The organism is Kitasatospora sp. NPDC057936 (genome assembly GCF_042887525.1).
Taxonomy (GTDB): domain Bacteria; phylum Actinomycetota; class Actinomycetes; order Streptomycetales; family Streptomycetaceae; genus Kitasatospora.
In genome coordinates, this window is sequence record NZ_JBHVPD010000077.1 from 1 (window position 1) to 50,519 (window position 50,519).

Genomic DNA, 50,519 nt, shown 5'->3' on the forward strand with positions numbered 1-50,519 from the left:
GTCAGGCTGGGGGACATCGGCGACCGACGACAACGCGGCGAGGTGCGTGCCCAGACGCCGCCACGCAGGCGGGGGTTCGAAGACAGGCACGATCAGGTGGTGCGGATCATGCCCTCCTGGGCGACGGTGGCGAGGTGGCGGTGGTCGCGGGTGAAGAACCTGCCCGTGCCGAGCCCGCGTCCGCTGTCGGCGGCGACCGCCTCCTGCACGTACAGCAGCCAGTCGTCCACCGGTCCCGGCCGGTGGAACCACATGGCGTGGTCGAGGCTCGCCGTCACCAGCCCGGGCCGCGCCCACGCGAGGTCGAGCACGCGCAGGACGGGCTCCAGGATCGTGTAGTCGCAGACGTAGGCGAGGGCGGCCTGGTCGCGCTGCGCGTCGGTGAGGCCCTCGACGGGCCGCAGGTGGTCGAACGGCTTGATCCAGACGGCCTGGTGGGGGGTCCGCTCGCCCTCGACGGTGAGGTAGACGGGGCCCGGCACGTGGCGCATGTCGAAGCTGCGGCCGCCGGACCAGTAGGCCTTGGACGCGTCGGTCATCGTGCCGCCGGTGCGGTCGGCGAGGTAGGCGGCGGAGCTCGGCAGGTCCTCGGGGGCGGGCAGCGAGCCGTCGAAGCCGGCGGCGAAGGTGCCACCGGGCTCGCCGGCCGCGAAGTTGGCCAGGCAGACGTACAGCGGCTTGCCGTTCTGGTAGCCGCGCACCTGGCGGGTGCTGTAGCCGCGGCCGTCGCGCAGGACCTCCACCTCGTAGCGGACGTCGGCGCCGATGTCGGCCGGGCGCAGGAAGTAACCGTGCATCGAGTGCAGCGACTTGCCGTCCGTCAACGAGCGCATCGCGGCGGCGGCGGCCTGGGCGACGAGGTCGCCGCCGTAGGCCTTGGGCCACGGACAGGGCTGGGTGGTGGCGGTGAAGGCGAGGTCGAAGTGCTCGGGCTCGGCGGGCTTGAGGGTGACGGCCGAGGTGAAGGCCTCGGAGGTGGGATCGGCGGCCATCAGCGGTCCGTCCAGTCGCGCAGGTCGTCGTCGGCCACGTCCGGCAGGTTGACGACGATGTTCTCGGGCGTGCGGGTGGTCATCCACACGAGGCGCTCGGTGCGCGAGAGGTTGCACTCGATGTGGGGCATGAACGGGGGCACGAAGACCCAGTCGCCCTGCTCCATGTCGACGTAGTCCTCGAACCGTTCGCCGAAGTAGATGCGGCCGCGGCCCTCCAGGACGTAGCCGCCGGTCTCGGCCTCGCCGTGGTGGTGGGTCACCGAGCGGTAGCCGGGCTCGTTGCTGACCTGGCCGAACCAGAGCCGGCGGGCGGGGGTGTGCTGGATGCTCACGCCCGAGATCCGCACGGCGCCGCCGGAGTCGGCGGTGCCCGGGTCCTCCATGCCGCGGCGCGTGACGACGGGGGCGACCAGACCGCTCGGGAGGCGGTACATCGAATTGTCGCCGTCGAGTTGGTACTTGCTGAGATCGGGCTCCATGCGGACGGCTCCGTTTCTCGGGATCGGTATCTCGTTTTTTTCACGACCGTCATCTAGTGTCAATACATCTCGCCCCGACACACGATGGAGGCCGCATGACGCCGGTGCCCGTCAACCCGAGCTCCCTGCCGAAACCGAGCGGTTACTCGCACGGGACGCTGGCCGGCAACATCCTCCACCTCGGCGGACAGACCGCCCTCGACGCCGGCATGCGGATCGTGCCGGGCGGCATCGTGGAGCAGTTCCGGCAGGCATTCGGCAACGTCCTCGCCACCCTGCGCGAGGCGGGCGGCGAGCCGCAGGACCTGGTCAGCGTGACGATCTACCTGACCGACATCCCCGACTACCAGGCGCACGGCAAGGAGATCGGCGAGGTCTGGCGCGAACTGGCCGGCCCGGTCTACCCGGCGATGGCGGGCATCGGCTGCACCGCGCTGTGGCAGCCGGAGGCGCTGATCGAGATCCTCGGGGTCGCGGTGATCCCGGACGAGCGGCTGGTGCGGCCCGCGGCGTGAGCCGATCTGCGGGGGTGGAGCACCGCGCATCGGGCAGCGCGAGTGGATCGCCGTGAATCGGGCACCTGAACCGGGCGCCGTGACGAGTGCACGGTGGATCGATCTTCCCTGACGGTCGCAACGGAGGTACCGCAACGATGAAGCTCGCAGCCCTGACGGTCGACGGCCGGCCGCGCGCAGGGGCCGTCGACGAGGACGCGAAGGCCCTGGCCCTGCTGCCCGAGTGGCTCGGCACGGTCGACGTCCTCGTGCGCGGCGGGCCGGAGGGCCTGGCGGCGGCGCGGGCCGCGGTGGCGCACGCGCCGGTCGTCGCGCTCGCGGACGTCCGACTGGAGTCGCCGTTGCAGCACTTCAACCGCGACATCCTGTGCACCGGGTGGAACTACTGGGACCACTTCGAGGAGTCCCGCGGCAAGCGCGGCGGCCAGGACCCGGCCGGGCGGCCCGACCGGCCCACCTTCTTCACCAAGGGCCCGGACACCGTCATCGGCCCGGCCGACGACATCGCCTACGACCCGGAACTCTCCGCCCAGTGGGACTACGAGGCCGAGATCGCCCTCGTCATCGGCCGCGACGGCCGGTCGATCCCGGAGTCCGAGGCCCTCGGCCACGTCTTCGGCTACCTCGTCGCCAACGACGTCTCCCAGCGCGACCTCCAGCGCGCCCACGGCGGCCAGTGGCTCAAGGGCAAGAGCATCGACGCCACCATGCCCCTCGGCCCCTGGCTCACCACCGCCGACGAGGTGCCCGACCCGGGCGCCCTGCGCGTGCGCTGCGAGGTCAACGGCGAGCCGCGCCAGGACGCCACCAGCGCCCGGATGGCCTTCCCGATCGCCCGGTTGATCGCCGAGCTGAGCCTGGGGATGACGCTGCGCGCCGGCGACGTCCTGCTCACCGGCACCCCGAGCGGCATCGGCAGCGCCCGCGACCCGCAGGTCTTCCTGCGCGACGGGGACGTCGTCGTCACGCGCGTCGACGGGCTCGGCGAGCTGCGCAACCGGGTCGTGCGGACGTCGCTGATGTGATGACCCGCAGAGGCGATAGGCTGCCCGCGGCCGAGCTTGATCAACACCGGGCTTGATCCACGATGCCGGCCCGAGACGAGGAGAGCGCACCTGTGACGGCCGGGCACGAGGAGTCCCCCGCGGCCGGCCGCGACGCGCGGCACGGCCCCCTGATCACGACCACCTTCGGCCTGTACGCGCGCGGTGAGGAGAACTGGCTCTCCGTCGCGTCGGTGGTCCGCCTGATGGGCGACCTCGGCGTCGAGCCGCCCGCCGTCCGCTCGTCCATCTCCCGCCTCAAGCGGCGTGGCGTCCTGGAGAGCGGGCGGCACGGGGGCGCCGCCGGGTACGCGCTCGTCCCGTCGGTGCTGGAGACGCTCGCCGAGGGCGACGCCCGCATCTTCGAGCGCGTGCGCGCCGTGCCCGAGGACGGCTGGATCGTCGTCGTCTTCTCCGTCCCCGAGTCCGAGCGCCAGAAGCGCCACGAGCTGCGCACCAGCCTCACCCGGCTCGGCCTCGGCACCGCGGCGCCCGGCGTCTGGGTGGCGCCGGGCAACCTCGCCGCCGAGACCCGCCGCACCCTGGAGCGCCGCGGGCTCGCCGCCTACGTCGACATCTTCAGCGGCGAGCACTACGCCTTCGGCGACCTGCGCTCCAAGGTGCGCAGCTGGTGGGACCTCGACGAACTCGCCGAGCTGTACGCAGAGTTCCTCGCCCGCCACCGCCCGGTCCTGGACCGGGTGAAGACCTCCGGCGTCACCCCGCTGGAGGCCTTCCGGGTCTACGTCCCGATGCTCACCCAGTGGCGTCGCCTCCCGTACCGGGACCCCGGCCTGCCGCTCTCGCTGCTCCCCCCGGGCTGGAACGGGGTCAGCGCCGGCGCCCTGTTCGACGAGCTCAACGCGATGCTGAGTACGGGCGCGCGGGAACACGCGCTGTCGGTGATCCACGCCGAGTAGGCGCGGGGGCCTTGCCCTTGAGGCCGAACAGGCCGACCAGGACGCCGACGGCGGAGAATCCGACGCCCACCCACAGCGCCGTGGTGAAGCCGTCGACGAACACGGCGGGCGAGGAGTACGCGCCGGGGCGGGCGAAGACGGAGGCCAGGACGGCCACGCCGAAGACGCCGCCGAGCTCGCGCATCGCGCTGTTGGCGCCGGCCGCCATGCCGACGTCCCGGTCGTCGACCGACTCGACGACGGCGTTGGCCACGGTCGGGAACACCAGGGAGGTGCCGGTCCCGGCGATCGCCAGGGCGACGCCCAGCGCGGCGAAGCCGGAGGCCGGCTGGGCGATCCCGGCGACCCAGGCGAGCCCGCCGGCCTGGAGCAGCAGGCCGAGGACGATGAACGGCCGGTTCCCGTAGCGGTCGGCCAGCCGTCCGGCGAGCGGCGCGACCACCACCGGCGCCGCCGTCCAGGCGAGCAGGCGCAGGCCCGCCTGCATCGGGGTGAGGCCCTGCGCCGTCTGGAAGAACTGCGCCATCAGGAACAGCGCGCCGAACAGGCCCGCGTAGAGGAAGAAGCTCACGCCGTTGGCCGCGGAGAAGCTGCGGCGCCGGAACATCGCGAGCGGCAGCATCGGCGCCGGGGCCCGCCGCTCCCACCACAGGAACGCGCCGACGACGGCCGCGCCCGCGAGCAGCGACCCGAGCACCTCGCCGCTCGCCCAGCCGACGGTGTTCGAACGGACCAGCCCCCACGTGAGGCCGAAGAACCCGGCCCCGGCGAGCAGCAACCCGGGTACGTCCAGGCGCGGCCGCGGACCGAAGCTCTCGCGCAGGCGGGTCGCCGCGAGCGGGATCAGGGCGAGGCCGATCGGCACGTTCAGCCAGAAGATCCAGTGCCAGCTGATCCCCTGCACGACCGCGCCGCCGACCACCGGACCGGCCGCCACCGCCAGCCCGGCGATGCCGCCCCACAGGCCGATCGCCATGCCGCGCTTCCCGGCCGGGAACGCCGCGCTGATCAGGGTGAGCGTCAGCGGCATCACCAGCGCCGCACCCGCGCCCTGCACGGCCCGGGCGGCGATCAGCGCGCCGACCGTCGGGGAGAGCGCGGCCGCGGCCGAGGCCGCCGTGAACACGGCCAGCCCGACGGCGTACATCCGCCGCCGGCCGAATCTGTCGCCCAGCGCGGCGCCGGTGAGCAGCGCGCAGGCGAAGCACAGGTTGTAGGCGTTGACCGTCCACTCCAGGTCGGACAGGCCGCCGTGCAGGGAGATCCGCAGCGCGGGCAGGGCGGTCGTGACGACGAGGGTGTCGAGGGCGGTCATGAAGACGCCCAGCGAGGCGAGGACCAGGGTCCAGGCCTGCCGGGCCGGCCGCGCGGGGGCGGCTTGTGCGGTGGCGGTGGTCATCGGGACGCACCTCCTCGGGGTGGGTGGCTTGCACGGGTGGGACGAACGGGAACGCGTCCGGAGGACAGCGATGGCCGGGTGCGCGGTGACGTCGGAGGATGGAGTGGTCCATCCGGCTTCGTCCCGTTCGTCCCATCTGTGACCGACCGATTTCGGGACTCCGGTCCACTCGGTCCAGGGACTGTTGCGAGGAGGACGACATGCGATACCTGCTGATCATCTGCACCGACGAGAACGCCATCGGCGCCCTCGGCCCCGACGAGGGCGCGGCGATGCTCGCCGAGTACACCGCCTTCGGCGAGGAGATGGGCCGCCGCGGCGTCCTCCTCGGCGGCGAGCGCCTGCGGCCGACCGCCGACGCCACCACCGTCCGCGTGCGCGACGGCGACGTGCTGGTGGCCGACGGCCCCTTCGCGGAGACGAAGGAGCAGGTCGGCGGCTACTACATGGTCGACGCCCGGGACCTCGACGAGGCGATCGAGATCGCCTCCAAGATCCCCGGTGCCCGGCACGGGACGATCGAGGTGAGACCGATCTGGGAGCGCTGACCGACCGCGCGGCGGACGCCGTCGCCGAGACCTTCCGCTCCGAGTGGGGCCGCATCGTCGCCGTCCTGATCCGCTGGACCGGGGACTGGGACCTCGCCGAGGAGTGCGCCCAGGACGCCTTCACCAAGGCGCTGGAGCGCTGGGGCCGCGACGGCGTCCCCGACAACCCGCGCGCCTGGCTGATCACGACGGCCCGCAACCGGGCCGTCGACCGGCTGCGCCGCGCCCGCACCGAGGCCGCCAAACTCCGGGAGGTCGCCATGGACCCGGACCCCGGGCCGGCCCCGGTGGATGGCGGCGGCGCGGACGAGGCGGACGAGAGCGGCATCGCCGACGACCGGCTGCGGCTGATCTTCACCTGCTGCCACCCGGCGCTGCCCCTGGAGGCCCGCGTCGCGCTCACCCTGCGCACCCTCGCCGGGCTGACGACCGCCGAGATCGCCCGCGCCTTCCTGGTCTCCGAGCAGACCATGGCCAAACGGCTCGTCCGCGCCAAGGCCAAGATCCGCGACGCCGGCATCCCGTACCGGGTGCCGCCCGGCCCCCTCCTGCCCGAGCGCACCGCCGGCGTCCTCGCCGTCCTGTACCTGCTGTTCAACGAGGGCTACAGCGCGACCGAGGGCGCCGAACTGATCCGCACCGGCCTCTGCGCCGAGGCGATCCGGCTGGCCCGCCTGCTGTCCGCACTCATGCCCGACGAGCCGGAGACCCTCGCCCTGCTCGCGCTCATGCTGCTGCACGACGCCCGCCGCGCGGGCCGGGTCAACGCGGCCGGGGAGCTCGTGCCGCTGGAGGAACAGGACCGCCGTCGGTGGGACGCCGCGTCGGTGGCGGAGGGCTGCGCCGTCCTCGACACGGCCGCGCGCCGGGCCGCCCGGCCGGGCTTCTACCAGCTCCAGGCGGCGATCGCCGCCTGCCACGCGACCGCCCCCACGGCCGCGGACACCGACTGGGCGCTGATCGCACGGCTGTACGGGCTGCTCGCGGAGCTCACGTCCTCGCCGGTGGTCGCGCTGAACCAGGCCGTGGCGCGGGCGATGGCCGAGGGCCCGGCGGTCGGCCTCGACCTGGTGGGGCGGCTGGCCGAGGACCCCCGGCTGGCCGGGTACCACCTGCTGCCGGCGACGCGGGCCGACCTCCTGCGCCGGCTGGGCCGCCGGCCGGAGGCCGCGGCGGCGTACCGCGAGGCGCTCGGCCTGACGGCGAGCGCGGCCGAGCGGCGCTACCTCCGGCGACGGCTGGCGGAGGTCGGGGGGTGAGTGGTCCGACGGAGACGACTCCAAGGTCTCGGACGCGCATTCGACGAAGATCACAAAGCGGCAGGTCGGCCAAGATCGACGGGAACATCGGTTCGTCCGATGATCACCGGGAGGGTGATCATCCGTTACTCCGAGCAGCTCCTCCCACTTAGGCACGGTGCTCGACCCCGGGAGCCAAGTTCCGGGGATCACTTGTGACTTGGGAGGACCGTGTTCCACTCACCACCCGCGCCCGCCCGCCGCGGCCGCATCATCGCCGCGGCGGCCGGAGCCGCAGCCGTCTTCGCCATCTCGGCCGGCGCCCCGGCGGTCGGCGCCCAGACCCCGACCGCCGAACCGGCCTGCACCGGTGCGGCGGGGTCTGACATGCAGGTCACCGGCGGCACCGTCACGTGGTGCCCGACCGCCGCGGGCGGCCGGCTGACCTTCACCAACACCGGCCGCGCGTACCGCGACCTGTCGCTCGTCGTCTACAACTGCGACGGCGGAAAGGGTACTTCGGCCGACCTCAAGAAGTGCGCCGCGTCGATGAAGGGGATGAACGACATCGAGTGGCGGCAGGTCAAGTCGAAGGAGAGCGTCCACGCCGACTTCGACATCCAGAAGGGCTCCAACGCCCAGGTCTGGTGGACCGCCGACGGCACCGACAAGGCCACCGACATGAAGCTCCTGGGGACGCCGTGGAATTCCTGAACCGCTCCCGCGCGGCCGCCCTCGCCGCCGCGCTGCTCGCCACCTCCGTCCCACTGCTCGCGGTGCCCCAGGCGGCAGTCGCGCAGCAGCCCACCGTCGAGTGCGACGGCAAGTGGCACTTCGAGCCGGTCGGCGACCCGGTGTTCAAGCGCGAGATCGCCGACAAGTTCACGCTCGACAACCGCAAGGGCCCCGAGCCGCTGGACGAGACGGTCAAGACCAAGGAGTCGGTGACCAAGAAGTTCTCCCACAAGGTCGACCTCGGCTACGAGATCAGCACCGAGGCCAGCGCCAGCTTCGGGATCTTCTCGGCCAGCGTGCAGAGCAAGTTCTCCGCCTCCTACGGCTTCGCCTTCGCCGAGACCAACTCGGTGGAGAAGGAGACCGAGATCCGGCTGGTCGCCGGCCCCGGCGTCGGCTACACCCGGTACGTCGGCATCGAGACCGTGCAGGTCACCGGCTACTACGAGCGGATTCTGGACTGCGACAAGAAGTCCCAGCGTTACCAGCGGATCGGACCGGTCATGGAGGAGGCGCCGCTCAAGGGCAAGGCCGTGTGGACCGAGACCCTGCCCGACTCGAAGTGAGGACCAGCCAGATGACCGTCATGACCGTCAACCGCCGGGGCGCCCGCCTGGCCAGGGCCGCCCTCGCCCTGGCCGGCGCCGCGGCACTCACCTGCGGAACGGCAGCCGCCGCGGACGGGCCGCAGACCGCCAACCCGCCCGGCGTGCACCTGCTGAACCCGGAGATGAAGGAGAGCAAGGCGACGCCGTGTCCGGCGGGGTGGCTCTGCATCTACGGCGGCTTCGACTACACGTGGGGCGCGATCGCCGTCCTGCCCGGCAGTCAGGTCGAGAACATCGAGCGGATCAAGTTCACCAACGGCAGGTCCTTCACCGGGGGCGAGGGAGTCTCGTCCTGGGTCAACAACTCCCCGGTGCACTACTGCTGGTACGAGGGAGCCGGATTCACGGGCGCCTCGCACGAGTTCGCGTCCCTCGGCAAGGAAGACCACATCAAGCCCAACGACGCGCTGAAGTCGTTCAAGCCGTGCTGACCCCGGACCCGTCCGACTCCTCAAAGGAGGAACGCTCGTGAGCCTGCCCCTCAAGCGCACGGCGGCGGCCGTGGCCACCGCCGTGCTCGGGGTCGTCCTGACCGCCACCGCCGGCCAGGCCGCCCAGTCCGCGCCCGCCCCATCCGCCCCCAGCGTCCGTGCCGGCGGCGTGGACGCCACCACCGCCAAGGTGGAACGCCTGTGGGCCGTCGACGGCGACGACCAGAAGGTGCCCAGTGGCCAGCAGGTGCCGGTGCGCCTCAAGGTCCGGGCCGTCGACAAGGACCGCAAGCCGGTCAAGGGCGCGACCATCGCCTTCTCCACCCCCGGCCCCGGTCTCAAGTTCCCCGACGGCAAGGACGACGCCGCCGTCACGACCGACCAGGACGGCTACGCCACCGCTCCCCAGCTGACCGCCGCGGGCCACGCCGGGCCGGACCTGGTCACCGCGAGCGCGGGCACCAAGGCCCAGGTCGCCTTCTCGATCACCATCGCCTAGGAGCCCCGAACCACGTGAACGCAACAGTCAACCGCCTGCCCCGCCGCTACCTCGGCCGGGCCGCCATCGGCGCCGCGGCCACCGTGCTGCTCGCCGCGGCCGGCACGGTGGCGGCCACCGCCGACACCACCCCGGCGGCCACGGCCAAGCCGCAGGTGGCCACCCCGCACTGGGAGTACCGCTGGGCCATCGCCCAGCCCGGCGGCAAGAACGTCGGCGACCTGGAGAAGCTGGGCAAGGAGGGCTGGGAGGTGGTCGCCCCCGTGAACCCCTACTCCGGTGACCGCTGGAACTTCCTCCTGAAGCGCCAACTGCCCTAGTGATAGGTGTCATTGTCTGACGACAGCTCCCTCCCGGTTCGCGCCGGGAGGGAGCCGTCCGGCGCGTGGCGTAGCGGGCGCACCGCTTGTAGCGCCTTGTACGGATCGCTACGCTGTCCGGCATGAAGCAGCTGAACGTCCGGCTGGACGACCAGGTCCACGAAGCGCTCGAACGGCGGGCGGAAGCGGCGGGGATGAGCCTGCCGGACTACGCCCGCAAGGTTCTGGCGGAGGAGGCCGACGAGCAGCGCGAGCGCTTCCTGACCGCCGCCGCGCACTTCTCCCAGGCCTGGGCGCCGGCCTTCGAGGCCGAGTTCGGCCCCTACCCCGAGAGCGTTGCGCGCCGACCCGGCACGGCGGACGCGGCGTGATCCTGCGCATCGACCGGGCGTGGCTGTTGGACATCGCCCACCATTTCCTCCCGGCGGATCCGGATGTCACCGACTACGGGACCCTCGCCGCCGCTGTGGCTCGCCACGTCGACGAGGTCATGGAGGTGCCGGTCTACGCGGGCGCGCACCAGCGCGCGGCCGCGCTCATGCACCAGCTCATCCGGGTCCCGCCGCTGGAGTTCGCCAACGAGCACTTCGCGGCCGTCGTCGCCGCCGCCTACCTGAGCGCCTCCGGCGTGATCGTCACCGTGGAACCGAAGTCCGCGGCCGAACTCGCCGCCCGCATCCGGGACGGGCAGGCCGACATCCGCGAGATCGCCGCCGTGATCCGGACCTGGTACCGCTGACGCGGACGGTCGGGTCGGGCCGCCCGGGGCGTGAGCTCCGGGGCGGTCTCGGCGCTGTGCTCCCGGTCCGTTCACTTTAGGGTGGAAATGTTCCGCTGGGCCGGGTGTCGGGAGGTGGGCGAGGTGATCCGCGGCGTCCACCTGGAGGCGCAGTGGCGGCGGGAGGCCCTGCGGACGAACCTGTGGGTCGTGCCGATCCTGGAGGTCGGCCTCGCCGGGGTGCTGTTCGTGGTCACGCTCGCGCTGGACAAGGCCGCCTACCGGGGGGACCTGGGGCTTCCCACCTGGGTGATCAGCGGGACCGCGGACGCGGCACGGCAGATCCTCGCGGCCATCGCGGCCGCCCTGATCACCGTCGTCGGCGTGGTGTTCTCCATCATGATCGTGACGCTGACGCTGGCCTCCACCCAGTTCGGGCCGCGCATGCTGCGCACCTTCATCCGGGACCGGACCACGCAGCTCACCCTCGGGACCTTCGTCGGGACGTTCGTGTACGCGATCCTCGCGCTCGTCGTCATCGGGCCCGGGACGCACGGGGACTTCGTGCCGCACCTGTCGATCACCGTGTGCATGGTGCTCGTCATGGCGGACCTCGCCGTGCTGATCTTCTTCATCCACCACATCGCGACGTCGATCCAGCTGCCCCGGGTGATCGCCAGCATCGCGACGGAGCTGTCCGAGGCCATCGAGGCGAGTGCGGGCGGGCCGGGGCCGGCGGCGGGGGTCGCGGCGAAGGGGCCGACGGTCGAGGAGCTGAACGTCCGGCTGGACACCTCGGGGGCCGCCGTCCCGGCGCCCGCCAGCGGGTACCTCCAGTTCGTCCGGCACCGCACGCTCGTGCGGATGGCGGCCGGACTGGACGCCGTCATCCGGCTGGACCACCGGCCCGGGCACTTCCTCGTGCAGGGGCACCAGCTCGCCACCGTCTGGCCCGCCGAGGCGGCGCCCGAGGTGGCCCGCAGCTTCGCCCGCGCCCACATCACCGGCTCGACCCGCACCCTCGCCCAGGACATCGCCTTCGCCGTCGACCAGCTCGTGGAGATCGCCATCCGGGCGCTGTCCACCGCCGTCAACGACACCTTCACGGCCCTGACCTGCATCGACTGGCTCGGCGAGGGCCTGTGCCGGATCGCCGCCCACTGGAGCCCGAACCCCGTCCACCGGGACGAGGACGGCTACATCCGGGTGATGACCGTCCCCGTCAGCTACGAGCGGCTCGTGCAGCGGAGCTTCGAGAAGATCCGCCAGGCCGCCCCCGGCATGCCGGCCGTCCTGATCCGCCAGCTCGACGCGCTCGCCGAGATCATGACCGAGACCAGGACCGAGCAGCAGTGCCGGGTGCTCATCGCCCAGGCCGAGATGATCGAACGCCTCAACCAGGAGTCGGTGGCCGAGGCCACCGACCGGGACGACGTCCGCCGCCGCTACCTCGGGGTCCTGGCCGCGTACGGCGAGGCGCGGGCCCGGCGCGGGCCCGACGTCAGCCCGGAGTGACGGAATCGCTCGAAAGGGTGAATTCGTGACGTTCGGGGTGAGGGCGCCGCAGCGGGGCATGATCGTACGCGGACATCCATGAGGGCATGAGGGGGCGGGTGTATGGCTGTTTCCGCTCGGCTGAGGCTGCTCGACGGCTTCGCGCTCGACTGCGGGGCGAAACCCGTCCACCTGACCAGGACGCTCCAACGCCTCCTCGCCTTCGTCGCCCTGCGCCGCGAGGCCCACCGCGCCCTCGTGGCCGGCACGCTGTGGCCGGAGTCCGACGAGGCCAAGGCCTCCGGCCGGCTGCGGACGGCGCTGTGGCGCCTCCAGCAGTCCGGCGCGCCCGTGCTCGCCGCCCCGGTGCTCGCCGCCGCCGGCGAGACGCTGCGGCTGCACGCCTCGGTGCGCCTCGACGTCGACGAACTGCTCGGCGGCATCGGAGAGTCCGGGACGGGCGACCCGCGCGTACTGCTCGCCGGCGGCCCGCGCGAGCTCCTGCCCGGCTGGTACGACGACTGGGTGCTGCTGGAGCGCGAACGGCTGCGCCAGCTCTACCTCCACACCATGGAGAAGCTCGCCCTGCGCGACCTCCGCGCCGGCGACTACGGCGGCGCCCTCGAAGCCGTCCACGCCGCGCTGCGCGCCGAGCCCCTGCGGGAGAGTCCGCACCGGCTGCTGCTGGAGATCCACCTCGCCGAGGGCAACTACAGCGAGGCGATCCACACCTACCACGCCTACCGCCTGTTGCTCCAAAGGGAGTTGGGGGTGAACCCCTCTCCGGGGATGCGGCGCCTGCTGGACGCGGCGGTGCAGGCGGCCCCGGGCGCGGACGACGGGATCGCGCGCGCCCGGCTCCGCTGATCCTGTGGGGCCTGTACCGGGGGCACGGCGCGGGAGAATGCACGGTAGGGATACGGGGTAAACATCCGGCCTATCCCGGCCGGACTCCCTGGCGGGAACGCTTGACGCCTGATGCGGGCGAGGATGAAGCTGGGTATACAAAGTACATATGCGCGATACACGTACAGAGCTCCGTGTGGAAGCATCTGGAGGCGATCATGCCGCGCAGCCCGTACCTCCCCATCCCGGACAGTGACCGCACCCCGCGCGCCGGGGCGAGCGTCGTCGGCCCGGCCAACCTCTCCGAACCACTCACCGTCACCGTCTACTTGCGCCGCGACCCGGCCGCGCCGGCCCCGCCCGACCTCCTCGAATTCGCGCTCACACCACCGGCCAAGCGCAAGCCCGCCGACCACGGCGAGGTCGACCGGGCCTACCGGGCCGCCCCGGCCGACATCACCGCCGTCAAGGCCTTCGCCCTCGACCACGGGCTGACGCTCGGCACGGTCAACGAGCCGGCCCGCAGCGTGCAGCTGACCGGCACCGTGGAACAGATCTCGAACGCGTTCCAGGTGACCCTGGCCCGCTACCGCTACCAGGGCCGCGACAGCCGGTGGCACACCTACCGCGGCCGCGAAGGCGCCGTCCACGTACCCGCCGAACTCGAAGGGATCGTCACCGGCGTCCTCGGCCTGGACAACCGCCCGATCGGCGCCGACCTGCGCACCCGCCAGGCCACCGCCGCCCGTACGACGATCCCGGCCGTCGCCGGCGCCCGCATCCCGGCCGGCACCTTCCTGCCGACCGAGCTCGGCCGCCACTACTCGTTCCCCGCGGGCACCACCGGCGCCGGCCAGTGCATCGCCGTGCTCGCCTTCAACGGCATGACCCAGCCCGGCCGGCCCTCCGGCGGCTACAGCCTCGACGCCCTGCGCAACTACTTCGTGAACGTGCTCGGCAACCCGATGCCGGACATCACCGACGTGGTGGTGGCCGGCCCCGGCAACGACCTCGGGAGCGACGACGGCAGCGACCCGGCCGACAGCACGCCCGAGATCATGCTCGACCTCGCGATGGTCGGCGGCCTGGCCCCCGGGGCGAAGATCGTCGTCTACTTCACGGTCTTCACCGAGCAGGGCTGGGTCGACGCGATCCACACCATCGTGACCGACACCGTCAACAAGCCCACCGTGATCTCCTGCAGCTACGGCAACCCCGAGGACTCCGCCAACTCGGCGTGGACACGGATGGCCATCACCTCCGCCGACCAGGCCTTCGCCCAGGCCGGCGCCCGCAACATCAGCATCTGCTGCGCCTCCGGCGACGACGGCACCAGGGACGACGCGAACGACCTGAAGGCCCACGCCGACTTCCCGGCGTCCAGCCCGCACGTGCTCGGTGTCGGCGGCACCAGCCTGGTGGCGAACACGGGCGGCATCGCCAGCGAGACGGTCTGGGACCAGGGCCCCGGGTTCGCCACGGGAGGCGGCGTGAGCCGCTGGTTCCCCGTGCCGCCGTGGCAGTCCGGCGCCCACGTGCCGCACTCGGCCAACCCGCCGCACAGCGCCGGCCGCGGTGTCCCGGACGTCGCCGCCGACGCCGACCTGGTGACCGGCGTCGTCATCCCGGCCGTCGACGGCCAGGGCCTCTACCCGATCGGCGGGACGAGCGCCGCCGCACCGCTCTGGGCCGCGCTGCTCAGCCGCGTCAACGAGGGCCTCAGCGCACCGGTCGGCTTCCTCAACCCGCTGCTCTACACGAAGCTCTCCACCGGCATCCTGCGCGACATCACCCAGGGCAGCAACGGCGCCTACGATGCCGGGCCCGGCTGGGACGCCTGCACCGGATTCGGCAGCCCGGTCGGCACGGCCCTGCTGAGCGGCCTCAAGGCCCTGTGACCCTCAAGGCCCTGTGACCCTCATGGCCCTGTGACCCTCAAGGCCCTGTGAGCCGCGAGGCCCCTGTGCGGTGAGTGGGCCGACAGCCCTCGACCGGCTGCCGGCCCACTCGCCGGTGCGTCCGGGACTGCCGGTCGGCAGGGCTCAACTGCCCAGGGGGCGGAAGGTCTTGCGGGGGGACGCGTCGATGGTGGCGCCGTTGACGTAGGCGAGCGGCGCGTAGTGGTACTGCACGCCGGTCGGGGCCTGGGCGGCGGGGCCGTCGGCGCCTTGGGGCCACAGGACGTCGCCGATGGCGGTGCGGGCGGGGACCAGCCAGTGGTCGCCTCGGCGGTAGGTGCCGGCCTTGGCGCCCGGGGCGGGCTGGAACCGGACCTGGACCCCGTCCTCCAGGTCGAGCCAGGTGTTCTCGACCAGGGGGAGTGCGCCGTCGTCCGCCGCCGCGAGGTGGTCCCAGCGGCGCAGGAACGGGTGGGGGCCGAGGCCGCAGTCGTTGTCGCCGTCCTGCCGGTCGAGGGTGACGAGGAGGTCGACGGCGTCGATCGCGAGGACCTGGCGCAGGCGGGGCGCGGGCCGGGGCGGGTCGGTGATGACGGTGTCGTCGGCGACGTGCCCGGTGGTGGTGTCGTCGACGAGTTCGACCCAGTCGCCCACCTCCAGGCCGAGCTTGCCGTCCCGGCCGAGTGCCGAGACGGTGGCGACCGCGCCGTGGAGGGCGGTGACCGGGAACACCACGGAGGCGTTCTCCCGGGACCACTTGAAGGTGGCGCCGGGGAGGAAGCCGCGGCGTGACTTCGGGCCGGTGGTGGCGGGCCAGGCGGGGCCGCCGGTGTGCACCTCGATGCGGTAGAGCTGGTTCTCCGGGCCGCGGAACCGGCTGTCCGGCGGCAGTTCGCAGCGGTCCTCGGAGACGGTCGGCGGCTGCTTGGCGCTGGCGCGCAGCTGCCCGGTGGGGCGGAAGGCGGCGAGGCGGGTGGCGAACTCGGTCAGCGCGTCGGCGGTCGTGGCGGCGGCCACCGGGAGTGCGGCGACCTGCCAGACGGTCTTCGCGCGGGCCGCCGTGTCCGGTCCGGGGTCGCCGAGGGCGACCTCGCGGATCGCCGGGTCCTGGAGGGAGGTGATCAGCCGCTCCCACACCCGCAGGTACACCACGAAGGGCTTGTCCTGGGGGAGTTGGGCGGTGGGGTCGGTCGGGTCGAGGCGCAGGTCCGGCTGGGTCCAGTAGGTGGTGTCGAGCTCGTTCTCGACCAGGATGCCGTCCACGTACATCCGGCCCGCCGGGATCTTCAGGTCCTCCTGGGGCTTCCTGCCCGTGACCGCGTCGATCGCGAAGCCGCCGCCGACGGCGGGTGCGACGGCGGGGCCGAGGAGGTCGGCGATCGTCGTGCGCAGCTGGTGCAGGAGGAGGGCGCCCTGTTCGTTCAGGTCGGCGTCGAGCTGGACGCGGCCCTGCTGGGTGAGGACGGCGGAGTAGTGCTTGCCCGGGTCGAAGGTGGTGCGGGAGAAGTCGCCTTGCATGGACGGGCTCCTAAGGGGCGGTCACGTGACGATCACGAGGCCGGCGTCGCAGCCGGCGGGGGTGTACTCGGCCAGGCGCAGCCGCAGGTTGTCCTCGCGCTGGGGCTGGAAGAGGTCGTGGAAGGCGCCCATCTCGGAACCGTCGTCGGCGCCGCGCCGGATCACGTCGGGGCAGTCCTGGGCGAGTTGGGCGTAGCCGGGGGTGCCGTAGCGGGTGCTGGTGAAGCGGGGGAGGGGCGGGCCGTCGACGCAGTGGAACCGGCGGGGCGTGCGGGAGCCGGGGCCGAGCCGGGTGAAGCGGACGCAGCCGGACTGGCGGTGGTCGACGTGCAGGCAGCCCGTGACGATGGTGTTCTCGACCAGGCCGACGGCGTGGGTGAGGACCGAGCCGAGGACGGTCGTGCGGCGCAGGTCGACGACGGCGTGCGCCGGGCGGCGGTCCGGGGCGGACAGGGCCGCGAGGCCGTGGGCGGTGGCGTCGAGGACGCTGTCGCGCAGCGAGACGCGGTTGGGCTCGGCGTGGACCTCGTCGGCGTTGACGACGACCGGGCCCAGGATGCTGTGCTCGATCCGCAGACAGGCCGGGGTGTCGGCGAGTTCGACGCTCGCCTCCTCGACGTGCTCGGGGTTGCACTCCTGGTCGAGCGACCAGCCGGGCACGAGCGTGCAGTGGCGGACGGTGACCGCGCCGACGCCGCCGGAGACGCGCAGGCCGCGGCCGGCGATGAGGAGGCCGTCGAAGGTGATGCACGGGGGCTTCCCACCTGGCGCAGGGCCGGGGCCGATGACGTGCAGGGCGTCGGGGCGGTTGCTGCTCCAGTCGAGGATGCGCACGAGCGGCCGGGTCCGCTGGGCGGCGCGGATGGTGAGGCGGTCGCCGGGGTCGAGGGTGACGGCGAGGTGCTCCAGGTAGTCCCCGTTGTCGGTGATCTCGATGACGGCCTCGTGCCTGCCGCCCGGGTCGGCGGCCTTGTCGGCCTGCCAGCGGCGCAGCGCGGCGTCGATGCCGGTGAGCTGGTGGCCCTTGCCGACCGGGTAGAACGCGGGCGGGCGGCGCAGATCGACCGGGCGGACGTACTCGCCGCCGCCGAGGTCGGCGCTGAAGCCGTAGTGGTAGTCCACCCACACGCCCTCGGTGGGTGCGTGGCGGGCGGGGAAGGCGATCCGGCCGAGGACGGGGTCGACCGCGACCTGGTCGTTGGCGGGGTGGTGGCGCCAGCCGGTGAGGTCGGCGGGCACGATCCGGTGCAGGGGCACGGGCTCGTCGCCGACGTAGACGCACAGGCTCTTGCCGGGGCCGTAGAACTGCGCGGTGCGCTCGGCGAAGGCGCGGCGGCGGATGAACGCGGGCACGGCGCTCTCGTCGGCGAGGCGCGCCCCGGGGGCGTTGACCGGGCTGACGATCAGCGGCGCGCTGTTGCCGAGCACGCTGAAGGTGAAGCGGGTGCGGGCGCGGTCGTCGCAGTGGGCGGGCGCGCGGGTGACGGGGTACGGGCGCAGCCGCCAGAGGAACAGGCCGACCTCGGGGATGTTGTAACGGCCCTGGGTGCGGGCCGAGTCGATGCGGCGGACGTCGACGGTTCGGGCGGTGCGCTCGAACGGGCCGCCCAGGCGGTCGAGTTCGTCGACGGCGTGGAGGTCGGCCGTGCGGCCGCGGGCGAGCCGGCGGCGGTCGGCACGGGGGTCGCGGCCGAGGAGGCGGACGGGCTGGGTGAGGCCGAGGAGGGTGCGGAACTCGACGGCGTGCGCGGGCCAGGCGGCGACGTCGGCGGCGAGCTGCTCCAGGAGGGCGAGGGTGCCCTTGCGGCGGCGGTTGGCGACGGTGTGGGCGACGTCGCGGCGGCCGGCGACGGCGGCGAGGAGGCGGCGGGCGGCCTCGGTGGGGGTGCCGCCGGGCGGGGTGGTCAGGGCCTCGGCGGAGCCGGGCAGGACGCGGTAGCCGACGAGCTCGCCGAGGTAGGGGGCCACCCAGGCCTGGCAGGTCTCGATGAACCAGTCGTCGGCGAGCTGGTCGATGTCGGCCTCGATGACGTCGGCCTGCTCCTGGATGACGCCGATCAACGCCCGGAGCGGCCAGCCCTGTTCGGCGTCCCGGGTGCGGACGACGGCGGGGAGGAGGTCGTACAGGCGGTCGGCGATCACGGGAGCCTCCGGAGGGTGAGGGCCTCGGGGACGTCGGCCGGGAGGACGGCGAGTTGGGCGGGGCGGATGCCGCGGTACACCGTGAGGTGGCGGCCGATGTCGAGCTTCGGCGAGTCCAACGCCGGGTTGAGCGCGGCGAGTTCGGCGAGGTCGAGGCCGTACCGCTGGGCGACCGTGGTCAGCGTGTCGCCGCGGACGATCCGGTGCCGGATCTGCTCGAAGTGGGCCGGCAGTGCCGGGAGGCAGGCGCTGGCCGTGGTCAATCCGTCGGCCAGCTGCGCCAGTTGGATCGGGGTGACGTCGCCGGGCACGTCCGCGAAGACGTGCACGTCCGTGTAGTCCACGCCCTCGACGCCCTGGATCGTCGCGATCGCCTCGCTCAGGTACGAGGGCCGCCCGAGCGTCCGCGCGGCGAAGCCGAACCGGGCCGCCAGCGCCGCCCGGACGGCGGGTTCCACGAGCTCCCACGCGTAGTCGGGCAGCACCTTGACGCCGGCGTCCAGCACGATCAGCCGCAGCTCCCGCGCGGCCACCCGGACCGGGACGCCGATGTCCCCGAAGTCCACCAGCGAGCGTTCGAGCGTGGTGAACAGGTCGGACAGCGGGTCGACCGGCGCGTCCCCGACCGCCGCGACGGTCACGTGCACCACCTCCCGGGTGCCGTCGAAGAGCTTGGCGGCGCTCGCCTTGCCGATGCCCGCCCGGGCCCGGGTGAAGTCCTCGTAGTCCTGGACGGACACCAGCCGGTCGAGCGCCCGCAGCCGCAGCGGAATGACGGTGCGCGCGTCGTCGGGGCCGTCGCCGTCGGCGCCGCCGGTGGCGGGCAGCGGGTTGGTGACGGCGCTGACGCCGAGCGGGCGGGCGGCGAGCTGGTTGACCTTGCCGGCGGGGAGGTTGCCGGAGGCGCCCGCGCCGGTGCGGTAGCGGGCGGTGACGTTCTGCGTGCCGGTGGGGAGCCGGGCGCCGTGCACGCCGTCGCCGAACGCGACGGTGGCGCCGCGCAGTTCGTAGGCGTGGTCGTTGGGGCCGTTGAGTGCGAGGGCGGGGGTCTCGTGCCAGGCGACGCCGTTGACGCGGGGGGTGAGGGAGTTCTGCGCGCCGAGGGGGTTGTCGGCGGCGGTCCAGGTGAGCGGGGTGGAGTCGGAGACGAAGTGCAGCGGGAACGCCTGGCCCGGCACGCTCGCGTCGCCGCTGCCGAGGACGTCGTCGCGGGTCTCGCCCTGGGTGGCGGCGACGACGTTGCCGAAGACCGTGACGCTGGACCGGCGGTAGGTGTAGGCGAGGTCGTTGGCCAGCAGGAGGCGGGTCTGCGGGCCCTGGCCGCGCTGGAGCACCGGCTCGCCGTCGACCGTCCGGTCCAGCCGCTGGCCGACGCCGGCGATCATGGCGAGTTCGGCGGCCTGCACGCCGCTGGTGTGCGGGACGTCGGTGCGTTCGCCGGAGACGACGATCCAGCGGCCGGGCTTGAGGCCGTCGTAGCACTGGGCGAGGTCGATCGCGGCGGCGCCGACGTCGTCGGGGATCGGCGGGCCGACGGGGGTGAGCGGCTCGCCCTGGGCCCACAGCGGGGTGCCCCTGGCGAGCTTCGACGCCTCGACCGGGGTGTCGAACTCCAGCATGGTGACGGTGACTTCACCGATCTTCCGGCCGCTCGGGTCGGTCACGTCGAGCTGGGCGGGCAGGACGCGGTCGGGGAAGAGGACGAGCGTGTCCGTGCCGTCGCCGGTGCCGACGAGGACCGGGCGCCCGGGGAGGACCGTGTCGTGGACGGAATCGAGGAGGACCTGGTCGACGCGGTTGTCGGAGGCGGGCGTCTTCCGCCGGGCCAGCGCGACGGCGGCGCGGACCCGCAGGACCACGAGCCCGGCGAGCGGCGGCGGGTCGGTGATCCGCTCGCGCCGCCACGCGTCGTACAGCCCGCTGAGCCGGGGGTCGGCGGCGGCGAGCAGCCGCAGGTGGGCGTCCGCGTCGGGCCGGAACAGCTGCCGGACGGACGTGTCCAGGGCGCGCGCCGACGTCGGCGGGCGGGACGGCGGGCGGCGCAGGGCCGGCAGGACGGGCGTCAACGCGACCAGCCCGACGGCCTGGTAGGGGTCGGGGCAGTCGTCGCCGCCGTCCGTGGGGTCGGCTTCGCAGCTCACCGGGCAGACCAGCGAGCGGGCGAGCGAGCGCAGTCCGGTGAGCTCGGGGTCCGTCCGGCGGGCCAGTCGGGCGGCGAGGACGAGCAGGGCGGCGCCGTCGCTCCGGACGGTGGCGACGGCGCTCGGGGTGGTGGTGGAGTCGGACCCGAGCCAGTCGGCGAGGGCGCAGCTCGCGCCGCGGGCCGCCAACGCGACGGCCTCCGTGAGCCGTTGGAGCTCGGGGGCGACCTCGAACAGGGCGCCGGCCGGGGTGAGCGTGGGCAGGAGCAGGGCCGCCAGCGGGGTGAGGATGTCGCTGACGATGCGTGCCGCCACCGGGTCGGTACGGGTCACGGCGTCCCCGGTGGCGGTGCGCACGGCGTCGGCGAGGGCGGCGACGGCGGCGGTGAACGCGCCGAGCGGTGTGGTGGCGGAGACGAGCGTGACCTCGGTCCGTCCGGCGGTGAAGTCGACGGCGGACTCGGCGACCGTCCGGGCGTGGACGTCGGGGGCGAGGCCGGTCGGGGCGAACGTGAACAGCAGCCGGTCCCCCTTGCGGAGGTTGGCGGTCGTCCCGTCCACGGCGAAGGTGACGAGCGCCGAGTCGATGTTCTCGCGCGTGATGTCCGGCGGGTCGGCGAGGCGGACGGCGAGGGTGTTCCACTCGGCGCGGGCGACGAGGTCCTCGCTCGTCTCGAAGGTCTGCGGCAGCTGCCCGGCCGCCGCTTGGCTCTTCACCCCGGACCCGGCCGGGACGAGGGTGTGCGCCCCCGGGTCGAGCGTGTACGCGAGGTGGGTGCTCGACCCGAGCGGCGGGCGGGGGCGGTGGCCGGCGAGCAGGCCGAGGTGGTCGAGGGACTCCGGCTCGGTGGCGGTGCGCAGGTAGCCCTCGTCGGCGATGCGCTCCTGGTAGAAGGTGAGCACCTCGCCGACCACCGCCCAGCAGTCGAGCAGGGCGATCGCGGGGTCGTCCGGTTCGCGGGTGGTGAGCGGGTCGAGGGCGCGGCGGCTGGAGAGCCGGGCGAGCATGGACGCGCGGAAGGTCGCGTAGGTGCCCGCGCGGTAGGCGAGCGCGGGCTGCCCGGGCGGGTTGAAGACGGGTGTCGGCGTGACGGCCTCCACGCCTGTACAGCAGGTGTCGGCGCAGGAGCCGGACGTGCAGGTCATCGGCCGCCCTCCAAGTCGAGCGCGAGGCGGCCGTGTTCGGGCCGGGACGGGTCGTTGTCGAGCTGCGCGACCTCCAGCGGCCCGATCGGCAGCACCCCGCTGGTGAGCGCGTCGCCGCGGTCGGCCGGATCGGCGAACAGGCGGTGCAGGCGGGTGACTTCGGCGTGCTGCACGCCGGGGACGGCCGCTGCCGCCGCGACCAGCCGGCTGACCCGGACGGGGTCGCCGAAGACGAGCGCGTCCGGGGCGAAGAGCGCGGCGAAGGCGGCCAGCAGCCCGGCGCGGACGTGCCCGGCGACGTGGTCGGGCTCGACCCGCACGTGGAGCGCGACGTCGAGCGGGACGAGCGTCGCGGTGGACTCCGCGAGGTCGTGGCCGATCCGGCGGTAGCGGAACAGCGCCGCCCGGACGGCGTCGAGCAGCGCGTCGGGGGCCGTCTCGGTGCCGAAGGCCTCGACGGCCACCTGCGCCTCGTACCAGCTGCCCGTCCAGCGGAGGTCCGCCGCCGCCCGGCGGACGCCCGGGACGGCGGCGGCCAGCGCCGCGTAGTCGTCCGCGGTGATCGCGCGCAGGAGCCGGGTGGTCGGCACGACCGGCGCGAGGCGGCGGACGTCGTCGACGGGCTCGGGATCGACGCCGCCGGCGGCGGGCAGTGGGTTGCGGACTGCGCGGATGCCGTGCTGGTGGGTGGCGCAGAGGACGATCCGGCTGATCGCCTCGGGGCCGACGTTGCCGGGCGTGCCGTTGCCGACGCGGTAGCGGGCGGCGCACTGCGCGCCTGGGGCGTCGGCGAGGGGGAACGCCGCGCCGTTCAGGCCGTCGCCGAAGCGCAGCAGCAGGACGCCGTCGTCGTCCGTCTCGCCGACGAAGTCGCGGTCCGCCGGGCCGCTGTCGAGGAGGTCACGGCGGGGGTGCCAGTCGTGGCCGTCCTGGTCGGTGAGGCAGACGGCGGGCAGCGCGGCGCGGGGGTCGGGGGTGGTGGCAAGGGCGGCCGGGCCGCGGAACGCGGGGTCGTCCTCGCGGAGGTGCGCGGCCTCGTCCTCGCCCCAGCTCTGCCCGAGCTCCCAGCCCTCGGCGTCGTGCCGGAGCACCTGGCCGGCCCTCGCCCGGCGGACGAGCTCGCGCAGGCGGGCGAGCTTGGCCGCGAGGAGGTCGTCGAAGCGGGCGAGCAGGGTGCGCAGCGCCTCGCGCGGGTGGTCGTCGGCACCGAGGCGCTGGAGGACGGCCTCGCCGAACAGCACGACCAGATAGGCGCGTTCGGCGGGAGTGAGCGTGCCGTCGTGCGGGGGCAGGCGGTGCCAGATGGCGGTGAGGCGCTGCCGGGCGCGGTCGGGCAGGCCGAGGAGGCGCGCGGCCTGGGCGGCGGCGATGACGGCGTCGGTGGGGAAGGGGGCGCTCTGCGTCACGGGGAGCAGGCGCAGCGCGGGGGAGAAGCGGACGGGCAGCGGCGGGTAGGCCGGCCGGCCGACGGTGTCGTCTGCGCAGCACGAAGGACAGCCGGGTTCCTGCGCCGGCGCGACCGGCACGTCGATCGGCTCCGCCGGCTGGCGGCACCAGTCGATGCTCGCGCCGTGCTCGACGAGCACGGTGTTGCCGCGCGCGACGCCGACCTCCAGGTCCGTGCAGTCGGGGCCGCCGCGCGCGCTGACGCAGAGCGGGAAGGCCAGCGCGTCCTCGTGGGCCCAGGTGACGTTCAGGAGGGGCTGGTCGTAGAGCCGGTCGAGGTCCTCGGTGACGGAGACGAGGCGGACGGCCTGGCGGTGGGTGCGGTCGGCGTCGGCGGGGGCGCCCGTCCTGGCGCCGAGGACCTCCTCGAAGACCAGGACGTCGCCGGGGCGCAGGCACAGGGCCCGGCGGTCCGGTGAACCGTCGGCGAGGGAGGCCGAGGTGGCACCGGCCGGGAGGCAGCACTCGGCGTCGCCCCACGTCCACACGTGGATCAGGTTGTGGGCGGGGCGCAGCGGCACGGGTTCGGCGTGGACGGGTTCGAAGACCTGGTACGGCGGCAGGTGGCGGCGCTGCTGGAGGTCGGCGGCGAGCAGGGCGGGGCCGAGCTCGGGCAGGACGGTGGGGGCGAGCGTGAGGAAGCGGAAGTCCCCGGCGGGCAGGGTGAGTTCCTCGTCGGTCTCCAGGCAGACCCAGGCGCGGGCGGCGCAGCCGTCGTGCATGGCGTAGTCGACGAGCCGGGCGTGGCGGCGCACGGAGACGCGGTGGCGGGCGGTGTCGAGGTAGGCCTCGGTGGCGGCGGCGTCCTGGCGGTAGCCGAGGCGGTCGGCCTCGTAGGCGAGGAGTTCGACGAGGGTGATGACGAGGTCGGGGACGTGCCGCTCGGTCCAGGCGGGCATGGTCAACGAGAGCCGGTCGAGCAGGAGTTGGCGGAAGCTCGCGTAGTCCTTGGCGAGGTAGTCGATCTCGGGCGCGGGCGGGTGCGCGGGCGCGCAGGTGTCGGCGGGGGCGCAGTCGAGCGTCGCGCATTCGGGCCGGAAGGTGAACGCGGCGCTCGCGTGCCGGGGGTCGAATCCGGGGTATGGGTCGGTGCTCGGCCTGCCGTGCGGGTCGGCGCGGACGACGCTCAGACGGTAGGCGGAGAGATCGCCGGGCCGGTCGACGGCGAGGACCAGCCGGTCGGCCAACTCCCGTTCCGCGTCGGCCTCCCGGCGCACCGCCGTGACGGTGATGCCGGTGATCCGCTCGCCGCCGTCGATGCGGAAGTTGGCGGGCGTGAGGCCCGCGGGCGCCTTGCCGAAGAGGACGACGACGAGGGCGTCGTCGAGGACGTCCACGCTGTCGATGCCGTTGAGGTCGGAGGAGCGCAGCTTGGCGCGCCGCCGCTCGTCGGAGCAGGTCATGCCCCCACCTCGCTACGCTCGGCAGAGGCTGTGACCCATGGGCACCTCTTGATGGTTCGCTCGCTGCGCTCGCTCACGGCGCCACGCTCCCTTCGAGGACGTCGGTGCGGACCTCGCCGGTGGCGATGAGCAGGTAGCGCAGCTCGATGCGCAGGGTGCTCTCCTCGGCCGTCACCCGGAGCGAGTCGACGACGATGACGTCGCCGAGCCAGCGGTGCAGGGCGCCCTCGGCGGAGACCTGGAGGGCGGCGGCGAGTTCGACGCTGTCGGGCTCGAAGACGAGGTCGAGCAGGCCGCAGCCGAAGTCGGGGCGGTTGACGCGCTCGCCGGGGGTGGTGAACAGGAGCTGCTCGATCATGTCGCGCACGTGGTCCGGGTAGGCGGCCTCGGCGGTGCGGCCGCGGCCGTCGATGCGGAAGGGGAAGGCCGGGTCCATGGCTCACAGCCCCGTGACGAGGGTCTGCATCGCAAGGACCAGCGGAGGAGCGGGAGTCGGCGACCCGATGCACACCCCGCCGCCGGGCACGGGCGGCGGGGTCGGCGGCGGCGCCTGCACCAGCAGCGGCGCGCCGTTGACGAGCACGGAGGACACGTTCGCCCACTGCACGGTCGCGCACGGCGGCGTCACGGCGCAGCCCGCGATCACGAGCCGGCCGGCGCTGGTCGCGACCGGCATCCCCTGGACCAGCGCCCCGGGCGGCCCGGCGGGCAGGATGGTCACGGTGCCGCCGTGCGGGCAGGTCATGGTCGCTCCGGTGTGGAGGGCGAGGCCGGGCATGTGGTCCCCCAAGCGCTATTGCGGTACGACGAGCGTGCCGTTGTTGATGATCACGGAGGTGCCGACGAGGCGGATGCTCGCGAGGCCGGGCCCGCAGGAGAGTTCGATCCCGGCCTCGCTGAGCTTGATGTACGGCCCTGCGGCGCCGTGCAGTTGGAGCCGGATGCCGCCGGTGGGCTCGGTGGCGTCGGTGAGCAGCACGTAGGTGCCGCCCGGGGTGCTGAGCACGACCTGCGGCACCTCGGGCGGCACGAGCGCGGCGACCGGCGGCTGCTCGATCGTCCCGCCGCGCCAGAACCCGGTCCACACGGCCCGGTTGACGTCGCCGTCCTCGAACTTGACCCACACGCCGGATTGCACGGCCGGCACGACGTGCATCCCGGCGGTCGCGTACTGCGGGACGGCCCAGATGCACGGGTCGTTGCCCAGGACGTCGTCGACCCGGACCATGACGCGGTTCTGTTGCAGCGGGTCGAAGTTGGAGACGACGACGCCGCGGTAGAGGTCGCGGAAGTCGGGTTGCTGGTTGGCGCTGGGCGCTGTCACGGGGCCACCCGGTCGGTGAAGGGGACGAAGCCGTCCCGGGCGAGGGTGAAGCTCTGGGTGTACTCGCCGCGCTTGATGTCGTGGGTGACGCTGCCGACGTAGTACAGGCCGTCGTACGCGGGGCCCGCGCCGCGCACGCCGACGAGGCCGCGCGCGGCGAGCACGCGGCCGTAGCGCAGGACGTCGAGCTTGCCCTGCCCGGACACGGCGTCGGCGGCCTGGGACGTGACGCTGACGGCGCGCAGCATCGCGTCGGTGAGCGAGCGGTCGGTGACCTTGACGAGCGGCTCCTCGCGCAGGGCGACGGCCGGGCGGGCGGCGAGCGGCGGCTTGAGGAGACTGAGGCTGGGGATCGGCACCGAGATGCCGATCTTGGTGGTGGGTTCGGTGATGCGGACGGTGTACTGCGTGCGCGCGAGCCCGTCGAAGGAGAAGGACAGGTGCTCGACGTTGTCCGCCGCACCGGAGTTGACGGTCAGCGCGGGCTGCGGCACGCCGATGCGCACCTCCGGGCCCCAGTAGGCGATGCTCGTGCCGGGCGCCGGTCCCGGCACGAGGTAGAAGGTGTACCCGACCTCCTGGCCGAGGCTGCGCAGGTACGCGAGGTCGGTGGACGACTGGACGGGGATCTGGTCGAGCGGGTTCGGGACGGTCGGGACGATCGGCGGGACGGCGACCGGAACGACCCCGTACAGCGCGTACTTGAGCAGGACGAGCGTGGCGCGGACGTTGTGCGGCATGGCCGGGTAGCAGGCGTGCTCGGTGCGCAGGTCCATGAGGAGGGTGAGGTCCTCGCCGGTGACGGTGAGCGTGCCGGTGCCGGGCGCGTCGCCGGGGTTGAGCTCGTGCCGGGTGATCACGCCGTCCATCAGCACCTCGGTGGAACCGGCGACGATCGCGGCGATCACCACCCGGGCGGGCGGGTCGAGCAGGCCGGCCGGCAGCAGCGTCCGCGTGATGACGGACTTCTTGCTGACGGCGAAGGTGAGCTGGAAGCCGCTGCGGGCCCCGGCGCTCGACGTCACCTGCACGGACTGCAGCGCGTCCATGAGCGGCTGCGGCGCGGGCGCGGTGACGATGTCGCCGATCCGGAGCAGGAGTTGGACGCTCCTAGCCATGGAGCGCTCCGGGGACGAGCAGCGAGGCGGCGCCCGGCCCCGGCACGGCGGGCAGTGTCACGCGCAACCGCCGCCCGGTGACGGCGAGTTCGTCCGGGTCGTCGGCCCGGTTGGCGTCCGCGAGCTGCCAGGCGAGCTCGGCGTCGCCCAGTTCGGCGAAGGCGATCCGGTCCGCCCGCTCGCCCGCGGCGACGACGTGTTCGCGCAGGAGGGTGAGGTCCTCCGGGTGCGGCAGGAAGCGCCGGCGGACGTACGTCACCGTCCGCCCGTCCGGCAGGCGGTGGGTGGCGGTCGGCAGGGCGCGGTAGCGGCTGGTGAGGGCGAACACGGCTGTCTCCTCGTGGGGTCGGTCGGACGCGCGGGGTCGGTCGGACGCGCGGGATCGTCAGACGCGCGGCGTGCCGACGTCGGAGACCGGATTGCGGACGGACTGCGCGAAGCCCTCCTTGCGGCCCTGGTAGGTCAGGTAGAGCACCCCGCCGTGGTGCTGGTGGCCGAGGTCGTCCACGGTGAGCACCCGCACGCCGACCCCGACCTTCGCCCGCACCGGGTTGAGTGCCTGGTCGAAGAACTCCTCGGTGACGGTGAACTCGGTGATCCGCACCGGCACCACCCGCTTGGGACCGAGCACCAGGACCAGCAGCGGCGACTCCATCGGCGCCACCTCGATCTGCCCGGCCCGCGCGAGGGCGTCCTCGTGGCGCAGCTGCTCGACCGTCGGGTACATGCTCAACTCCAGGGCGGAGAGCACCGGGTGGAGCCCGTCCGGGTACTTCTCCGGGGCGTCGGCGGCGTCGAACTCGGCGTCGAACCGGAACTGCTCGTGCGCCGGCCCCTTGAGCCGCAGCACCTCCAGCCGGTCGCCGGGCTCGCTGCCGATGCCCTGTGGGGTGAGCGTGCGGGTGAGCGTGTCCGGGTTGTACTGGAACGGGATCGTGCGCTGTACGGTGCCGCGGTCGGGGTCGACCAGCACGAACCCGCCGCGCACCGGGTTGAACGCCTCGGGGAACGCGGTCACGGCCCCTCCTCTCCTGGCAGGAAACGGATCCTGGACGTGCCGACGAACGGGATCTCCAGCGTGGCCCGGGAACAGGCCCCGCCGCGGACGCAGGTGTCGAACAGGGCGTCACTCCAGGCGGTGCCGAAGGCGATGTCGGCGGAGACCGTCGCGTCGACGGCGCGCAGGGCGGTGAGCGTGTTCTCCAGGGAGTTCCTGATCCGTTCGAGGTCCACGGAGGCGGCGAAGAGCTCGGCGAGCTCGCCGGTGCCCTGGGTCGCGGTCGCGATGGCGACGCGGGCCGACTGCGACTCCAGGATCGCCATCGCGGCCCGGTGCTTGGCCCGGACGGCGGTCAGGGCGCCCTCGACCTTCGCGATCCGGGCGGGCAGGTCCCAGCGGGACGAGGTGAGCTGGTCCACGCGCTCGGAGAGCCGGCCGGCCGTGCGGCCCGCCGAGACGGGATCGGCCGCGGCGCCGAGCAGCCGGAAGGACTCGCCCTGGAAGCGGCCGGAGAAGTCGGCGGCCGCGTCCCGCCAGGCCTCCGCCTCGGTGGCCATCCTGGCCGCGGCGGCCACCTCGTCGGGAAGGACGAGGCCCTGACCGGAGAGTCCGCGCTGGGCGATGGCGGTGAACTTGTCCAGGAGGTCGAGCGCGCCTTTGACCTGGAGCACCTGGGTGGCGATCACGAAGACCCGGGCGGCGGCCAGCAGGCGCAGGTTGGTGCGGGCGGCCCGGCCGGTCTCGGCGGCGAGTTCGAGGGCCTCGGCGGACGGGGCCGTCGCCGCACGGCCCGTCGGCGGCACGCGACCGGCGGTGGTCGCGGGGACGGCGCGGGCGGCCGCGGTGGGCCCGCCGGCGGCGGGGGGAGGCGCTCCACCGGCGGGAGGGGCGCCAGGGGCCGGAGGCGCCGCGCCGCCGGGCGGGGGTGTGCCGCCCGGCGGTGGCGTTCCGCCGCCCGGCCCGCCGCCCGGTCCGCGGGTGATCGTCCCGGTGAGGGAGATGTCCACGGGCCGGAGGTTCAGCAGCTGACGCGCCACCCGGTAGTCCTTGGTGCCGGCCACCAGGGGCACGCTGGTGCTCTCGGGCGCGACGCGGACCCCGACGGGCTTGAGGTTGCCCGGGTTGTTCCGCACCACGCGGTCGAAGCTCCACAACTCGCCCCCGCCCGCCACCGCCTCGCCCGCGATGATGGCGTCGGCGGGTGCGATCGGGACCTTGGCGGCCTTCACCTGCTGGAGGAAGGACTGCGCGCCCCCGGCGGGGAGCGCGGGGGCGCGGCCGATGCCCAGTTCGTCGAGGAGCAGCTGATTGGCGACGGCCTGGCGGGGGATCGCGCGGTTGACGATCAGCTCCTGGTAGGCCTGGTCCGACACCAGCACCCTGACCCCGGACGACAGCATCGACCGCAGGGCGTTCGCGGCCCCGGTGTTGCCGCGGGCGATCTGGTCGAACACGCTCGGGTCGAGGAAGACGACGCGGGCCGGGGCCGGACCGCCGGGCGGCGTCTGGCGCGCCACCACCCCGCTGGTGCGCGCGGTGGCCAGGACCGGCGTGGCCGCCCCGGCGGTGACGGAGCGCGCCACCTGCTCGGCCTCGCGCTCGGCCGGAGCGTCCGCCGCGCCCACCTCCAGCGGCGCGGCGGCGAGCCCGGGGGCGGCCTGCCGCTGCTGGACGACGTGCGCGAGCTCGTGGGCCAGCAGGTGACGGCCCTCGGTGGTGTGCGGCGCGTAGCGGCCGGACGCGAAGACGATGTCCGTGCCGACCGTGTAGGCCCGCGCGCGGACGGCCTCCGCCGACGCCGCCGCGCGGTCGTCGGTGTGCACCCGCACACTGCTGAAGTCCTGGCCGAAGCGCGGTTCGAGCAGCTCGCGGGCCTCCGCGTCGAGCGGCGCCCCCTGGGAGCCGAGCACCGCGCGGACCTCCGGCGGTGCCAGCGCCGGGCCTTCGCCGGTGGCGTGGCGCCGCAGCTGCGGTTCGTCGGTCTCGCACCCGCAGGCCTCGGTGCCGCAGCGCCGGAGGACGGGCGTGCGGTCGGCGGGTTCGGCGACTTCGCGGGCGGTCACGGCTGCCTCCCCGGGGCGGGCAGGCGGTCGGCGAAGTGCCGGTACAGGTGGGGGCGCAGGCGCTGGAAGGTCTCCGGGTCGGTGAGGTAGAGGGCGAAGGACTCGGCGTAGAACTCGCGCCAGTTGCGGTCGGCGTAGGTGGTGATCCGGGTGTCGCCGTCCTGGGCGGCGGCGGTGCGGAAGGCGGCGGCCTCGCCCGTGGGGAGGGCGTCGGTGAGGGTGTTCGTCCCGGTGCGCGGGTCGCGCACGAAGCGGGCGCCGGACCCGCCGCGGGCCGTGCCGACGGCGGCCCGGGCGTCGTCGTCGGCGTGCCGGACCCGGTCCCAGGCGGCGGTCTGGCCGGGCGGGATGGAGAACCGTCCGCCGCGCCGGGGCCGCCCGTTCTGCTGGAGGAAGGTGTTGCGCGCCGTGGTGGCCTGGGCGGCGGCGGTCTGCGCGGCGCGCAGGGCCGCCCAGTCGTACGCGTGCCCGAGCTCGTGCGCGATCAGCCGCTGGAAGCCGCTCCCCGGCTGGTCGGGGCCCTGGAAGGCGCGCAGGGAGCCGGCCCGTCCCTGGAAGGCGCTGTCGGCGACGGACACGGTGTGGTCCGCGAGCGAGTACTCGGCGTCGTGTCCCGAGGGCAGGGAGGCCACGCGGACGAACGTGATCTGCTCGATCCGGCCGAGGACGCCGTCGGGGACGGCGGCCAGCGCGCCGAGGAGCTGGGCGTACTCGCCGTCGGTCCAGGCGGTGCCGCGGACGAACCGGTGCCGGGTGAACAACTCGTCGCCGCCCGGCCGTGGTTGGCCCTGGTCGCGCTCCGGCCCGAGGGTCGCGAGGTGCTCCACGAGCACCTCGCGCCGGACGGGCGGGCCGGGGTGCTCGACCTCGGTGAACCGGTAGGTGCCCCGGCCGCCGCCCTGGGCGGTGAGGTCGAGGCGCAGCGTGGTGCTCCGGTTCGGCGCGAGGAGCGGCGGGGTGTCGGTGACGAGGTAGCGGGCCAGGTTGGCGAGGCCCGTCCGCTGTCCGGCGGGGATGGTGGGTGCGAGCGTCACGGCGGTGTCCGGCGGCAGCGGGCGGATGGGCGGATTGGGGCCGAAGACCGTGGCGATCCCCGCGAGGGTCACGTCGTCGGTGGTGACCCGGATCCGGGTCCGTTCGGCGGCGGGCAGGGCGTCCAGGAGGACGTTCCGCTGCGGGTCGGGGCGGGTCTCGGGCCAGCCCCAGGCGTGGATGAGCTGCTGGTGCCGGAGGTAGAGCGCGTCGGTGGTCGTGCCGGGGGAGGCGGCGGCCGCCGCGGTGAGCAGGGTGCGGACGGCGTCGGCGTAGGCCCTGCGGAGGGTGCCGGTGCGCGTCGGGTCGCCGCCCAGCACCGCGGTGATCGCGGTCGAGGCGTCGTCACGGATCCGCAGGAAGTCCTTCAGCCGGCCGGGGACGGCGGCGGGCTGGACCCGCACCAGCGGCCCTCCACCGGGGCCCGGCGGGCCGGAGAGGCCGTAGTACTCGGCGGCGCCGCGCAGGAACCGGGTCGCCTCGTCGACGAAGAGCCCCCGGTCGGTCTCCGGCGGGGCGACCGGCTGCCCGGCGGGTTGGCGGGCGAGCCGGGGGCCGGTGGTGCGCTGCTCGACGACGTGGCCGAGTTCGTGGGCGAGGAGCCGGTCGCCGTGCTCGGTGCCCGGGGCGAAGTCGCCGTTGGCGAACACGACGTCGTGGCCGACGGTGAACGCCTGGGCGTCGGCCGCGCGGGCCGCCCGGTCGGCGTCGGCACCGGTGTGGACACGGACCTCGCTGAAGTCCTGGCCGAGGGCGGCGCCCATCCGCTCGGCGGTGGGCGCGGGCAGGGGCGCGCCGGCGTTCTCGGCCTTCCCCCGGGCCCGGTCGGCCGGACGGTGGACGTGTTCAGCGCCCATCGCGCACCGCCCGGAAGACGGATCCGGCGAGCTCGCGTCCGGTCGACTCGGCGCCGCCGACGGTCACCTCGGGACCGCGCAGCACGCCGGCCCGGGCGGGGCGCCACGTCGCCGCCGGGGCGGAGGAGAGGAGGCGGGCGAGCTCGGTGCGCAGGGCGGCGGCGATCGCCTCCGTGGCGCCGCGCGAGCCGTCCGGGCCGTCGGGACCGTCCAGGCCGTCCAAGCCGTCGAGGCCGTCGAGAACAAGGTGGTCGATGTGCAGCTCGATCGTCACGGCCGCTCTCCTTCCCAGGCGAAGTCCCGCTCGGTCATGGGCAGTTCGAGCTTCTCGAACTCGCTGCGGGCGGCCGACAGGACGTGCGGCATGGTGATCGGCGTGCCCGCGGCGGCGGCCAGGAAGGCGGCGTTGACGGCGATGTTGCGGATCATGCCGCCGCTCGCCTGGAGCCGGGCGAGCCGGTCGAGGTCGAGACCGCCCCGCGGGGCCGGGTCCGGGAACGCCTTCGCCCAGATCGCCTGGCGCTGCTCGGGGCCGGGGAACTCGAACTCGACGACGAACCGCAGCCGCCGCAGGAACGCGCCGTCCAGCGCCGAGCGCAGGTTGGTGGCCAGCACGGCGAGGCCCCGGTAGGCCTCCATGCGCTGGAGCAGGTAGTTGACCTCGATGTTGGCGTAGCGGTCGTGCGCGTCCCGCACCTCGCTGCGCTTGCCGAACAGCGCGTCCGCCTCGTCGAAGAACAGGATCGCGCCGCCGTCCTCGGCCGCGTCGAACAGGCGGCGCAGGTTCTTCTCCGTCTCCCCGACGTACTTGCTGACGACGGCGGACAGGTCGATCCGGTACAGGTCGAGGCGCAGGTGGTGGGCGAGCACCTCGGCGGCCATCGTCTTGCCGGAGCCGCTCGGGCCGGCGAACAGCGCGGCCACGCCGAGGCCCCGGGTGATGCGCTCCCCGAAGCCCCAGGTCTCGTAGATCGTGGTGCGGTGCGCCACCTGGTCGGCGATCCGCTCCAGCGCGCGCCGGCCGGCCTCGGGCAGCACGATGTCGTCCCAGGTGACCTTGGGTTCGAGGCGCTGGGCGAGGGAGTCCAGGCGGGGCCGGGTGCGGATCCGGCAGGCCCGCCAGGCGGCCGCCGGGTCCCCGTCGGCGACGGCGGCGGCCGCGCGGATGGCGGGCAGCTCCAGCCCGAACTGCGCGGCGAGCGCGTCCGTTTCGGGCACCGGGCCGTAGAAGTCCCGCCAGGCGCGGGCCCGTTCGGCCGGGGTCGGCGGCGCGACGTCGAGGAGCAGTGCCTCGCCGTCCGGGTCGGGGCGGCCCTCGCGGGCGGCGAGCAGGCGGGCGCCGCCGGCCCGGGCGAGGAAGCGTTCGGGCAGCGGGTCCGCGGGGTCGGTGTCCTCGGCGTCGAGGTAGAGCGCGAGCGGCAGGAGGGCGGCCTCGCGGCGCCAGAGCCGGGCGAAGTGGTCGAGTGCGGCGGGTTCGGCGGGCAGCAGCGCGGCGGGCAGGCGGCAGACGAGCAGTCCGCTCTCGGCGGCGGCGCGGGCGGCGACGAGCCGCTTGCCGGGGGCGTCGGCGCCGACGAGCTGGACGACGGGTGCGCCGGGCCGCCGCCAGGTGCGGGCGATCTCGTCGGCGACGGCCTGCTGGGAGGGCGGCAGGTCGGCGGGGGAGCCGGGGCGGAAGCGCTCGACGAGCGGGGTGAGGCGGTCGTCGAGGTCGTTCAGGCCCTTGAGGTGGTTGACGATCCGCTCGTCCGCGCGCAGGACGCTGCCGACCAGGCTCTGTCCGGGCGGGCGGGCGATCTCGACCAACTGCCAGTAGCGCAGGCCGCCTTGCGGGGAGACGACGTCCCACGCGGGGTCGGGGAGGACGGCGAGGGCGAGGCCGAAGGTGGGGTGGGTGAGGCGTTCGTCGCCCTGGGCGAGGGCGTAGAGGCGGGTGATGGAGGGGTCCAGTTCGACGGCCGCGCACAGGAACAGGGTGTCGCGCTCGAAGCGGGTGAGGCCGAGGCGGCCGGCGAGTTCGGCGAGGGGTGGGGTGGCGACGGCCTCGACATCGCTGATCTTCATTGCAGCTGAAGCGAGTTGACGATCGGTCACTTTCGTGACGGTCGGAGTGGCCGCGGCGCGGCGGAACCCCCGGGTGCGCGGGAGTTCCGTCCGCGCCGGACCGTCCGCGATCGCCCGGTGCAGCAGCAGCCGCAACCACGCGAGCGACGCGGCGAGGAACCGGCCGTTGGCGGCTTCCTTCTCCTCGCCCGTCCCGCCGCTCACAGGACCGTCACCGCCTGGCTCGGGTCGAACACCGGCCGGGTGCCCGAGCGGTCGACCAGGAGGCTGTCCACGCCCGCGACCCGCAACCGCACCAGGTGCCGCCCGGGGGCCGCGTCCGGCACGGTGAACCGCGCGTGGCCGGGCGGGCGCGGCACGCCGTGCGGCAGCGGGTCGGGTGGGACGGCGCGGCCGTCGAGGACCAGCAGCACCGGTTGTCCGGGCAGGGCGGCGGGGGAGTAGCGGACGTCGATCTGTGCGCTCCCGTCGGCGTGCCGCCCGACCTGCGCGGGCAGGTGCGTGATCCGGGGCGCGACGGCGAGCGGGACCTCGTTGGTGAGCTGCCCGGCGAGGGAGAGCCCGGCCGACCAGAGCCCGGCGGCCGTGCCGACGGGGACGGTGAACTGCACCTGGGTACCGGTGACGTGGTCCGGGGCGACGGCGACCGGCGCCGGGAGCAGCGGATGGCTCAGCCGCACCTCGGCCGGGGCCGCGAGCCCGCTGCCGCGCAGCACCGCCGTCTCACCGCCCCGGACGGCGGGCTGCCCGCCCGGCGGCACGGCGGCGTCGAGGGCCGGCAGGCCGAGCGGGAGGAAGCCCTGCGCGACGGGCCCGCGGTCGTCCGCGCCCCGGGTGAGCACCGGCACGGGGACGGTCGGCGGGCGGTGGCCGTCGATCAGCACCACGCCGACCTCGTAGGCGACCGACATCCGGTACGGGGTCTGGAACGCCGTCCAGAGCGAGTAGATGTCCTTCTCGCCGAACGGCTGCCAGGTGATCCGGATCCGGTCGAGCTGCTTGGCGACGTCGCTCTCCGGCGCGAACGCGGCCAGTTCGCCGCGCTGGAGCACCGGGTTGTCGTTCAGGACGCGGACGGCGCGGGCGAGCAGCCGCTGGGCGTCGAGGCCGGGGTCGCGCTTGACGAACGGCGTGACGAGGTAGTGCAGGGTGAGCGGGAACGGCGGACCGCCGCTCTCGCCGGGGGCGAGGTCGGGCTGGCCGGCGTTGCGCAGGGCGTCGTCCACGTCGGCCTGGAAGAGGTAGAGGTTGACGAGCTTGTCGCGGGTGCCGTCGACGAGTTCGTCCAGGGGACGGGTGTCCACGCCTGCGCCGGGCACGTCGGCCAGGGCGCCGAGCACGAGTCCGCTCAGGGTCTTGGTGACGGCGGCGATGGCCTCTTCGTCGCTCACCTCCCGCCGCCCCCCTCGGAGCGGGTGCGCAGGTAGTCCTCCAGGCTCATCGCCGGGCGCCGCCCGGGGATCCGGCGCGGCGGCTGCGGGACGGGCGGCTGGCGGCCGGTGCGGACCTCGACGCGGCCGATGGTGATGCGCACGGTCGGCACCGCGGCGGCGCGCTCGCGCCGGGACGTGAGGAGCGGGTCGACGAGCGACGCGTCGATGGGGGAGGACGGCACGGGGCGCGCGCGGACGGGGTCGGGTGCGGGCGCCGCCGGGGCGTCCTCCGCGTGCTCCTCGGGTGTGGCGTGCTGCTCCGACGGGCCCTCCTCCTGCGCGGGTTCCCCGGGCGGGGCGTCCGCACGGCGGGGTTTCGGGAGGGCGAAGGCGGTGGGTTCCGCAGGCCGTCCGGGGCCGGTGGGGGGCTCCGCCCGGACGGCCTGCGGAGGTTCGGGTGCGCGCCCGGTGGAGGCGCGCTGTGCCAGGGGGAGACCGGGCGGCGCGCCGACGGGCAGCTCCTGCTGGGCGGCCGGAGGGTTGGCGTCAGCGACCTCCGACTCCGCGGGGAGAGGGGAAGGTTCGGTGAACGGAAGCCACGGCTGCGTCCTCCGCCGGGGCTCGAAGAGCGACCCGATCAGCGGGCGGACCGGTGGCCCGTCCGCGCCGCCGAGCAGGCGGCTCACGAAGTCGTTCATGCCGTCACCAACTCCAGGTACAGCTGCCGTCGTTCGGGCCCGACCGCGAGCACCTCGGCCTCCGTCCAGCCGTAGGCGGTGGCGAGCGCGTGCACGTCGTGGAGCAACCGCCTGGCGTGGGCGTCGAGTTCGGCCCACAGGTAGCCGGAGGCGTCGAAGGGCGACGTCCAGGCGTGGCCGCACTCCGCGCAGTCGAGGTCCAGCCGGACGTCCGCCTGCGGATCCCGCCCGGCCAGGGCGCCCGCCACGGCCTCCAGGACGTCCGCCGGGAGCGCGTCGGCGGCGACCGGCCGTCCGTCCGCGACCGCCGAGGTCAGCACCCGCCGGAGCAGGGCCCGCCGGGCGGAGGCGCGCGGCGCGCCCCGGACGGCGAGCAGGTCCCGGGTGGTGACCGGACGGAACGCGAGCTCGAAACCCCCGGCCCGCACGACGCGTTCGCCCTCCGGCGCCGCGGCGGTCACGTCCTGCGCGGTCAGTTCGAGTTCCAGCTCCGTCCGGCAGGACGGGCAGGTGACGGCGCACGGCAGGCCGGGGCCGAAGCACCGCACGCGCAGGCCCAGCACCAGCTCCTCGCGCCGCCCGACGGCCAGGTCCGCGACGGCCGCCGGATCGCCGCCGCCCGCCGCGGCGAGCACCAGGGCGCGCCGGACCGGGTCCTGCCCGCGCCCGGCCTCCCAGACGGCGAGCAGGCCCTCCTCCGTCAGCGCGGTGACATCGGCTGGGGCTCCGGTGAGTTCGTCCATCGTCAGGCCGGGTCCTCGAAGGACGGCTCGACCGGCTCGGGCAGGTCCTCGCGCACCCAGCCCTCGTTCTCCAGCTTGATGTGCTGGATGGCGACCGCGTTGGCGTTGGCGTCGAGGTCGGAGACCGGCTGGTACTCCGAGACCCAGCAGTTGAACACCTGGTAGGAGAGCACCTTCTGGCCGGCCTCGTTGAAGACGTCGACGATGATGTCCCGCCGGAAGTCCTTGAGCGAGGACTCCAGCCCGCCGCTCGCGTTGGTCAGGCTCCAGACCCGGTTCGCCCACTGCTCGAACACCTTGTCGCTCGTGACCCCGCGCTCCAGGGTGATCGCGTCGTACTCGGTGCGCCCCGGCAGCTTGGTGCTGGTGGCCGGGTCGCCGCCGCTGCGGTGCTTGATCACCTCGGTGCTGCGCTTGAACCCGGTGACCTTGCTGACGCCCGCGATGTAGTCGGTGCCGCCGCCGAACTTCACCCGGAAGCGGAAGTTCTTGTACGGGTCGCGGCGCTTCGTCCTGCTGTCGGCCATGGCCTGCCTCTCCGTGAGGGTGCGCTCAGACCTGGATCTGGCCAGCGAGCTGCTGGATGTGGATGATCACGAACTCGGCGGGCTTGAGCGGGGCGAAGCCGACCTGGATGTTGACGATCCCGCGGTCGATGTCGTTCTGCGGGTTGTTCGTCGCGTCGCACACCACCTGGTAGGCGTCCCTGGGCGTGCGGCCCTGGAAGGCGCCCTGGCGGAACAGCGTGTTCATGAACGCGCCGACGTTGAGCCGGATCGAGGACCACAGCGGTTCGTCGTTGGGTTCGAACACCACCCACTGGGTGCCGCGGAACAGGCTCTCCTCGATGAACAGGGCGGTCCGGCGCACCGGGACGTACTTCCACTGGTCGGCGAGGACGTCGGCGCCGACCAGCGTCCGCGCGCCCCACACGAGGTTGCCGAACACCGGCCGCCGGCGCAGGCAGTTGACGCCGTACGGGTTGAGGATGCCGTTCTCCGGGTCGGTCATCGGCACGAGCGGCGCGACGACGCCGGCGAGGCCCGCGTCGGTGCCCGCCGGGGCCTTCCACACGCCGCGCGCGACGTCCGTGCGGGCCCACACCCCGGCGACGGCGCCGCAGGGCGGGAAGTCGCGGACGTGGTTCTGCTGTTCGGTGTCGGCGAGCAGGACGCGCGGGAAGTACACGGCGGCGTTGCGGGCGCCCGGGTCGCCGGCGAGCGGCAGGCCGGTGCCGCCGGGGGCGGCGGCCTTGGTGACGTCGGCCACGCTGTGCCACGCGTCCGGCGGGTCGACGACGAGCATCGCCCGGCGGTCCAGGCAGAGCCTGGCGGCCTGGGGGAGGATCCCGGCCGGGCCGTTCTGGCCGGGCGGCCCGGGCAGGCAGAGGATGTTGAAGATGTCGGTCTTGAGCAGCTGGTAGATGCCCTGCTTGCCGTCCTTGACCGGGGAGCTGTCGCCCAGGTAGTCGGCGGCGACCGGGGTCGCCGTCCCGTCCAGGCCGCCGCCGGCGGTGACGTACCAGTTGCCCTGGCCGGGGCCCTTGCCGTCCGGGAACGGGTCCTGGCCGGGCGGGACATCGGTGTCGGCCGCGAGCAGCCTGCCGTCCGCCGAGGCCGGGACGGTGACGAGGGCGGAGGCGGCGAGGGCGACGCTCAGCCGGTCGGGGCTGCCGGGCAGCGAGCTGACGTTGAGGTAGCTCTCGGTCACGCCGGTGACGGCGTCGCGCAGGGTGAGGTTGAAGCTCTTCTGGTCGGCGGCGCTCGCGGCCTTGTCGCGGGTCTGGTGGTCGACCCGGGCCCGCAGGTGGTTGCCCCAGTCGCCGGGGCTGACGGCGGTGAGCGTGACCGCGTCGGCGGCGGCGCCGGAGGCGGCGGGCAGGACGAGCGTGGCGGGCGCGGGGTAGCTGGGCCCGTCGGCCGGCGGGTTCTTCGGCTTCACGGCGGTGATCCGGACGATCTCGGCCTCGGCGCCGCCGTTCTGGAAGAACTGGTAGACCGCGTAGCTCAGGTCGGAGGTGCGGTCGAGGCCGCCGAACTCCCGCTCGTAGTCGGCCCAGCTGGTGATGTGCACCGGGTCCGTCACCGACCCGCGCGGCGCCGTCCCGACGAACGCGGCGATCGACGTCGGCACGCCGACGATCGTGCGCACGGCGCTCGGCAGCTCGTCGATGTACACGCCCGGATAGGTGGGGCTGATGGGCATCGTGGCTCCCTTCGCGAGGGCAACGGCTGCGCCCGCGGACACCGCCCAGCGTCCGGGTCGGCCATCACGGCGGCGTCACCGCGGCCGCACGGCGCGGAACGCGTCGCGTGACGCGGCCGTGACGGGCGTCCGCACCCGGGGAACCTTCGCGGGGGCCGGGGCGTCTGTCGTCCGGTAACGATCACGCGATGAAGGAGCGTTCATGTCGTACTGCCCGCCGAACCCCGAGGAGTCCTGGCTGATGGGCGGGGTGATGTCGGTCCTGCAGACCGGCATCGACGTCCAGCTCGGCTACTGGGCGGGCGAGGACGAGCTCAGCCACGACGACGGCAGCAGCAACCGCTGGCAGCTCCGCTGGGTCGACGGCGGCCGCGCGGTGCTCACCGGCTTCGACGTCGACTACAGCACCGAGCGCGAACTCGACGAACTGCTGCAGGGCGCGCCCGACTGGCTGCCGCTGCGGTGGTCCGGGCTCACCGACCGGATCGCCTTCTGCTACTGGTGGGAGAGCGGCGCCGGCGCGTGGGACTGCGCTCCCGTCGAGGACGACCGCGGCGTGGGGATCACGGACTCGCTGGACCGGGTGGAGTCCCTCCTGACCGACCGGGTGATGGAGCGGATCCCGGAGCCGGAGGACGAGGACGACGAAGAGGTGGACGAGGACGCGTACCTGGACGAGTTCACGCGGAAGCTGGAGGAGCTGGTCGAGGCGGCCAGGGAGCAGCGCCTGACCGAGCGTGAGCTCGCCCCCGTCCTGGGCTTCCTGGAGGAGCCGGGGCGGCTGAACCTCGCCGACGCGCTCGACAACGCCCGGGACGCCGGGTTCACGCCGGGCAGCTCCCGCCCCTGGGAGCGCCCGGCGCCAAGTGTGCATGTCAACTGACCTGCACTGCACGGCTGTTGACGTTCCGTAAGTAGAGGAACGACGCCGCGTCATGATCCCGCACCGCTCAGGGTCGAATCGGAGGTGACCTTTCCGGCATATCGAACACGTGGTGGAATTGTGCTGGTAGTGCGAACATCTTTACCCCATCATCTCCGGAGGTACACCGCCCATCCGCACCGGCCACGAGCCGGTGCGCGGGCCACCCCTCAGGAGTAGTGGATGAGTTCGACGGAATTCCCCGCACTGGATCCCACGGCCACCCTCGCCGGCCTGATCGAGGCCCAGGTGAGACGCACGCCGGACGCCGTCGCCGTGATCGACGGCGAGCGCCGCCTGACCTACCGCGAACTTGGCGAGCGCTTGACCTCCACCGCCGCCCGCCTCGCCGGGGCAGGGGTCGGCCCCGGGACGCTGGTCGGCGTGTGCCTGCCGCGTTCGGCCGATCTGGTCGTGGCCCTGCTCGCGGTGCTCCGGGCCGGCGGCGCGTACGTGCCGCTGGACCCGGCCTACCCCCAGGACCGGCTGGAGCTGGTGATCGGCGACGCGCGGGCGCCGGTCGTGCTCACCGACCGGGCGCACGAGCACCTCGTGGCGGGGGCCGGGGCCGCCGTCCTGTACGCGGGTCCGGAGGAGCAGGGTCCGGACGAGCAGGGTTCGGACGAGCAGGGTCCGACCGCTCCCGTCGCGCCGGTGGGCAGCACCGACGCGGCGGCGTACGTCCTGTACACCTCCGGCTCCACCGGCCGCCCCAAGGGCGTCGTCGTCCCGCAGCGCGGCGTGAACGCCCTGCTGCGCTGGGCCGCCGCCACCTACCGGCCCGAGGACGTGGCGGGCGTGCTGTTCGCCACGTCGGTCTGCTTCGACATCTCGGTGTACGAGGTCTTCTTCCCGCTCGCCGTCGGCGGCACGGTCGTCGTCGCCGAGAACGCCCTCGCCCTGCCCGACCTGCCCGCGCGCGACGCGGTCACCCTCGTCAACACCGTCCCCAGCGCCATGGCGGCCCTGCTGCGCGGCGGCGGCCTGCCCGCCGGCGTCCGCGTCGTCAACCTGGCCGGGGAGGCGCTGCCGCGCCGGCTCGCCGACCAGGTCCACGCGCAGCCCGGCGTCGAGCGGCTCTACAACCTGTACGGGCCCACCGAGGACACCGTCTACTCCACCTGGGCCCTGGTCGGCCGGGACGAGACCGGCGAACCGCTGATCGGCCGCCCGGTCGACGGCACGACGGCGCACGTCCTGGACGAGCGGCGCGCGCCCGTGCCGGACGGCGGGATCGGCGAGCTGTACCTGGCGGGCGAGGGTCTGGCGCACGGCTACCACGGCCGCCCGGACCTCACCGAGGAGCGGTTCGTGACCGTCGGCGGCGAGCGCTGCTACCGCACCGGCGACCTCGTCCGGCGGCGCGCGGACGGCAGCCTGGAGTACCACGGGCGGGCCGACCACCAGGTGAAGGTGCGCGGCTTCCGCGTCGAGCTCGGCGAGATCGAGGCCGTGCTCACCGCGCACCCGGCGGTGGAGGCGGCGGTGGCCGTCGTCCAGCACGACGACGCGGGCGCCTACCTGGCCGCCTTCGTCCAGTCCTCCCGGGAGCTCGCGCCCGGCGGGCTGCGCGCCCACTGCGCCGCCGCGCTGCCCGGCTACATGGTGCCGCTCGCGATCGGCGTGCTGGAGCGCCTGCCGCTCACCCCCAACGGCAAGACCGACCGCGCGGCCCTGCCCGCGGTGGCGCGCGGGCGGGACGGCCACGGCGTGTTCGTCGCGCCGCGCACCCCCGTCGAGGAGCGCGTCGCCGGGCTGTGGCAGGAGCTCCTCGGCATGCCCAGGGTCGGCGTGCACGACGTCTTCCTCGACCTCGGCGGCCACTCGCTGCTCGCCGCGGGCGTCCTCGCCCGGGTCGAGCGCGCGTACGGCGTCCGGGTGCCGCTCGCCGAGTTCTTCGCCGCGCCGACCGTCGCCGCCCTGGCCCTGCGCGTCGCGCACGGCGGCGGGCGCCCCTCGGTCGCGCCGCCCGTCCGCGAGCCCGGACTGCCCGCCGAACCGACGGCGTTCCAGCGCGACCTGTGGCTCCAGGAGAACGTCGAAGCCGGCACGTCGCTCTACAACGTCCCGCTGCGCGTCCGCGCGACCGGCACCCTGGACGCCGCCGCGCTCGGCCGCGCCTTCACCGAGGTCGTCCGCCGCCACGAGGCGCTGCGCACCGCCGTGATCGGCCGCGCCGGCGAACCCGCCGTCGAGGTCCGCCCGCCCTACGCCGTCGACGTGCCCGTGCACGACCTCACCGGCGCCGACGAGGCGCTGCTGGACGCCGCGCTCCGCGCCGAGGCGGCCCGCCCGCTCGACCTCGCCACCGGGCGCCTGCTGCGCGTGCTCGCGCTGCGCACCGGCGAGGACGCCCACGAACTGCTGATCACCGTGCACCACGCGGCGATGGACGGCTGGGCCACCGGGCTGCTCCTCGCCGAGCTCGACCGCGCCTACCGGGACGGCGAACTCCCGGAGCCCGAGCTCCAGTTGTCCGACGTCGCCCGCTGGGAGCGGCGCGCCCACGCCGCCGCCCGCGAGGACGCGCTGCGCTGGGGCGAGGGCCTCCTCGGCCTCGACCACGAGCAGCACCTGCCCGGCGACCGCCCGCACCCCGACCCGCAGGACTACGCGGGCCGCCGCATCGAGCGCCGGGTCCCGGCCGAGCTGCTGCGCGCCGCCGAGCGGTGGGCGGCGGAGGAGGGCGCGAGCCTCTACATGGCGGTGGTCGCCGCGCTCGGCGGGGTGCTGCACCGCTACACCGGGCGCACCGACGTCGCCGTGCTCAGCCCGTTCGCCGTCCGGCCGGTGCCGGAGCTGGAGGGGGTGCTCGGCTCACTGATCAACACCGTGGCGCTGCGCTTCGGCGTCGCGGGGGCGGACACCTTCCGGCAGCTGGTCGGGCGGGTGCGTCCGGCGGCGCTCGACGCGGCCGAGCACAGCGTGCTGCCGTTCGTCGAGCACGCGCGCCGGACGGCCGGTGCGTCCGGGCGGGCCTCGTCCCCGGTCTCGCAGGTGCTGGTCGCGGTGCAGAACCACCCGGTGGCCGGGGCCGAACTCCCGGGCCTGAGCCTGGAGTTCGTCTCCGAGGTGTGCAACGGGACGGCGAAGACGGACCTGTCGCTGTTCCTGGAGTTCCCGGCGGAGGGGCCGCTGCTGTCCGCCGAGTACCGGACCTCGCGCTACGACGAGCGTTCGGTGCGCGCCGTCTTCGACCACCTGCTCGCCGTGCTCGCCGCCGGGATCGCCGAACCGGACCGCCCGCTCTCGGAGTTGGCGATGCTGTCGGCCGCGGAGATCGCCGCCGCCGAGGACGGCCTGGTCCGGGCGGACACCCCGGTGGCCGACCTGCGCCTGCACGAGCTGTACGCCGGGTGGGACCCTTCGGCCGTCGCCGTGTCGGCCGCCGACGGCAGTCTGACCTACGGCGAACTCGGCCTGACCGCAGGCAGGCTGGCGTCCGTCCTGGCCGCCGCCGGCGCCGGACCCGGCGGGCTGGTCGCGGTGGCCGTCCGCCGCGGGCGCCTGCTGCCCGCCGCCCTGCTGGCCGTGCTGCGCAGCGGCGCCGCGTACCTGCCGCTGGACCTCGACCAGCCGCTCGCCCGCAACCGGGCCGTGCTGGACGGCGCCGGCGTCTCGCTGGTCCTGGCCGAACAGGCCGACCGGCACGACGAATTGTTCGCGGGCCGGACGGTCGTGGCGGCCGACGGCCAGGACGTGGACGCGGCCCCGGTCGCCCCGCCCGTCGCCGTCGGCCCCGAGGACCCGGCCTACCTGCTGTACACCTCCGGCTCGACCGGCACGCCCAAGGGCGTCGCGGTGCCGCACCGGGCGATCGTCAACTTCCTGCGGGCGATGGAGGACCTCGTCGGCCTCGACGGGCAGGACGTCATGGCCGCCGTCACGACCGTCACCTTCGACATCGCCGGCCTCGAACTGTGGCTGCCGCTCACCGTCGGCGCCCGGGTCGAGATCGCCGACCGGGCCACCGCCACCGACGGCGCCGCCCTCGCCGCCTGGCTGGAGCGCACCGGCGTCACCCACCTCCAGGCCACCCCCGCCACCTGGCGCATGCTCCTGGAGGCCGGCTGGACCGGCCATCCGGGACTCACCGCCCTGTGCGGCGGCGAGGCGCTCACCACCGACCTCGCCCGCGCCCTGCTCACCCGCACCCGGACGCTCTGGAACCTGTACGGACCGACCGAGACGACCGTCTGGTCCACCGCCCTGCGCGTCACCCCCGAACTCGCCGCCCACGACGGCGTGGTGGCCCTCGGCGAGCCGATCGCCAACACCCGCCTGCACCTCCTCGACGCCGCCGGCCGGCCCGTCCCGGTCAACGGCATCGGCGAACTCGCCATCGCCGGAGCCGGCGTGGCCCTCGGCTACCACGGCCGGCCCGACCTCACCGCCGACCGCTTCGTCGCCGAACCCGGCCGCCCCGACGGCGCGCCGATGTACCGCACCGGCGACCTCGCCTGCCGCCGCCACGACGGCCGGCTGGAGTACCACGGCCGCGCGGACGCCCAGGTGAAGCTGCGCGGCTTCCGGATCGAACTCGGCGAGATCGAGGCCGCGTTGACCTCCGTGGACGGCGTGACGGCGGGCGCCGCCCGGCTCGTCGACACGCCCGCGGGCCCGGTCCTCGCCGGGTACGCCGTCACGGACGGCACGCTCACCGAGGACGACGTGCGCCTCGCCCTGGCCGCCCGCCTGCCCGACTACATGGTCCCCGCGGGGCTCCTGCTGCTCGACGCCCTCCCGCTGACGCCCAGCGGAAAGGTCGACCGGGCCGCGCTGCCGGCTCCGGAACTGGGCGGCCTCGGCGCACCGCCCGAGGGCGACTGCGAGGAGATCCTCGCCGAGGTGTGGCAGGAGGTCCTGGGCGCCGTCCGGGTCTCCCGCCACGACGACTTCTTCGCCATCGGCGGCCACTCGCTGCTCGCCACCCGGCTGACCGCCCGCATCCGGGACACCTTCGACATCGAGGTGCCCCTGCGCGCGGTCTTCGGCGACCGCACCCTGGCCGCCATGGCCCGCCGCATCGAAGACCTGCTGCTCGCCGACCTCGACGACGAGCTCGCCGCACTCGGAAGCGACGCGGCGGGCGATCACGCAGCGGGCGAGCACGCAGTGGGGGACACCACCATGGGGGACGACGCATGACCGACCGACCAAGAGAAGGCGCCGCCGACGCCCGGCGCCAGGAACTGCTGCGGCAGCGCCTCGCCAAGGCGAAAGCCGCCAGAGCCGCAGCGGCGCCGGCCAGGGCGGCCATCGCGCCGCGCCCCGCCGACGAGCCGATGCCGCTCTCCTCCGCGCAGCGGCGGATGTGGTTCCTCGCCCAGTACGAGCCCGACAGCGCCGCCTACCACATCCCGCTCGCGCTGCGCATCGCCGGAGAACTCGACGAGGCGGCCCTGGCCGCCGCCCTCGCGGACGTCGTCGACCGGCACGAGGTGCTGCGCACCGTCTACCCGGCGTCCGAGGGCGAGGTCCGGCCCGAACCGCTCGCGGCGGGCGCCTTCGCCCTCGCCACCGCCGACGTCCCGGCCGCCGCCGTGGACGCCCGGCTCGCCGAGGAGGCCGCCCGGCCCTTCGACCTCGCCGCCGACCCGCCGCTGCGGGCCGTCCTGCTGCGCACGGGCGAGGGCTTCGTGCTCAGCCTCGTCCTGCACCACATCGCCGCCGACGGCTGGTCCCTCGGGGTGCTGTTCGCCGACCTCGGCGCCGCCTACGCGGCCCGCCGCGAGGGCCGGGCGCCCGCGTGGGCGCCGCTGCCCGTCCAGTACGCGGACGTCGCGCACTGGCAGCGCACCGAGCAGGCCGCCGAACTCGCCGCGCAGGAGACGTGGTGGCTGGAGCGGCTGCGCGGCGCCGCCACCACCGTCACCGTGCCCACCGACCGGCCCCGCCCGGCCGTCGCCGGCACCCGCGGCGCGCGGATCACCGCCGAGTTCGGCGCCGAGCGCTCCCATCGCATCCGCACCCTCGCGGAACGCACCGCCACGACCCCGTACATGGTGCTGCTGGCCGCCCTCCAGACCGTCCTCGGCCGTTACACCGGCAGCGACGACGTCGTGGTCGGCACGCCCGTCGCCGGGCGGACCCGCAGCGAGACGGAGGCGCTGGTCGGCTGCTTCGTCAACACGCTCGCGATGCGCACCGACCTTTCCGGGGAGCCGACCGTCCGCGCGCTCCTCGACCGCGTCCGCGAGGGCGCCCTGGGCGCGTTAGCCCGTCAGGACCTGCCCTTCGAGCGGCTGGTGGACGCCCTCGCGCCCGAGCGCGAGCTCTCCCACACCCCGCTCTTCCAGGTCCTGCTCAACGTCCACAACCAGGACCGGGCCAGGCCCGAGCTGCCCGGCCTGGACGTGGCCTGGCACCCGGTCGGCACCGACACCGCCAAGTTCGACCTCTCCGTCGCCGTGGTGGACGAGGACGACGCCCTGCTCGCCGACCTCGTGTGGCGCGCCGAGCTGTACGACGAGCCGACGGTCCGCCGGTTCTTCGGCCACCTCACCACCGTCCTCGACGCGATGGCCGCCGACCCGGACCGCCCGCTCGCCGAACTGCCGCTGCTCACCCCGTCCGAGCGGCGCCGCCTCGACGCCTGGGACGACACCGCGCGCACCTGGGACCTCACCGGCACCCTGCACGGCCTGGTCGAGGAACAGGCCCGCCGCACCCCGCACGCGCCGGCGGTCCGGGGCACCGACGGCGTCCTCACCTACGCCGAGCTCGACCGGCGCGCCAACGCGCTGGCCCACCGGCTGCGCGCCCTCGGCGTCGGCCCGGACCGCCCGGTCGGCCTGCTCGCCGAGCGCTCGGCCGCCCTAGTCGTCGGCATGCTCGGCATCCTCAAGGCGGGCGGCGCCTACCTGCCGCTGGACCCCGTCTACCCGGACGAACGCATCGCCGCACTCCTCACCGCCGCCGGCACCGCCGCGGTGGTCACCACCGACGACCTCCGCGCCCGCGTACCGGGCGAGGCCGTCGTCGTCCCGCCGCTCACCACCCCGGCGGAGCCGTGCGAGGGGCCGCCCGAGGTGGACGTCCGCCCCGAGCACCTGTGCTACCTGATCTTCACCTCCGGCTCCACCGGCGCCCCCAAGGGCGTCGCCGTCGAGCACCGCAACTACCGCAACTACCTGCACGGCCTGCGCGAGCGGATCGGCCCCGGCAGCGAGAGCTGGAACTGGGCGCTGGTCTCCACCTTCGCCGCCGACCTCGGCACCACCAACGTGTTCGGCGCCCTCACCGGCGGCGGCTGCCTGCACCTGCTCACGCGAGAACAGGCCACCGACCCGGCCGCCTTCGCCCGGTACGCGGCCGAGCACCGGATCGACGCGATGAAGCTCGTCCCCAGCCACCTGGAGGGCCTGGCCGCGCACGGCGACGGCCTCGCGGGCGTGCTGCCCGCACGCCTGCTGATCTGCGCGGGCGAGGCGCTGCGCCCCGACCTGGTGGCGCGCATCCGCGCCGCCCGGCCGGACCTCCCGCTGCACAACCACTACGGGCCCACCGAGACGACCGTCTCGATGCTCGGCGCGCCCGTCCCGGCCGAGCCCGATGCCGCTGTCCCGCTGGGCCTGCCGTTCGGCAACGTCGGCGCCCACGTCCTCGACGCCCGGCGGCGCCCGGTGCCGGTGGGCGTGCCCGGTGAGCTCTACGTGTCGGGCGGCGGCGTGGCGCGCGGCTACCTGGGCCGCGACGACCTGACGGCGGAACGGTTCGTCACCGTCGACGGCCGGCGCTGCTACCGCACCGGGGACCTCGTGCGCCGCCGCCCCGACGGCGCGATCGAGTTCCTCGGCCGGATCGACCACCAGGTGAAGATCCGCGGCTTCCGGGTGGAGACCGGCGAGGTCGAGGCCGAGCTGACCGCCCGCCCCGAGGTCCGCGAGGCGGTCGTGGTCGCGCGCGGCGAGGGCGCCGCCCGCAGCCTCGTCGCGTACGTCGTGCCCGCCGTCCCCGACCCGGGGGACCTGCGGGCCGCGCTGCGCACCCGGCTGCCCGACTACATGGTGCCGGCGGCCGTGGTGCTGCTGGAGGCGCTGCCGCTGAACGCCAACGGCAAGGTGGACCGGCACGCGCTGCCGGAGCCGTCGCCGGTCCAACAGGTCTCCGGCGGGGGAGAGTTGGAGACGGAGGCCGAGCACGCCGTGGCCGCCGTCTACCGGCAGGTGCTCGACGTCGAGGACGTCGGCCCGGCGGACGACTTCTTCGCCCTCGGCGGGGACTCCTTCTCCGCCGTGCGCACCGTCCGGCTGATCGGCCGCGGCCTGTCGGTGATCGACCTGTTCCAGCAGCCGACCGTCCGCGCCCTGGCCGCCCTGCTCGACGCCCGGGCCGGCGGCGGCCCGGCCCAGGACGGTCCGCGCCGCCTGCTGCACAAGCTCACGCGCGGCAGCGAGGCGGCCGGGGTCACCGTCGTCTGCGTCCCGTACGGCGGCGGCAGCCCGATCACGTTCCAGCCGCTCGCCGACGCCCTGCCCGCCGGGCACCGGCTCTACGCCGTCGAGCTGCCCGGCCACGACCCGAGCCGCCCGCACGACGAGCTCGCCGAACTCGACGGCCTCGCCGACCGGTTGGCCGCCGAGGTCGCCGAGCGGATCGAGGGCCCGGTGCTCCTGTACGGCCACTGCCTCGGCGGCGCGCTGGCCACCGCCCTGGGCTCCCGCCTGGAGGCGGCCGGCGTCGACCTGCGCGGCCTCGCCCTCGGCGGGACGTTCCCGGCGGCCCGCCTGCCCGGCCGCTTCGCCGAGTGGTTCGCCCGCCGCATGCCCGGCGACCGGATGCTCTCCAACCGCTCCTACCTCGACTACCTCCGCGCGATGGGCGGCTTCACCGACGTCTACGACCGGGCCGAACAGGACTTCCTGGTCCGGGCGTTGCGCCACGACGTGCGGCAGGCCGAGGACTTCTACACGCGTGCGTACGGGGACGGGCGCCCCGCGCGCATGGCCGCGCCGATCCTGTGCGTCGTGGGGGAGAAGGACCGCGCGACCCAGCTCTACGAGGAGCGGTACGCCGAGTGGGAGCACTTCGGCGCCACCGTCGACCTCGCCGTGATCCCGCGCGCCGGGCACTACTTCCTCAAGCACCAGGCCGCCGAACTCGCCCGCGTCCTGGCCGGGTTCGCGGCGACGGGCGGCGTGGCCGAGCAGGTTGCGACCAAGCGCCCGGCGGCCCGCGCCGAGCTCGCGACCTTCGCCAAGGTGGCGATCGGCCAGTTCGTCTCGATGATCGGCACGAGCCTGTCCGGCTTCGCGCTCGGCGTCTGGGTCTACCAGCAGACCGGCTCCGCCTTCGACTTCGCGCTCATCTCGGTGGTCGCGGTGCTGCCCGCCGTCCTCCTGCTGCCGATCGCGGGAGCGGTGGCCGACCGGGTGGACCGCCGCAAGATCATGATCGTGACGGACACCGTCGCCGCGGCGGGCATGCTCGCGCTGGGCCTGCTCCACTGGACGGACCTCCTCCACGTCTGGCACATCTACGTGGTGGCCTGCACGGGATCCGTCTGCACGGCGTTCCAACGGCCCGCCTACCTGGCCGCGATCACCCAGCTCGTGCCCAAGCGCTACCTCGGCCAGGCCAACGGCCTCGCCCAACTCGGCACCGGCGCGGGCGACATGATGGCCGTCCTGGCCGGCGGCGTGCTCGTGTCGCTGATCGGCCTGCACGGCGTCGTCCTCTTCGACATGGCCACCTTCCTGACCGGCGTCACCTGCCTGCTGCTCGTCCGCTTCCCGGACGCGATGTTCGACAAGCAGGAGGAACCGCTGCTGCGCGAGGTCGTCACCGGCTGGCGCTACATCGTCCGGCGGCACAGCCTCGTCGCGATGGTCGTCTTCTTCGTCGTGTTCAACTACCTGTTCGCGGTGGCCACCGTCCTCGTCACCCCGATGGTCCTGGCCGACGGCACGTCCGTGGAACTCGGCGTCATCACCGCCGTCGGCGGTGTCGGCGCGATGGCGGGTGGCCTCGTCATGGCGCTGTGGGGCGGCACCCGGCGCCGCGTGGTCGGCATGGTCGGCTTCACGTCGGTGGTCGGCCTCGCCGCCGTCGTCGCCGGCAGCGGACCGCACACCGCGCTCACGGCGGCGGGCATGTTCGTGCTGTGGGGCGCGCTGATCATCCTCAACGCCCACTGGATGGCACTCATCCAGACCAAGGTCGGCATGGAACTCCAGGGCCGCGTCCTCGCCACCAACCAGATGCTGGCCATGTCGATGATGCCGCTCGGCTTCCTCACCGCGGGCCCGCTCTCCGACCACGTCTTCGCACCGCTGCTGCGCCCCGGCGGCGCACTCGCCGACTCCGTCGGCCCGGTGCTCGGCACCGGCCCCGGCCGCGGCGCGGGCCTGCTGCTCGTCCTGGTCGGCGCGGTCATGACGGTGTGGGGCCTGCTCGGCCTCGCGTACCGGCCGCTGCGGCTGCTGGAGGACCTGCTGCCGGACGCGCTGCCGGACGCCGAGATCGGCGACAAGGACGCCATCCAGGCCGAGGCCGACCGGCGCCTCGCCGCCCTGTCACGCCCGGCGCCCCTGCGGCAGACGCGCGGGGAGCCGGAACCCGTCGAGGACGAGCCCGACCCGGTGGGCGCCGCGCGGAGGTGACGGACCGGCGCGCCCGCTCCGCCCGGTGCGGAGC

40 protein-coding genes are annotated in these 50,519 nt (G+C 74.5%); 18 read left to right on the plus strand and 22 right to left on the minus strand.

Annotation, left to right across the window (positions count from 1 at the left end):
- Positions 1–92: 92 nt before the first annotated feature.
- On the minus strand, positions 93–992 hold the full coding sequence (locus ACFVU9_RS32160; RefSeq protein ID WP_387599483.1) for an acyl-CoA thioesterase: 900 nt from the start codon (positions 990–992) through the stop codon (positions 93–95).
- On the minus strand, positions 992–1,474 hold the full coding sequence (locus tag ACFVU9_RS32165) for a cupin domain-containing protein (RefSeq protein WP_387599486.1): 483 nt from the start codon (positions 1,472–1,474) through the stop codon (positions 992–994). The genes ACFVU9_RS32160 and ACFVU9_RS32165 overlap by 1 nt, the downstream gene beginning before the upstream one ends.
- Before the next feature lie 95 nt (positions 1,475–1,569).
- Between ACFVU9_RS32165 and ACFVU9_RS32170 the strand changes: the two genes are divergently transcribed.
- The 3 genes from ACFVU9_RS32170 (at position 1,570) to ACFVU9_RS32180 (ending at position 3,952) form a co-directional block, all read left to right on the plus strand.
- Complete coding sequence (locus ACFVU9_RS32170) at positions 1,570–1,989, plus strand: RidA family protein (protein ID WP_380491098.1); 420 nt, start codon at positions 1,570–1,572, stop codon at positions 1,987–1,989.
- A gap of 137 nt (positions 1,990–2,126) precedes the next feature.
- The gene (locus tag ACFVU9_RS32175; RefSeq protein ID WP_387599489.1) at positions 2,127–3,014 is read left to right on the plus strand and encodes a fumarylacetoacetate hydrolase family protein; all 888 of its coding nucleotides are present in this window, start codon (positions 2,127–2,129) and stop codon (positions 3,012–3,014) included.
- Between the two features lie 62 nt (positions 3,015–3,076).
- Positions 3,077–3,952 (plus strand): PaaX family transcriptional regulator C-terminal domain-containing protein, encoded by an 876-nt coding sequence (locus ACFVU9_RS32180; protein WP_380440868.1) that lies wholly within the window; start codon positions 3,077–3,079, stop codon positions 3,950–3,952.
- On the opposite strand, the gene ACFVU9_RS32185 is transcribed toward ACFVU9_RS32180, so the two are convergent.
- Positions 3,891–5,351: a DHA2 family efflux MFS transporter permease subunit gene (locus ACFVU9_RS32185; RefSeq protein ID WP_387599492.1), complete on the minus strand. Its 1,461-nt coding sequence runs from the start codon at positions 5,349–5,351 to the stop codon at positions 3,891–3,893. The two genes, ACFVU9_RS32180 and ACFVU9_RS32185, sit on opposite strands and share 62 nt — an antisense overlap.
- A gap of 200 nt (positions 5,352–5,551) precedes the next feature.
- On the opposite strand from ACFVU9_RS32185, the gene ACFVU9_RS32190 reads away from it, so the two are divergent.
- The 12 genes from ACFVU9_RS32190 to ACFVU9_RS32245 all read left to right on the plus strand — a co-directional run bounded on the left by ACFVU9_RS32190 (position 5,552) and on the right by ACFVU9_RS32245 (position 14,686).
- Complete coding sequence (locus tag ACFVU9_RS32190) at positions 5,552–5,899, plus strand: YciI family protein (RefSeq protein WP_380440910.1); 348 nt, start codon at positions 5,552–5,554, stop codon at positions 5,897–5,899.
- Entirely contained in the window at positions 5,896–7,158 is a 1,263-nt protein-coding gene (locus ACFVU9_RS32195; RefSeq protein WP_387599567.1) for an RNA polymerase sigma factor, read from the plus strand. The genes ACFVU9_RS32190 and ACFVU9_RS32195 overlap by 4 nt, the downstream gene beginning before the upstream one ends.
- 210 nt (positions 7,159–7,368) lie before the next feature.
- Positions 7,369–7,851, plus strand: coding sequence for a hypothetical protein (locus ACFVU9_RS32200; RefSeq protein ID WP_387599495.1), 483 nt, complete (start codon positions 7,369–7,371; stop codon positions 7,849–7,851).
- Positions 7,839–8,438: a hypothetical protein gene (locus ACFVU9_RS32205; RefSeq protein ID WP_387599498.1), complete on the plus strand. Its 600-nt coding sequence runs from the start codon at positions 7,839–7,841 to the stop codon at positions 8,436–8,438. Before ACFVU9_RS32200 ends, ACFVU9_RS32205 begins: the two co-directional genes overlap by 13 nt.
- An 11-nt stretch (positions 8,439–8,449) precedes the next feature.
- Positions 8,450–8,911 (plus strand): peptidase inhibitor family I36 protein, encoded by a 462-nt coding sequence (locus ACFVU9_RS32210; protein WP_387599501.1) that lies wholly within the window; start codon positions 8,450–8,452, stop codon positions 8,909–8,911.
- 37 nt (positions 8,912–8,948) lie between these two features.
- Positions 8,949–9,410, plus strand: coding sequence for a hypothetical protein (locus ACFVU9_RS32215; protein WP_387599504.1), 462 nt, complete (start codon positions 8,949–8,951; stop codon positions 9,408–9,410).
- Between the two features lie 14 nt (positions 9,411–9,424).
- A complete protein-coding gene (locus tag ACFVU9_RS32220) occupies positions 9,425–9,730 on the plus strand; it encodes a hypothetical protein (RefSeq protein WP_387599507.1) in 306 nt (101 codons plus the stop codon).
- A gap of 122 nt (positions 9,731–9,852) precedes the next feature.
- Positions 9,853–10,101 carry a plasmid mobilization protein gene (locus tag ACFVU9_RS32225; RefSeq protein WP_380440851.1) on the plus strand — a complete coding sequence of 83 codons (249 nt, stop codon included), beginning with the start codon at positions 9,853–9,855 and terminating at the stop codon, positions 10,099–10,101.
- Positions 10,098–10,469, plus strand: a complete 372-nt coding sequence (locus ACFVU9_RS32230) for a fic family toxin-antitoxin system, toxin component (RefSeq protein ID WP_387599510.1) — start codon at positions 10,098–10,100, stop codon at positions 10,467–10,469. The genes ACFVU9_RS32225 and ACFVU9_RS32230 overlap by 4 nt, the downstream gene beginning before the upstream one ends.
- A gap of 114 nt (positions 10,470–10,583) precedes the next feature.
- Positions 10,584–11,963 carry a DUF2254 domain-containing protein gene (locus ACFVU9_RS32235; RefSeq protein ID WP_380440847.1) on the plus strand — a complete coding sequence of 460 codons (1,380 nt, stop codon included), beginning with the start codon at positions 10,584–10,586 and terminating at the stop codon, positions 11,961–11,963.
- Positions 11,964–12,065: 102 nt separating this feature from the next.
- A complete protein-coding gene (locus ACFVU9_RS32240) occupies positions 12,066–12,809 on the plus strand; it encodes a BTAD domain-containing putative transcriptional regulator (RefSeq protein ID WP_380491123.1) in 744 nt (247 codons plus the stop codon).
- Between the two features lie 197 nt (positions 12,810–13,006).
- On the plus strand, positions 13,007–14,686 hold the full coding sequence (locus tag ACFVU9_RS32245) for a protease pro-enzyme activation domain-containing protein (RefSeq protein ID WP_387599513.1): 1,680 nt from the start codon (positions 13,007–13,009) through the stop codon (positions 14,684–14,686).
- 144 nt (positions 14,687–14,830) lie between these two features.
- Here ACFVU9_RS32245 and ACFVU9_RS32250 read toward each other — a convergent pair whose 3' ends face one another.
- From ACFVU9_RS32250 to ACFVU9_RS32340, 19 genes are all read right to left on the minus strand, one after another.
- A complete protein-coding gene (locus tag ACFVU9_RS32250) occupies positions 14,831–16,204 on the minus strand; it encodes a DUF6519 domain-containing protein (RefSeq protein ID WP_387599516.1) in 1,374 nt (457 codons plus the stop codon).
- 21 nt (positions 16,205–16,225) lie between these two features.
- Positions 16,226–18,346, minus strand: a complete 2,121-nt coding sequence (locus tag ACFVU9_RS32255; protein WP_387599519.1) for a hypothetical protein — start codon at positions 18,344–18,346, stop codon at positions 16,226–16,228.
- Complete coding sequence (locus ACFVU9_RS32260; protein ID WP_387599522.1) at positions 18,343–21,633, minus strand: putative baseplate assembly protein; 3,291 nt, start codon at positions 21,631–21,633, stop codon at positions 18,343–18,345. Before ACFVU9_RS32260 ends, ACFVU9_RS32255 begins: the two co-directional genes overlap by 4 nt.
- The gene (locus tag ACFVU9_RS32265) at positions 21,630–24,482 is read right to left on the minus strand and encodes a putative baseplate assembly protein (RefSeq protein WP_387599525.1); all 2,853 of its coding nucleotides are present in this window, start codon (positions 24,480–24,482) and stop codon (positions 21,630–21,632) included. The genes ACFVU9_RS32260 and ACFVU9_RS32265 overlap by 4 nt, the downstream gene beginning before the upstream one ends.
- Before the next feature lie 73 nt (positions 24,483–24,555).
- Positions 24,556–24,918: a GPW/gp25 family protein gene (locus ACFVU9_RS32270; RefSeq protein WP_387599527.1), complete on the minus strand. Its 363-nt coding sequence runs from the start codon at positions 24,916–24,918 to the stop codon at positions 24,556–24,558.
- 3 nt (positions 24,919–24,921) lie between these two features.
- Entirely contained in the window at positions 24,922–25,272 is a 351-nt protein-coding gene (locus tag ACFVU9_RS32275) for a hypothetical protein (RefSeq protein WP_380440832.1), read from the minus strand.
- A 3-nt stretch (positions 25,273–25,275) separates the two neighbouring features.
- A complete protein-coding gene (locus tag ACFVU9_RS32280; RefSeq protein WP_387599530.1) occupies positions 25,276–25,806 on the minus strand; it encodes a phage baseplate assembly protein V in 531 nt (176 codons plus the stop codon).
- Complete coding sequence (locus ACFVU9_RS32285) at positions 25,803–26,924, minus strand: hypothetical protein (RefSeq protein ID WP_380440828.1); 1,122 nt, start codon at positions 26,922–26,924, stop codon at positions 25,803–25,805. Before ACFVU9_RS32285 ends, ACFVU9_RS32280 begins: the two co-directional genes overlap by 4 nt.
- On the minus strand, positions 26,917–27,252 hold the full coding sequence (locus ACFVU9_RS32290) for a LysM domain-containing protein (protein ID WP_380440826.1): 336 nt from the start codon (positions 27,250–27,252) through the stop codon (positions 26,917–26,919). Before ACFVU9_RS32290 ends, ACFVU9_RS32285 begins: the two co-directional genes overlap by 8 nt.
- A gap of 57 nt (positions 27,253–27,309) precedes the next feature.
- The gene (locus ACFVU9_RS32295) at positions 27,310–27,942 is read right to left on the minus strand and encodes a hypothetical protein (protein ID WP_387599533.1); all 633 of its coding nucleotides are present in this window, start codon (positions 27,940–27,942) and stop codon (positions 27,310–27,312) included.
- Positions 27,939–29,987, minus strand: a complete 2,049-nt coding sequence (locus tag ACFVU9_RS32300) for a DUF4157 domain-containing protein (protein WP_387599536.1) — start codon at positions 29,985–29,987, stop codon at positions 27,939–27,941. The genes ACFVU9_RS32295 and ACFVU9_RS32300 overlap by 4 nt, the downstream gene beginning before the upstream one ends.
- Positions 29,984–31,876, minus strand: a complete 1,893-nt coding sequence (locus ACFVU9_RS32305) for a DUF4157 domain-containing protein (protein ID WP_387599539.1) — start codon at positions 31,874–31,876, stop codon at positions 29,984–29,986. Before ACFVU9_RS32305 ends, ACFVU9_RS32300 begins: the two co-directional genes overlap by 4 nt.
- On the minus strand, positions 31,866–32,150 hold the full coding sequence (locus tag ACFVU9_RS32310) for a hypothetical protein (protein ID WP_387599542.1): 285 nt from the start codon (positions 32,148–32,150) through the stop codon (positions 31,866–31,868). The genes ACFVU9_RS32305 and ACFVU9_RS32310 overlap by 11 nt, the downstream gene beginning before the upstream one ends.
- A complete protein-coding gene (locus ACFVU9_RS32315; protein ID WP_387599544.1) occupies positions 32,147–34,144 on the minus strand; it encodes an ATP-binding protein in 1,998 nt (665 codons plus the stop codon). The genes ACFVU9_RS32310 and ACFVU9_RS32315 overlap by 4 nt, the downstream gene beginning before the upstream one ends.
- Complete coding sequence (locus tag ACFVU9_RS32320; protein ID WP_387599547.1) at positions 34,141–35,331, minus strand: DUF4255 domain-containing protein; 1,191 nt, start codon at positions 35,329–35,331, stop codon at positions 34,141–34,143. The genes ACFVU9_RS32315 and ACFVU9_RS32320 overlap by 4 nt, the downstream gene beginning before the upstream one ends.
- Positions 35,328–36,011 carry a hypothetical protein gene (locus ACFVU9_RS32325; protein ID WP_387599550.1) on the minus strand — a complete coding sequence of 228 codons (684 nt, stop codon included), beginning with the start codon at positions 36,009–36,011 and terminating at the stop codon, positions 35,328–35,330. The genes ACFVU9_RS32320 and ACFVU9_RS32325 overlap by 4 nt, the downstream gene beginning before the upstream one ends.
- On the minus strand, positions 36,008–36,754 hold the full coding sequence (locus tag ACFVU9_RS32330; RefSeq protein ID WP_387599553.1) for a hypothetical protein: 747 nt from the start codon (positions 36,752–36,754) through the stop codon (positions 36,008–36,010). Before ACFVU9_RS32330 ends, ACFVU9_RS32325 begins: the two co-directional genes overlap by 4 nt.
- A 2-nt stretch (positions 36,755–36,756) precedes the next feature.
- Positions 36,757–37,281 carry a phage tail protein gene (locus ACFVU9_RS32335; RefSeq protein WP_380447968.1) on the minus strand — a complete coding sequence of 175 codons (525 nt, stop codon included), beginning with the start codon at positions 37,279–37,281 and terminating at the stop codon, positions 36,757–36,759.
- 25 nt (positions 37,282–37,306) lie between these two features.
- Entirely contained in the window at positions 37,307–38,959 is a 1,653-nt protein-coding gene (locus ACFVU9_RS32340; RefSeq protein ID WP_387599556.1) for a phage tail sheath family protein, read from the minus strand.
- A gap of 202 nt (positions 38,960–39,161) precedes the next feature.
- Here ACFVU9_RS32340 and ACFVU9_RS32345 point away from each other — a divergent pair, with 202 nt between their 5' ends.
- The 3 genes from ACFVU9_RS32345 (at position 39,162) to ACFVU9_RS32355 (ending at position 50,485) form a co-directional block, all read left to right on the plus strand.
- Positions 39,162–39,842, plus strand: coding sequence for a hypothetical protein (locus ACFVU9_RS32345; protein ID WP_387599559.1), 681 nt, complete (start codon positions 39,162–39,164; stop codon positions 39,840–39,842).
- A gap of 222 nt (positions 39,843–40,064) precedes the next feature.
- A complete protein-coding gene (locus ACFVU9_RS32350) occupies positions 40,065–45,029 on the plus strand; it encodes an amino acid adenylation domain-containing protein (RefSeq protein ID WP_387599561.1) in 4,965 nt (1,654 codons plus the stop codon).
- The gene (locus tag ACFVU9_RS32355) at positions 45,026–50,485 is read left to right on the plus strand and encodes an amino acid adenylation domain-containing protein (protein WP_387599564.1); all 5,460 of its coding nucleotides are present in this window, start codon (positions 45,026–45,028) and stop codon (positions 50,483–50,485) included. The genes ACFVU9_RS32350 and ACFVU9_RS32355 overlap by 4 nt, the downstream gene beginning before the upstream one ends.
- Positions 50,486–50,519: the final 34 nt, after the last annotated feature.

Excerpts from the sequence above, each read along its gene's own strand:
- ACFVU9_RS32160 (WP_387599483.1), bottom strand. The coding sequence starts at position 992 with ATGGCCGCCGATCCCACCTCCGAGGCCTTCACCTCGGCCGTCACCCTC.
- ACFVU9_RS32165 (WP_387599486.1), bottom strand. The coding sequence starts at position 1,474 with ATGGAGCCCGATCTCAGCAAGTACCAACTCGACGGCGACAATTCGATG.
- ACFVU9_RS32170 (WP_380491098.1), top strand. The coding sequence starts at position 1,570 with ATGACGCCGGTGCCCGTCAACCCGAGCTCCCTGCCGAAACCGAGCGGT.
- ACFVU9_RS32175 (WP_387599489.1), top strand. The coding sequence starts at position 2,127 with ATGAAGCTCGCAGCCCTGACGGTCGACGGCCGGCCGCGCGCAGGGGCC.
- ACFVU9_RS32180 (WP_380440868.1), top strand. The coding sequence starts at position 3,077 with ATGCCGGCCCGAGACGAGGAGAGCGCACCTGTGACGGCCGGGCACGAG.
- ACFVU9_RS32185 (WP_387599492.1), bottom strand. The coding sequence starts at position 5,351 with ATGACCACCGCCACCGCACAAGCCGCCCCCGCGCGGCCGGCCCGGCAG.
- ACFVU9_RS32190 (WP_380440910.1), top strand. The coding sequence starts at position 5,552 with ATGCGATACCTGCTGATCATCTGCACCGACGAGAACGCCATCGGCGCC.
- ACFVU9_RS32210 (WP_387599501.1), top strand. The coding sequence starts at position 8,450 with ATGACCGTCATGACCGTCAACCGCCGGGGCGCCCGCCTGGCCAGGGCC.
- ACFVU9_RS32225 (WP_380440851.1), top strand. The coding sequence starts at position 9,853 with ATGAAGCAGCTGAACGTCCGGCTGGACGACCAGGTCCACGAAGCGCTC.
- ACFVU9_RS32240 (WP_380491123.1), top strand. The coding sequence starts at position 12,066 with ATGGCTGTTTCCGCTCGGCTGAGGCTGCTCGACGGCTTCGCGCTCGAC.
- ACFVU9_RS32245 (WP_387599513.1), top strand. The coding sequence starts at position 13,007 with ATGCCGCGCAGCCCGTACCTCCCCATCCCGGACAGTGACCGCACCCCG.
- ACFVU9_RS32250 (WP_387599516.1), bottom strand. The coding sequence starts at position 16,204 with ATGCAAGGCGACTTCTCCCGCACCACCTTCGACCCGGGCAAGCACTAC.
- ACFVU9_RS32260 (WP_387599522.1), bottom strand. The coding sequence starts at position 21,633 with ATGACCTGCACGTCCGGCTCCTGCGCCGACACCTGCTGTACAGGCGTG.
- ACFVU9_RS32265 (WP_387599525.1), bottom strand. The coding sequence starts at position 24,482 with ATGACCTGCTCCGACGAGCGGCGGCGCGCCAAGCTGCGCTCCTCCGAC.
- ACFVU9_RS32270 (WP_387599527.1), bottom strand. The coding sequence starts at position 24,918 with ATGGACCCGGCCTTCCCCTTCCGCATCGACGGCCGCGGCCGCACCGCC.
- ACFVU9_RS32285 (WP_380440828.1), bottom strand. The coding sequence starts at position 26,924 with ATGGCTAGGAGCGTCCAACTCCTGCTCCGGATCGGCGACATCGTCACC.
- ACFVU9_RS32305 (WP_387599539.1), bottom strand. The coding sequence starts at position 31,876 with ATGGGCGCTGAACACGTCCACCGTCCGGCCGACCGGGCCCGGGGGAAG.
- ACFVU9_RS32325 (WP_387599550.1), bottom strand. The coding sequence starts at position 36,011 with ATGAACGACTTCGTGAGCCGCCTGCTCGGCGGCGCGGACGGGCCACCG.
- ACFVU9_RS32330 (WP_387599553.1), bottom strand. The coding sequence starts at position 36,754 with ATGGACGAACTCACCGGAGCCCCAGCCGATGTCACCGCGCTGACGGAG.
- ACFVU9_RS32335 (WP_380447968.1), bottom strand. The coding sequence starts at position 37,281 with ATGGCCGACAGCAGGACGAAGCGCCGCGACCCGTACAAGAACTTCCGC.
- ACFVU9_RS32340 (WP_387599556.1), bottom strand. The coding sequence starts at position 38,959 with ATGCCCATCAGCCCCACCTATCCGGGCGTGTACATCGACGAGCTGCCG.
- ACFVU9_RS32345 (WP_387599559.1), top strand. The coding sequence starts at position 39,162 with ATGTCGTACTGCCCGCCGAACCCCGAGGAGTCCTGGCTGATGGGCGGG.
- ACFVU9_RS32350 (WP_387599561.1), top strand. The coding sequence starts at position 40,065 with ATGAGTTCGACGGAATTCCCCGCACTGGATCCCACGGCCACCCTCGCC.
- ACFVU9_RS32355 (WP_387599564.1), top strand. The coding sequence starts at position 45,026 with ATGACCGACCGACCAAGAGAAGGCGCCGCCGACGCCCGGCGCCAGGAA.